57 protein-coding genes and 1 pseudogene (1 of these 58 running past the window's edge) are annotated in these 49,798 nt (G+C 61.9%); 32 read left to right on the top strand and 26 right to left on the bottom strand.

The genetic code is table 11. The annotated features are described in order from the left end of the window. Positions 1-299: 299 nt before the first annotated feature. The 3 genes from tcuB to QYE47_RS07540 all read right to left on the bottom strand — a co-directional run bounded on the left by tcuB (position 300) and on the right by QYE47_RS07540 (position 3,974). Positions 300-1,478 (bottom strand): tricarballylate utilization 4Fe-4S protein TcuB, encoded by a 1,179-nt coding sequence (gene tcuB, locus QYE47_RS07550; RefSeq protein WP_014591319.1) that lies wholly within the window; start codon positions 1,476-1,478, stop codon positions 300-302. Next, positions 1,459-2,913: an FAD-dependent tricarballylate dehydrogenase TcuA gene (gene tcuA / locus QYE47_RS07545; RefSeq protein WP_014591320.1), complete on the bottom strand. Its 1,455-nt coding sequence runs from the start codon at positions 2,911-2,913 to the stop codon at positions 1,459-1,461. Before tcuA ends, tcuB begins: the two co-directional genes overlap by 20 nt. A 140-nt stretch (positions 2,914-3,053) precedes the next feature. After that, positions 3,054-3,974 carry a LysR substrate-binding domain-containing protein gene (locus tag QYE47_RS07540; protein ID WP_014591321.1) on the bottom strand — a complete coding sequence of 307 codons (921 nt, stop codon included), beginning with the start codon at positions 3,972-3,974 and terminating at the stop codon, positions 3,054-3,056. A 198-nt stretch (positions 3,975-4,172) separates the two neighbouring features. Here QYE47_RS07540 and QYE47_RS07535 point away from each other — a divergent pair, with 198 nt between their 5' ends. The 5 genes from QYE47_RS07535 (at position 4,173) to QYE47_RS07515 (ending at position 8,178) form a co-directional block, all read left to right on the top strand. Beyond that, positions 4,173-5,162, top strand: a complete 990-nt coding sequence (locus tag QYE47_RS07535) for a universal stress protein (protein WP_014591322.1) — start codon at positions 4,173-4,175, stop codon at positions 5,160-5,162. A gap of 95 nt (positions 5,163-5,257) precedes the next feature. Beyond that, positions 5,258-6,217 (top strand): ribose-phosphate pyrophosphokinase, encoded by a 960-nt coding sequence (locus tag QYE47_RS07530; RefSeq protein ID WP_014591323.1) that lies wholly within the window; start codon positions 5,258-5,260, stop codon positions 6,215-6,217. Positions 6,218-6,394: 177 nt separating this feature from the next. Further along, complete coding sequence (locus tag QYE47_RS07525) at positions 6,395-6,964, top strand: GNAT family N-acetyltransferase (RefSeq protein WP_014591324.1); 570 nt, start codon at positions 6,395-6,397, stop codon at positions 6,962-6,964. A gap of 264 nt (positions 6,965-7,228) precedes the next feature. Next, the gene (locus tag QYE47_RS07520) at positions 7,229-7,822 is read left to right on the top strand and encodes a GNAT family N-acetyltransferase (protein WP_076403836.1); all 594 of its coding nucleotides are present in this window, start codon (positions 7,229-7,231) and stop codon (positions 7,820-7,822) included. Continuing rightward, positions 7,819-8,178 (top strand): cupin domain-containing protein, encoded by a 360-nt coding sequence (locus QYE47_RS07515; protein ID WP_003253997.1) that lies wholly within the window; start codon positions 7,819-7,821, stop codon positions 8,176-8,178. Before QYE47_RS07520 ends, QYE47_RS07515 begins: the two co-directional genes overlap by 4 nt. 336 nt (positions 8,179-8,514) lie before the next feature. On the opposite strand, the gene QYE47_RS07510 is transcribed toward QYE47_RS07515, so the two are convergent. Next, positions 8,515-9,402: a MerR family transcriptional regulator gene (locus QYE47_RS07510; RefSeq protein WP_014591326.1), complete on the bottom strand. Its 888-nt coding sequence runs from the start codon at positions 9,400-9,402 to the stop codon at positions 8,515-8,517. Between the two features lie 153 nt (positions 9,403-9,555). On the opposite strand from QYE47_RS07510, the gene QYE47_RS07505 reads away from it, so the two are divergent. From QYE47_RS07505 to QYE47_RS07475, 7 genes are all read left to right on the top strand, one after another. Next, positions 9,556-10,002 carry a PAS domain S-box protein gene (locus QYE47_RS07505; RefSeq protein WP_014591327.1) on the top strand — a complete coding sequence of 149 codons (447 nt, stop codon included), beginning with the start codon at positions 9,556-9,558 and terminating at the stop codon, positions 10,000-10,002. Positions 10,003-10,106: 104 nt separating this feature from the next. Then, complete coding sequence (locus tag QYE47_RS07500) at positions 10,107-10,529, top strand: nuclear transport factor 2 family protein (RefSeq protein ID WP_014591328.1); 423 nt, start codon at positions 10,107-10,109, stop codon at positions 10,527-10,529. Then, complete coding sequence (locus tag QYE47_RS07495) at positions 10,526-11,278, top strand: SDR family oxidoreductase (protein WP_070383852.1); 753 nt, start codon at positions 10,526-10,528, stop codon at positions 11,276-11,278. Before QYE47_RS07500 ends, QYE47_RS07495 begins: the two co-directional genes overlap by 4 nt. 6 nt (positions 11,279-11,284) lie before the next feature. Next, positions 11,285-12,532, top strand: a complete 1,248-nt coding sequence (locus QYE47_RS07490; protein ID WP_014591330.1) for an NAD(P)/FAD-dependent oxidoreductase — start codon at positions 11,285-11,287, stop codon at positions 12,530-12,532. Next, a complete protein-coding gene (locus tag QYE47_RS07485; protein WP_019436665.1) occupies positions 12,529-13,338 on the top strand; it encodes a DUF1365 domain-containing protein in 810 nt (269 codons plus the stop codon). Before QYE47_RS07490 ends, QYE47_RS07485 begins: the two co-directional genes overlap by 4 nt. Then, positions 13,313-14,575 carry a cyclopropane-fatty-acyl-phospholipid synthase family protein gene (locus QYE47_RS07480; protein ID WP_019436666.1) on the top strand — a complete coding sequence of 421 codons (1,263 nt, stop codon included), beginning with the start codon at positions 13,313-13,315 and terminating at the stop codon, positions 14,573-14,575. The genes QYE47_RS07485 and QYE47_RS07480 overlap by 26 nt, the downstream gene beginning before the upstream one ends. Beyond that, a complete protein-coding gene (locus QYE47_RS07475; RefSeq protein WP_019436667.1) occupies positions 14,575-15,063 on the top strand; it encodes a DUF2878 domain-containing protein in 489 nt (162 codons plus the stop codon). Before QYE47_RS07480 ends, QYE47_RS07475 begins: the two co-directional genes overlap by 1 nt. Here the strand turns inward: QYE47_RS07475 and QYE47_RS07470 are convergent. The 5 genes from QYE47_RS07470 to QYE47_RS07450 are packed head-to-tail and all read right to left on the bottom strand — an operon-like array spanning position 15,001 to position 18,092. Further along, entirely contained in the window at positions 15,001-15,183 is a 183-nt protein-coding gene (locus tag QYE47_RS07470) for a DUF2256 domain-containing protein (RefSeq protein ID WP_081343602.1), read from the bottom strand. The genes QYE47_RS07475 and QYE47_RS07470 overlap by 63 nt on opposite strands. After that, complete coding sequence (locus tag QYE47_RS07465; protein WP_014591334.1) at positions 15,180-16,706, bottom strand: cryptochrome/photolyase family protein; 1,527 nt, start codon at positions 16,704-16,706, stop codon at positions 15,180-15,182. Before QYE47_RS07465 ends, QYE47_RS07470 begins: the two co-directional genes overlap by 4 nt. Positions 16,707-16,714: 8 nt before the next feature. After that, positions 16,715-17,020 (bottom strand): DUF6482 family protein, encoded by a 306-nt coding sequence (locus QYE47_RS07460; protein WP_003254009.1) that lies wholly within the window; start codon positions 17,018-17,020, stop codon positions 16,715-16,717. After that, positions 17,017-17,553 carry a DUF3833 domain-containing protein gene (locus QYE47_RS07455; RefSeq protein WP_014591335.1) on the bottom strand — a complete coding sequence of 179 codons (537 nt, stop codon included), beginning with the start codon at positions 17,551-17,553 and terminating at the stop codon, positions 17,017-17,019. Before QYE47_RS07455 ends, QYE47_RS07460 begins: the two co-directional genes overlap by 4 nt. Positions 17,554-17,555: 2 nt before the next feature. Next, positions 17,556-18,092: a chalcone isomerase family protein gene (locus QYE47_RS07450; protein WP_014591336.1), complete on the bottom strand. Its 537-nt coding sequence runs from the start codon at positions 18,090-18,092 to the stop codon at positions 17,556-17,558. A gap of 158 nt (positions 18,093-18,250) precedes the next feature. Between QYE47_RS07450 and QYE47_RS07445 the strand changes: the two genes are divergently transcribed. The 4 genes from QYE47_RS07445 to QYE47_RS07430 all read left to right on the top strand — a co-directional run bounded on the left by QYE47_RS07445 (position 18,251) and on the right by QYE47_RS07430 (position 21,011). Further along, complete coding sequence (locus QYE47_RS07445) at positions 18,251-18,742, top strand: DUF1543 domain-containing protein (RefSeq protein WP_014591337.1); 492 nt, start codon at positions 18,251-18,253, stop codon at positions 18,740-18,742. 77 nt (positions 18,743-18,819) lie between these two features. Continuing rightward, positions 18,820-19,590, top strand: a complete 771-nt coding sequence (locus QYE47_RS07440) for an SDR family NAD(P)-dependent oxidoreductase (RefSeq protein ID WP_014591338.1) — start codon at positions 18,820-18,822, stop codon at positions 19,588-19,590. A 96-nt stretch (positions 19,591-19,686) separates the two neighbouring features. Next, positions 19,687-20,379 carry a DUF421 domain-containing protein gene (locus tag QYE47_RS07435; protein WP_003254014.1) on the top strand — a complete coding sequence of 231 codons (693 nt, stop codon included), beginning with the start codon at positions 19,687-19,689 and terminating at the stop codon, positions 20,377-20,379. Positions 20,380-20,471: 92 nt separating this feature from the next. Further along, positions 20,472-21,011 (top strand): type 1 glutamine amidotransferase domain-containing protein, encoded by a 540-nt coding sequence (locus QYE47_RS07430; RefSeq protein WP_041167015.1) that lies wholly within the window; start codon positions 20,472-20,474, stop codon positions 21,009-21,011. 56 nt (positions 21,012-21,067) lie between these two features. Here QYE47_RS07430 and QYE47_RS07425 read toward each other — a convergent pair whose 3' ends face one another. After that, positions 21,068-21,592: a hypothetical protein gene (locus QYE47_RS07425; RefSeq protein WP_010953640.1), complete on the bottom strand. Its 525-nt coding sequence runs from the start codon at positions 21,590-21,592 to the stop codon at positions 21,068-21,070. A 194-nt stretch (positions 21,593-21,786) separates the two neighbouring features. On the opposite strand from QYE47_RS07425, the gene QYE47_RS07420 reads away from it, so the two are divergent. Together QYE47_RS07420 and QYE47_RS07415 are read left to right on the top strand one after the other, a co-directional pair. Beyond that, the gene (locus QYE47_RS07420; protein WP_010953639.1) at positions 21,787-22,644 is read left to right on the top strand and encodes a glucose 1-dehydrogenase; all 858 of its coding nucleotides are present in this window, start codon (positions 21,787-21,789) and stop codon (positions 22,642-22,644) included. A 10-nt stretch (positions 22,645-22,654) separates the two neighbouring features. After that, positions 22,655-22,879 (top strand): annotated as a pseudogene (locus QYE47_RS07415) (hemerythrin domain-containing protein); the annotation flags it as partial. Between the two features lie 95 nt (positions 22,880-22,974). On the opposite strand, the gene QYE47_RS07410 reads toward QYE47_RS07415, so the two are convergent. Then, positions 22,975-23,148: a hypothetical protein gene (locus tag QYE47_RS07410; protein WP_017147688.1), complete on the bottom strand. Its 174-nt coding sequence runs from the start codon at positions 23,146-23,148 to the stop codon at positions 22,975-22,977. A 212-nt stretch (positions 23,149-23,360) separates the two neighbouring features. Here QYE47_RS07410 and QYE47_RS07405 point away from each other — a divergent pair, with 212 nt between their 5' ends. The 4 genes from QYE47_RS07405 to arsH are packed head-to-tail and all read left to right on the top strand — an operon-like array spanning position 23,361 to position 26,227. Next, positions 23,361-23,708, top strand: a complete 348-nt coding sequence (locus QYE47_RS07405) for a metalloregulator ArsR/SmtB family transcription factor (protein ID WP_014591344.1) — start codon at positions 23,361-23,363, stop codon at positions 23,706-23,708. 21 nt (positions 23,709-23,729) lie between these two features. After that, positions 23,730-25,013 (top strand): arsenic transporter, encoded by a 1,284-nt coding sequence (locus tag QYE47_RS07400; protein WP_070383851.1) that lies wholly within the window; start codon positions 23,730-23,732, stop codon positions 25,011-25,013. A gap of 28 nt (positions 25,014-25,041) precedes the next feature. Then, positions 25,042-25,512, top strand: a complete 471-nt coding sequence (locus QYE47_RS07395; RefSeq protein WP_070383850.1) for an arsenate reductase ArsC — start codon at positions 25,042-25,044, stop codon at positions 25,510-25,512. A gap of 13 nt (positions 25,513-25,525) precedes the next feature. Next, entirely contained in the window at positions 25,526-26,227 is a 702-nt protein-coding gene (gene arsH / locus QYE47_RS07390) for an arsenical resistance protein ArsH (RefSeq protein WP_010953631.1), read from the top strand. Between the two features lie 12 nt (positions 26,228-26,239). Here arsH and QYE47_RS07385 read toward each other — a convergent pair whose 3' ends face one another. The 10 genes from QYE47_RS07385 to QYE47_RS07340 all read right to left on the bottom strand — a co-directional run bounded on the left by QYE47_RS07385 (position 26,240) and on the right by QYE47_RS07340 (position 34,001). Continuing rightward, complete coding sequence (locus QYE47_RS07385; protein ID WP_070383849.1) at positions 26,240-27,604, bottom strand: HAMP domain-containing sensor histidine kinase; 1,365 nt, start codon at positions 27,602-27,604, stop codon at positions 26,240-26,242. Beyond that, the gene (locus QYE47_RS07380) at positions 27,601-28,263 is read right to left on the bottom strand and encodes a response regulator (RefSeq protein ID WP_014591349.1); all 663 of its coding nucleotides are present in this window, start codon (positions 28,261-28,263) and stop codon (positions 27,601-27,603) included. The genes QYE47_RS07385 and QYE47_RS07380 overlap by 4 nt, the downstream gene beginning before the upstream one ends. Positions 28,264-28,265: 2 nt before the next feature. Beyond that, positions 28,266-28,907 carry a hypothetical protein gene (locus QYE47_RS07375; RefSeq protein WP_070383848.1) on the bottom strand — a complete coding sequence of 214 codons (642 nt, stop codon included), beginning with the start codon at positions 28,905-28,907 and terminating at the stop codon, positions 28,266-28,268. After that, on the bottom strand, positions 28,904-29,710 hold the full coding sequence (locus tag QYE47_RS07370; RefSeq protein ID WP_070383847.1) for an SDR family oxidoreductase: 807 nt from the start codon (positions 29,708-29,710) through the stop codon (positions 28,904-28,906). The genes QYE47_RS07375 and QYE47_RS07370 overlap by 4 nt, the downstream gene beginning before the upstream one ends. Further along, entirely contained in the window at positions 29,697-30,377 is a 681-nt protein-coding gene (locus tag QYE47_RS07365) for a TenA family transcriptional regulator (protein ID WP_014591352.1), read from the bottom strand. Before QYE47_RS07365 ends, QYE47_RS07370 begins: the two co-directional genes overlap by 14 nt. A gap of 8 nt (positions 30,378-30,385) precedes the next feature. Beyond that, the gene (locus QYE47_RS07360; RefSeq protein WP_110159894.1) at positions 30,386-31,855 is read right to left on the bottom strand and encodes an AMP-binding protein; all 1,470 of its coding nucleotides are present in this window, start codon (positions 31,853-31,855) and stop codon (positions 30,386-30,388) included. Beyond that, positions 31,845-32,525, bottom strand: a complete 681-nt coding sequence (locus QYE47_RS07355; protein WP_070383845.1) for a thermostable hemolysin — start codon at positions 32,523-32,525, stop codon at positions 31,845-31,847. The genes QYE47_RS07360 and QYE47_RS07355 overlap by 11 nt, the downstream gene beginning before the upstream one ends. A 116-nt stretch (positions 32,526-32,641) precedes the next feature. Then, positions 32,642-33,439, bottom strand: coding sequence for an exodeoxyribonuclease III (gene xth, locus QYE47_RS07350; RefSeq protein WP_014591355.1), 798 nt, complete (start codon positions 33,437-33,439; stop codon positions 32,642-32,644). Further along, positions 33,436-33,678: a hypothetical protein gene (locus tag QYE47_RS07345; RefSeq protein ID WP_014591356.1), complete on the bottom strand. Its 243-nt coding sequence runs from the start codon at positions 33,676-33,678 to the stop codon at positions 33,436-33,438. Before QYE47_RS07345 ends, xth begins: the two co-directional genes overlap by 4 nt. A 65-nt stretch (positions 33,679-33,743) precedes the next feature. Continuing rightward, positions 33,744-34,001 carry a hypothetical protein gene (locus tag QYE47_RS07340; protein WP_014591357.1) on the bottom strand — a complete coding sequence of 86 codons (258 nt, stop codon included), beginning with the start codon at positions 33,999-34,001 and terminating at the stop codon, positions 33,744-33,746. A gap of 180 nt (positions 34,002-34,181) precedes the next feature. Here QYE47_RS07340 and QYE47_RS07335 point away from each other — a divergent pair, with 180 nt between their 5' ends. After that, positions 34,182-34,757 carry a GNAT family N-acetyltransferase gene (locus QYE47_RS07335; protein ID WP_070383844.1) on the top strand — a complete coding sequence of 192 codons (576 nt, stop codon included), beginning with the start codon at positions 34,182-34,184 and terminating at the stop codon, positions 34,755-34,757. A gap of 130 nt (positions 34,758-34,887) precedes the next feature. Here QYE47_RS07335 and QYE47_RS07330 read toward each other — a convergent pair whose 3' ends face one another. Together QYE47_RS07330 and QYE47_RS07325 are read right to left on the bottom strand one after the other, a co-directional pair. Beyond that, positions 34,888-36,072, bottom strand: coding sequence for a M20 aminoacylase family protein (locus QYE47_RS07330; protein ID WP_070383843.1), 1,185 nt, complete (start codon positions 36,070-36,072; stop codon positions 34,888-34,890). Between the two features lies 1 nt (position 36,073). Then, positions 36,074-37,375 carry an MFS transporter gene (locus tag QYE47_RS07325; RefSeq protein ID WP_070383842.1) on the bottom strand — a complete coding sequence of 434 codons (1,302 nt, stop codon included), beginning with the start codon at positions 37,373-37,375 and terminating at the stop codon, positions 36,074-36,076. Positions 37,376-37,748: 373 nt separating this feature from the next. Between QYE47_RS07325 and QYE47_RS07320 the strand changes: the two genes are divergently transcribed. Beyond that, positions 37,749-38,879, top strand: a complete 1,131-nt coding sequence (locus tag QYE47_RS07320) for a porin (protein ID WP_070383841.1) — start codon at positions 37,749-37,751, stop codon at positions 38,877-38,879. Here QYE47_RS07320 and QYE47_RS07315 read toward each other — a convergent pair. Next, a complete protein-coding gene (locus tag QYE47_RS07315) occupies positions 38,856-39,794 on the bottom strand; it encodes a LysR family transcriptional regulator (protein ID WP_010953617.1) in 939 nt (312 codons plus the stop codon). The genes QYE47_RS07320 and QYE47_RS07315 overlap by 24 nt on opposite strands. Before the next feature lie 86 nt (positions 39,795-39,880). Continuing rightward, the gene (locus tag QYE47_RS07310) at positions 39,881-40,381 is read right to left on the bottom strand and encodes a peroxiredoxin (RefSeq protein ID WP_070383840.1); all 501 of its coding nucleotides are present in this window, start codon (positions 40,379-40,381) and stop codon (positions 39,881-39,883) included. A 231-nt stretch (positions 40,382-40,612) separates the two neighbouring features. Between QYE47_RS07310 and QYE47_RS07305 the strand changes: the two genes are divergently transcribed. The 4 genes from QYE47_RS07305 (at position 40,613) to QYE47_RS07290 (ending at position 44,221) form a co-directional block, all read left to right on the top strand. Next, positions 40,613-41,596, top strand: a complete 984-nt coding sequence (locus tag QYE47_RS07305; protein WP_070383839.1) for a DUF1852 domain-containing protein — start codon at positions 40,613-40,615, stop codon at positions 41,594-41,596. 27 nt (positions 41,597-41,623) lie between these two features. Next, positions 41,624-42,658 (top strand): methionine synthase, encoded by a 1,035-nt coding sequence (locus tag QYE47_RS07300; RefSeq protein ID WP_041167017.1) that lies wholly within the window; start codon positions 41,624-41,626, stop codon positions 42,656-42,658. A gap of 25 nt (positions 42,659-42,683) precedes the next feature. Further along, positions 42,684-43,193 (top strand): flavin reductase family protein, encoded by a 510-nt coding sequence (locus QYE47_RS07295; protein ID WP_070383838.1) that lies wholly within the window; start codon positions 42,684-42,686, stop codon positions 43,191-43,193. Between the two features lie 98 nt (positions 43,194-43,291). Then, positions 43,292-44,221, top strand: a complete 930-nt coding sequence (locus QYE47_RS07290; protein ID WP_014591366.1) for a LysR family transcriptional regulator — start codon at positions 43,292-43,294, stop codon at positions 44,219-44,221. A gap of 66 nt (positions 44,222-44,287) precedes the next feature. On the opposite strand, the gene QYE47_RS07285 is transcribed toward QYE47_RS07290, so the two are convergent. Beyond that, positions 44,288-45,175: a LysR family transcriptional regulator gene (locus tag QYE47_RS07285; protein WP_014591367.1), complete on the bottom strand. Its 888-nt coding sequence runs from the start codon at positions 45,173-45,175 to the stop codon at positions 44,288-44,290. A gap of 95 nt (positions 45,176-45,270) precedes the next feature. Between QYE47_RS07285 and QYE47_RS07280 the strand changes: the two genes are divergently transcribed. The 4 genes in view from QYE47_RS07280 to QYE47_RS07265 are tightly spaced (at most 55 nt apart) and all read left to right on the top strand, a layout consistent with a single transcriptional unit that may run on beyond the window. Beyond that, a complete protein-coding gene (locus QYE47_RS07280) occupies positions 45,271-46,713 on the top strand; it encodes an aldehyde dehydrogenase family protein (RefSeq protein ID WP_070383837.1) in 1,443 nt (480 codons plus the stop codon). 13 nt (positions 46,714-46,726) lie between these two features. Next, positions 46,727-47,713, top strand: a complete 987-nt coding sequence (locus QYE47_RS07275; RefSeq protein WP_019436691.1) for a dipeptidase — start codon at positions 46,727-46,729, stop codon at positions 47,711-47,713. A gap of 55 nt (positions 47,714-47,768) precedes the next feature. After that, positions 47,769-49,319: a BCCT family transporter gene (locus QYE47_RS07270; RefSeq protein WP_070383836.1), complete on the top strand. Its 1,551-nt coding sequence runs from the start codon at positions 47,769-47,771 to the stop codon at positions 49,317-49,319. Between the two features lie 26 nt (positions 49,320-49,345). After that, on the top strand, positions 49,346-49,798 hold the 5' end (the start) of the coding sequence (locus QYE47_RS07265) for a hypothetical protein (protein ID WP_070383835.1). Its footprint extends 1,242 nt past the window's final position; only the first 453 of its 1,695 coding nucleotides appear in the window; its start codon is at positions 49,346-49,348; its stop codon lies off the right edge, out of view.

The raw sequence follows: 49,798 nt of genomic DNA, 5'->3' as shown, positions 1-49,798 counted from the left end.
AGGTGAAGGTCACCACCATGATCAGGCCCAGAAGTGCGAGCATGGTTTGTTCTCTTGTTTTTATTGTCTATGTGGCCGCCCAACGGGTAGACGGCCCCCTTCCCCATCCGGCATCGCTTGATGCCAGGTAGGCGTTTGTGTCATTCGGTCGGCCGTGGCGATGAGGTTCGGCGGACCCTTCAGGCGGCGCAGCAGGGTTTCGCGTTCTCAGGCACCCTGGGACAGCGAGATCAGCACGGTGGCCACTGCGTTGCTCGCCAGGCTGAACACACGGTGTCGCATCGCATTCCGTGCAGGGTTCAGTCCCCGCCCAAGCTATGAGGGTCGGGCCGGCGCTTTTCGATCGCAAACTTCAGCAGCGCGGCACTGCGGAACAGGCCATGGGCGAACTTGCCATAGGGCAAGGTCACGAACAGTGCCATGACGGTGCCCAGGTGCACGGCCAGCAGGATCGCCATCACCTCGGTGTCACGCAGGGCCAGCAACGCCATACCGGTCGTGCTGACCAACAGCAGAAGCAGGATGAACGCACGGTCCATGGGGCGCTGCGCGGCATCGCCATGCTCTGGCGGGCGGCGCAGGTTCAACGCCAGCAGGCCCGCTGGCCCGACGATCAGGCCGATACCCCCGAGGGTGCCGAGGACCACCGGCAGGCTCAGCAGCGGGTATGGCGCATGCAGGCCCAGCAGGTAGTGATAACCGGTAGCGACCACGGTGGCGGCAAAGCACAGCATGAAGCCGTAGAAGGTCAAATGATGGTAGCGTCGACGCCACAGCGTGTAGCGATCGTCGGCGTTGTTGCAGCCTTGGCCATGGCCGCCATCCAGATACTTGAGCGTCAGCACTGCGCTCGCCGCCTCCGGCAGCGCACCGTTGGCCGGTTGCCGCGCTTGGGCGGGCGACACCGTGCGCCAGAAGCGCCTCAACGCCACGGCCAGCGCCACCCCGGCAGCGCTGAACACGCCACCGAACAAGAGCGCCAAGGTGTTGTGCGGGAACACAGCGTAGAAATCTCCGGCCAGCCGCCCAGGCAGCAAAGTGCCGTTGACCTGCAAGGCCAGCAGCAAGAACAGCGACAGCGCTAGCGCCAACGCCACGGCGACGAAGGTGCCATTACGCCGGTAGAGCTGCCCGAACCGGGCCGGCCAAGCGTACTCAGCGTAGGTCTGCCCGCGCACCTTGGCCATGGCCTGCGGCACGTTCACCGCAAACGCATGCGGTGCGGCGTACTGACAAGCGTGCAAGCAGGCGCCACAGTTGTGGCAGAGGTTGGCCAGGTAGTGGATGTCGGCCTTGCCGAAGTCGAGTCGACGGGTCATCGCCGGGAACACGGCACAGAACCCCTCGCAATAACGGCAGGCGTTGCAGATGCGCATCTGCCGGTCCACCTCCTGCTCGTCCAGGTTCAGCAGCGGGATCAGCTCGGCCTGTGGCGGGGCGGGGTCGAACACGCGGGGATCAGGCATTTGCACAGTCATGCTGGGCCTCCAGGGGGTAAATACAATGGCCGGCGGCGGCCGCCGCCTGAGTGCCGGCGATGCGGCCAAACGCGGTACCGATGGACATGCCGACACCGGCGGTGTAGCCCTTGCCCAGCACGTTGCCGGCCATCATCTCGCCGGCGACGAACAGGTTGGGACTGGGCCGCCCGCCGAAATGCACGGCAGCCGTGGCATCGGTGCGCAGGCCGAGGTAGGTGAACGTCACCCCCGGACGCAGCGGGTAACCGAAGAACGGCGGCTTATCGATCGGCAAGGCCCAATGGCTCTTGACCGGTTGCACGCCGTCGGTGCGGCAACCGTCCAGCCGGGTGTGGTCGAACGTGCCGGGGCGGCATGCCTGGTTGTAGGCGCGCAGGGTCTCGAGAAACGCAGGCACCGGCAGTTCGAGGGCTACGGCCAAGGCCTCGAGGCTGTCGGCGCGGGTGCCAGGGAACACCGGTGGCATGAAGCGGCCCAGGGCCTTCTGATCGATGATCGAGAACCCCACCTGGCCAGGCTGCTGGGCCACCAGCCGCCCCCAGATGGCATAGCGCTTGGGCCAGAAATCCTCGCCTTCGTCGTAGAAACGCTGGCCGTCGCGGTTCACCACCACGCCAAGCGACACGCAGTCGATGCGCGTGCAGATACCACCGTCGTACAGCGGTGCGCGGGCATCGATGGCGACCATGTGGGCCTGGGTCGGGTCGCCAATGGTGTCGGCACCTAGGTCGATCATGCGCCGCAGCAGCGCGCCGTCGTTGAAGCGCGTGCCCCGCACCAGGAAGTTGTCCGCCGGCCACTCGCCGCGATCATTCTGCCCCCAGGCCTCACGCAGCCATTGGCGATTGGACTCGAAGCCGCCGGCCGCCAGCACGCAACTGCGCGCCTCGATGCGCTCGGCGGGCAGGCGCCGCCCGTCGACGTCGCGGGCCGCCAGGTGGGCAGCGATGAAGCGTCCATCGCGCAACTCCAGATCGCACACCGGGCTGTCGTAGCGCACCTGCACACCAAGCCGCTCGGCGCTGCGGTAATAAGCATTGACCAGGGCCTTGCCCCCGCCCATGAAGAAAGCGTTGGTCCGTGCAGTGTGCAGCGCACCCGACAACGAGGGCTGGAAGTGCACACCGTGGCGGCGCATCCAGCCGCGGCAGTCGGACGAGGCACGAATCACCAGACGCGCCAGGGCCTCGTTGGTCTGGCCATCAGTAACCTTCAGCAGATCCTGCCAGAACTCTTCTTCGGGGTAAGCCTCCACCAGCACGTCCTGCGGGGCATCGTGCATGCACCGAAGGTTACGGGTGTGTTGGGAGTTGCCGCCTCGCCAGGCGCGGGGCGCGGCTTCCACCAGCATCACGCTGGCGCCGGCCTCGCGCGCCATCAGCGCGGCGCAGAGGGCAGCATTGCCGCCGCCAATGACAAGTACATCGATCATGTCGCCTCCAGGGAGCGAGAAGCCAGGGTTGGGCAGCTCCTCGCGGACCCCGGACTCTAGGGGGTCTCGTACCTTGGGCGAAACACGATTGCAGGGGGGAGGTCTTCAGTTTTTCTAAAGGGACGGTCGTTCGCAGGCGCTCACAGCAAACGCGCCCCAGGCCAGCGATCCTGCTGCACCAAATCGCGGGAGACTTCATGCAGCACGATTCGCGTGGCAAGTGCAGCAGGCGAGAGTTCATCATCGACCAGGCTCACCACCAAGTTGCGACGCTGAGCTTGCGGATCGTCGATCGAAAACACCCGCAGGCCTGCCTGCATGGCCCGGGCCACAGTGGCGCCGGGTTGAATCGTCGCGGCGTGACCTGCGCTGACGCAATCCATGAGAAGCGACAGGCCATCAACCTCCATGACGATATTCGCGTCCAATCCGACGCGCTCCAGGATGACGCGTAACGTGGCGCGAAGACCATGCTGGGCGCTGGGCATCACCAAGGGCAGCGAGGCGATCTGCTGCAACGTCAGCGACGTCCCCCAGTCAGCCTTGACCAAGGCTACCGGAACCAATGCGAACAGCCGCTCCTCCAGCAGCGGCCGCGCATCCAGCCGCATGCCAGCCTCCAGCTGAAACAACACCGCCAAGTCCAGGTGCCGAGTATTGAGCTGGTTCACCAGGTAGCCCGACAGCATTTCCACCAAATGAAGACGGATATCAGGGTAGCGCTCACGCATCCTGGCGATCAGCGCCAGGCCCAACACCGAAGCCGTGGTGGGTGCCATACCGACGCTGGCGTACCCACTCATACGCCCACTGCGTGCGGCCAACATGGCGTAATCGGCCTGGCGCAGCGTCAGGCGCGCATGGTATTCGAATGCCAAGCCTGCCGCGGTGGGCGTGACGCCAACGCTAGAGCGTGTCAGCAGGCGGGTACTCAACTCACTTTCGAGCTTCGTGAGTTGCTGGCTCAACGCAGATACCCCAACGCCCGTTTCGAGCGCGGCTCTGCCGAGGCTGCCACACTCCAGCACACTCAGAAAGTAACGAAGCTGGCGTAACTCCATCAAAGGCATCTCCTATTCAGCAATTTCGGCGGCTCATTGAGTATCAAGCTTTGGCGCAGATAAATGTTAGCGGCCGGCGAACACACCTTTAGAATTTCAGAATCAAGGGTGATGGTGTCCGCCTGAGTTGTCACCTGCGCAGAACGCGGCGATAAACGACGCACCGCAACCGTTATCGAAGCTGACATTCAGCCAATCTTGATAAATATCAAGGTCATCGAGCCCCACCGCGTCACGCTTGGCCTGAACCGGTGGGCCTTCATCGAGGCTGCCACCGCGGTGGAGGCCATCATGAACACTTATTCAAGACTCCTGCTGATCTGCCATCCAGACCTGCACCCTTCGCCTGCCCTGACGCGCGCTCAGGCGCTGAGCAGTGCGGCAGGTGCCACCTTGCATCTGGTGGCGCTCAGTCAATTGCCCTCGCGCCTGGCAACCCTGGACCAGGTGCTACGCAAAAACGCCCGCAAGCAGGACGCCGAGCATCGAAAGGCTTGGCTCGCTGACCAGGTGAAGGCGCTGGGCGAGCTGGGCATTACCGCCTACGCCGAGACGCTGGACGATCAAGACCCGCTCAAGGACTTGATCCGGCTGGCCCAACTGCACCGGGTCGGGATGGTGATCAAGGACATCCAGCACGAAACCGCCTTGAGCCGTGCCCTGCTCACGCCATTGGACTGGCAATTGCTACGCCGCTGCCCGATCCCGCTGCACCTGGTAGCCCAGGCTGAAACGAAGCTGCCAGCGCGCATACTGGTCGCCGTTGATCTGGTCGAGCACGACCCGGTGATCGACAAGCTCAACGACCACATCCTGCAATCGGCACAGGCACTGGCACAACGCTGCAAGGCGCAACTGCACCTGCTGCAGGCCTACGAACCCAGCGCCAGCTTCGTCGCCTATGCCGCCGCACCCGTGGCCTGGACAGACAAACTGGCCGAGGAAATGTCCGGTCGTGCGCGCGAGCGCATGGCGACGTTCGGCGGCCGTTATGGCATCAAGCCAGATCACCTGCACCTGGTGCGGGGTGCTGCCCGTAACGTGGTCAGCGAATACGCGAACCAGCAAGGCTTCGATGTGGTGGTGATGGGCACGCTCTACCACGAGGGGGTGAGCAAGGTCGTCGGCAGTACTACAGAGCAAACCCTGTACAAGATTCACTCCAGTATTCTGGCGATTCACGGTTGAACGATCGCCCGCTGGCTATTCTCAACTGGATACTCATCAAACCGCACAGTGCCATGCAGCTCATGTTGCTGTGAACGACCTCTGGAGCGCAGGGCATGAATGACACACTGCCGTTGCTGTTCGCCTTGCAAGGCAGCCAGGCCTATGGGAGTGCCGTGGCGCAACGCCTGGGCAGGACACTGTCTGCACATGAAGAGCGCGACTACGAGGACGGAGAGCACAAGTGCTGGCCTGGCGAATCGGTGGACGGTCGATCGGTCATCGTCTTTCACTCGCTGTATGGTGACGCGCACCACAGCGCGCATGACAAGCTATGCCGGTTGTTGTTCTTCTGTGGCGCGCTCAAGGACGCTGCTGCCCGCCAGGTGACGGCAGTCACGCCTTACCTCTGTTATGGTCGCAAGGACCGCAAGGTGGAGTTTCAGGACGCTATCATCACCCGCCATGTGGCTCGGCTGATGGAAAGCTGCGGCGTGGACCGCATTGTGGCGCTGGACGTGCACAACCCCAGCGCCTTCGACAACGCCTACCGAATCCCGAGCTGGAACCTGCAATGCACCCAGCTATTCGCCCAACGCCTGGCCCCGCTACTCGGTGAGCAGGCGGTCACGGTAGTATCACCGGATATCGGTGGCGTCAAACGCGCCGAGCAGTTTCGCCAGGCCCTGGCCCACCTGCTGGCGCGCCCGGTCTCGGTGGCCATGATGGAAAAACACCGCCAACAGGCAGGCCTGAGCGGCGAACACCTGGTCGGTAACGTGGCAGGCAGCACCGTCATCGTGTTCGACGACCTGATCAGCACGGGGCAGACGCTGTTACGCGCTGCCCAGGCCTGCCGGCAGGCCGGAGCCAGCCGCATGCTGGCCGCGGCCACCCACGGCCTGTTCACCACCGGTGGCGAGCTGTTCGACAGCGGCGCGTTCGAACGGGTATTGGTGGCCGACAGCATCGCCCCCTTTCGCCTGCCTGTGCGATGCCTGGAGCAACTGGATATCGTCGATACCAGCGCCCTGGTCGCCGAGCTGATTGCCAACCGCCCGGGCTCTGGCGCATGACCCCGGCGCATTTGATGTGGGCGGAGCGTCCCTGCTCTTGGACGATCCGCTTTCGATCTCCGCCTGACCGATGACAAAAACCGGCAACCGTGGAATTGACAACTATCAAGTCCGCGCGGGGCCAAGCGTCGAAACTACACCTCCATTGTTCATTTCCGACACACGAGGATGACTGCCATGGCGCCCACAGAACCCTCCCGTCACTACACCGCTCCCTCGTTTCCCAAGCCGGCGGGGGAGCATTGGATCGAAGCCCTCGACAATGGCACCCATGTCCTGATCAGGCCACTGCAAGCCAAGGACCGGGAGCGCGAAAGGGCCTTCATCGAGCGACTGTCACCGCAGTCGCGGCATTTTCGCTTCCTGTGCCAGATCAAGGCGCCCGATGAAGCCATGCTCGACCAGTTGATGGCAATCGACCAGGACCGACAAGCTGCCTTCGTCGCCCTCGCCCATGTGGACGGTGAGCTACAAGAGGTGGGCATTTCCCGTTACGCCGCCATTGCCGGCAAGGATGAATGCGAGTGCGCGGTCACGGTGCTCGATAGCTGGCAACATCATGGGCTGGGCCGCCTGTTACTCAAGCACCTTACCGACCATGCCCGGGCCAAGGGCCTGCGGCAGATGTACTCGATCGACTCAGCCGCCAATTTGGCGATGCGCGACCTGGCCAAGGCAGCAGGGTTCACCACCAGTACCGACCCGGATGATCCGACCCAGGTCATCCATCGCCTCAACCTGGCCTGAAGCGCCGTTGCAGCAACACCTGGGGCAGCCACCGCGCTGCCCCGCCCGTTTTTCGCCTTACGACCTCCTGCGACTGCACGATTAATTACCCAAGCCATCCTGAGCCTTGTACGGCCACGAGCATTTGGGCATGAGGGCAGTGTCGCACGCCATGCTGATGGTGTTCGCGTAGAGCATCATGGGAACCGCTATAACCGTCTACCCTGCCCCCAGCCAAAGGCGTAACCCTTGAAAACTGACCCCGGCACCATGGGAGCACTGTACATGCCTATCGACTTCAGACCCGCTCGAGTCTCGGACGCGCATGATATTGCGCGCTTCTTTCAACTGACATCGGAGGGTATGGCCGATTACATATGGAGCAAGCTCGCCGCACCTGGAGAAGCATTGCTGAGTGTCGGTGCGTCTCGCTATGCCAGAGAACAGGGCGACTTTTCATACAAGAACTGCCTGATGGCCACTTTCGAAGGGCGCGTCATCGGCATGATGCATAGCTATGCCTTGCGCGCGACCCCTGACAGGCCAGTCGAAACCGACCCCGTCCTCGCGCCTTATTCCGACATGGAAATACCCGATACCTTGTACATATCCAGCCTGGCACTGGATGAGGCCTGGCGGAGCCAGGGGCTGGGTGCCGAGTTTCTTCGCCACGCCCAGCAGCGCGCTGACGACGCAGGCCTCGATGGACTGTGCCTGATCGATTATGCGGAAAACCACGGTGCACGCCGCTTCTACGAACGTCATGGTTTTCAAATTGTGAAAACCTGCCAGATCGTTCCGCACCCGATGCTGGGCGTCACCGGTGAAGCCTATTTAATGTATCGCCCTACTCACAACGTGCTCGAGAAACAGCCATGAACCAGAAACTGACCGTGTTCCGCGAACTGGATATCCAACCGCTGCGCGACCTGCCCTTCTTTGAAGAAGTGTTGGAAGGCACCCCTCACACGCTGACGTCCAAGTACTATCACGATGAACAGCAAGGTCGCATTTCCGGAGAATGGGAAGCCAGCACCGGGGCGTGGCGCATTGACTACAAAGTCTGGGAGTTCTGCCATGTCCTGAGTGGGTGCTGCGTCATCGAGCTTGAGGGTTGCGCCCCGGTCACACTGGCCGCTGGCGACACGTTCATTATCGAACCGGGCGCCAAGGGCAAATGGACCGTAGTGGAAGACATGAAGAAGAACTTCGTGATCCTCGTGCCCGCGAACTAAGCACTGTGCGAACCCCCGTAAACCTCGTGCCCAGGGAGCAGTGACACGCGAGCCCGTCCAAACCTGAAAACGATGCGTGAGCAATGAGGCCTCGGGAGCCAGTCAGCGCATTGAGCAGTGACCTTCCGCCAAGAGGACATTGGCGGCGCCGTAGCAGACGGTGAAGCCGATGACGGGCGTGTTGCGCCCCGATTGCTCGAGGATCTTGTTTCGGTCTGCGCCCCCAGCAGGGGAGCGAACAGACCGGGATGATGCCGACAAGGGGCCAGCATGCCGAGCAGGCCCCCACGAACCCGCTATGCGCCCAACCCCCTTGAGCATCGCGCAGGGCCAGGCTCAAACGTCCAGCGCCCCCCTGAGCAAGGCGTCAAGCACGCGCGCGACGTCAGCACCCTGCTCGTCCAGCAGGCATACCGGCAGCCCGTGCAAGGCCGCTTGCACACCGGCCAGCCCCTCGCCCGTCAAGGCCAGCGGACAATCAATTTCCATCTGCAGCGAGCGCAGGCGCTTGGCCAAGGCAGGGCTCACCGGTGGCTGCAGCGCGATCACCAGTGCCGCAGGCTGCATCGCCGCACACAGCAACGGGAGCTCTTCCAGCGGCTGCCCGCAGCCGAGCACTTCGATGCGTTGTCGCTCGCTGCTCAACAGCAGCCCGGCGCACAACACCTGGCATTCGGCTTGCCCCTCGGTACCCGCCAGCAGCACCCGCGGCGCATCGACCTGGTTCATCTGCAAGCGCAGTAGCAGCCGGGCGCGCAAGAACGTATCGAGAAACAGCCATTGGCTACGCTGGCCTGGCGCACTGCCTGAGGCCAGCTCATGCCAAACCGGCATCAGCACTTCGCGCAGCACCGTGGCCTTTGGCAAGAGTGTGAACAGCTGTCCATGGATCGCTTCCAGCGCCTGCGCATCGAATGCCCTGCAAGCGCGCGCAACGGCGGCGCGCCAGTCGTCAAAGGCCGAGGGCTGCTGCACAGGCGCCTCAGGCTGGCCGGCGAGCCTGTCACCCACCTTGCTGATGGGCAGGCCGTTGGCGGTCCAGCGCAAGATGTCGCGTATGCGCTGGACATCCTGGGCCGTGTACAAGCGATGGCCGCCCTCGGTGCGCTGCGGGCGAATCAACCCATGACGCCGCTCCCAGGCACGCAAGGTCACCGGATTGATGCCGGTCAGGCTGACCACATCGCGCATGGGTAGCAATTCGGGTGGGGTGGCGTCGGTCATAACGAGGTGTCATTCAAGGGGTGATACATTCTAAACCCAGATGCACCTTCTGCGGCGAGCCTCCTTGGTTCATCATGCAACAAACGGCGCCAAAAGCTTCTGCACGGAAGCCTTTGGCGCACATCGCATACGAAATGCCTGTAGGTGAGCCCCATGATCAACGCAAAACTCCTGCAACTGATGGTCGAACATTCCAACGATGGCATCGTCGTCGCCGAGCAGGAAGGCAATGAGAGCATCCTTATCTACGTCAACCCGGCCTTCGAGCGCCTGACCGGCTACTGCGCCGACGATATCCTCTATCAGGACTGTCGTTTTCTTCAGGGCGAGGATCACGACCAGCCGGGCATCGCAATTATCCGCGAGGCGATCCGCGAAGGCCGCCCCTGCTGCCAGGTGCTGCGCAACTACCGCAAGGACGGCAGCCTGTTCTGGAACGAGTTGTCCATCACACCCGTGCACAACGAGGCGGACCAGTTGACCTACTACATTGGCATCCAGCGCGATGTCACAGCGCAAATATTCGCCGAGGAAAGGGTTCGCGAGCTGGAGGCTGAAGTGGCGGAGCTGCGCCGGCAGCAGGGCAAGGCCAAGCGCTGACAAAAAACCTATACAAGACCGTTGACTTGTATAGATAAAGGCTTAGGCTTCAGTTATACCTGTACAACAATTCGATTTTGTACAGGATTGCCCTGGAGCCCAGTATGTCAGCGTACCTACAGCAATTCGCCGAGCGCTTCGCCCGCCTTGATGGGGCTAGCCTCGACACGCTGGATAAACTGTACAGCGACGATGTCACCTTTCGTGATCCCCTGCACCAGATACAGGGGCTGCAGGCCCTGCGTGCCTACTTCGAGCAGTTGTACGCCAACGCCACCGATATCCGCTACGCCTTCACCAGCGCCGACGAGGTAACGCCCGGGCAGGGCTACCTGCGTTGGACACTGCAGTTTTGTCACCCGCGCCTTGCTGGCGGCCAGCCGATCACGTTGCAAGGCTGTAGCTGCCTGCATTGGCGCGACCGTGTGCATTTTCACCAGGACTATTTCGACGCCGGTGCCCTGCTTTATGAGCACCTTCCCGTCATGGGCACTGCGATCCGCTGGCTCAAAGGCAGGCTGGCATGAGCCGCTGTTGGCTGACTGGCGCCAGCAGCGGTATCGGTGCCGCGCTCGCGCAAGTCCTCCTGGAGCAAGGCCACCAGGTTGCCTTGGGCGGGCGTAACGTCGACCGCCTTGCCCCGCTGGCCGAACGGTTTCCCGGGCAGGCATTGCTGGCCATTGGCGATCTTGACAACCCGGAGCAGGTCGCCGGCATCGCTGCGCAAATCGAGCAGGCCTGGGGAGGCCTGGACATGGCCATTCTCAATGCCGGCACCTGCGAATACCTGGAGCCTGGGCATTTCGATCCGGCGTTGGTCGAGCGCGTCATGCGCACCAACCTGCTGGGCGTCAGCTACTGCCTGGCGGCAGCACTGCCCTTGCTGCGCGCCGGCCAGCGCCCCCACCTGGTGGTGATGGGCAGTTCGGTAACCTGGCTGGCCTTGCCCCGCGCCGGCGCCTATGGCGCGTCCAAGGCCGCGGTGCGCTATCTGGTGGAGTCACAGCGAATCGACCTGGCCCGCGAGGGCATCGCGGTCACCCTGGTGAGCCCAGGCTTCGTGGACACGCCACTGACCCGTCGCAACGATTTCCCCATGCCACAGCTGTGGTCTGCGCAGCGTGCCGCCCGGCATATCGCCAGGCGCCTGCCCCGCCGCCCCCTGGAAATCAACTTCCCCGGTCTTTTCACCTTGGTGTTGCGCCTGCTCGGGGCGCTACCCGCGCGCCTGCGCCTGGCGCTGGGCCAACGCCTCGCCCGTCATGAACAGGAATGATGATCCATGCGTATAGCAATCATCGGCAGTGGCATCGCGGGGCTGACCTGCGCCCATTTGCTGTCACGCAAGCACGAAGTCACGGTTTTCGAGGCTGAGCAATGGGTCGGGGGCCACACGCACACCCTTGATGTGGTCTGGAACGGCCAGCGCCATGCAATAGATACCGGTTTCATCGTCTTCAACGACTGGACGTACCCGAACTTCATCCGCTTGCTCGACCAGCTTCAAGTGCCATCGCAGCCGACCGAGATGAGCTTTTCCGTGCATGACCCGATTACGGGCCTGGAATATAACGGCCACGACCTGAACACCCTGTTCGCCCAACGCAGCAACCTGGTGTCCCCAGGGTTCTGGGGGATGATCCGGGACATTCTGCGTTTCAACCGTCAGGCACTGGCCGACCTGGACAACCAGCGTATCGATGCCAGCACCACGCTGGGCGACTACCTTCAAGCGAACCGCTATGGGCAACGCTTCATCGATCATTACATCGTGCCGATGGGGTCGGCGATCTGGTCGATGTCTCGCGCAGACATGCTCCACTTCCCGCTTGAGTTCTTCGTGCGCTTCTGCCGCAACCACGGCTTGCTGTCGGTCAACCAACGTCCACAGTGGCGGGTGATCAAAGGCGGCTCGCGCAGCTATGTCGCACCGCTGTGCCGGCCCTTCGCTGAGCGCATCCGCCTCAACTGCAAGGTCTACCGGGTCAGCCGCGACGAAGGTGGCGTGACCCTCGTGAGCGCGGCTGGCACCGAGCGCTTCGACAATGTGGTGTTCGCTTGTCACAGCGATCAGGCCCTGGCACTGCTGGAAAGCCCCAGCAACCAGGAGCGCGCCGTACTCAGCGCCATCGATTACGCCAGCAACGACGTGGTGCTGCACACTGATACCCGCCTGCTGCCACGCCGCCAGCGCGCCTGGGCCAGCTGGAACTACCGCCTGGGCGGCCCTGAGCGGGCTCCCGCCGCGCTGACCTACAACATGAACATTCTGCAGGGTATCCAGGCCCCGACAACCTTCTGTGTGAGCCTCAACCAGACCGCACTGATAGACCCGGCGCAGGTCATCGCCCGCTTCCAGTACGCCCATCCCCAGTACAGCGTTGCAGCGTCGGCTGCCCAGGCATGCCAAGGACAACTGCAAGGGCAACAGCACAGTTACTTCTGTGGCGCCTACTGGGGCAATGGCTTTCATGAAGACGGGGTGGTCAGCGCACTGAAGGTGGCCGCGCACTTCGGAGAGCAACTGTGAACAGCAGCCTCTGCATGGGCTGGATCAGCCACCGACGGCTGACGCCGCGGGTCCACGCGTTCCGCTACCGGATCGGCATGTTCTACCTGGACCTGGACGAACAATCCTGGCTGATGGGCCTGTCACGCTTGCTGGGACGCTGGCGCCTGGCGCCGTTGTGCTGGCGCGAGACCGACTACCTGCCCGCCCTGACCCGCCAAGGCGAATCGCTGGCCCAGGCTGCACGCTTGCTGGTCGGGCAGGCGACGGGGCACCTGCCCGAAGGCCGGGTACAGCTGCTCACGCAACTGAGGTGCTGGGGGCTGTCGTTCAACCCGGTGAGTTTCTATTTCTGCCATGACCGCGACGGGCGCCTGACCGCGATCCTGATGGAAGTGCGCAACACGCCCTGGCGTGAACGCTTTCATTACGTGCTCCCGGTGCAAGGCAACCTTGCCAGGCCCTTCAGCGTCGGCAAGGCCTTCCATGTGTCGCCGTTCATGTCGTTGGACATGGACTATCGCCTGCGCTTTTTCCTGGACACGGACCATGTACGCATTCAGATGCAGAACTGGCAAGGCGGCACAAAGGTGTTCGAGGCCGATCTCGCCCTGCGCCGCAAGCCACTGGATGGAGCAGCGCTACGTCGGTATGTCCTGAACTTCCCATGGATGAGCCTGCGCACTGTCTCGGCCATCTACTGGCAAGCGCTTCGCCTGTTACTCAAACGCACCCCCGTGCATGACCACACCACCTGCCAGCGTGACCTGGCACTCGGCCAACCTTGCGAGGACCTTGATGATGTCAAATCCCACCCTGAGCGTTAGCAAGTTCGCAGGCCTTGCGCCACTGCTCGGCGGGCTGGCACGAAGCGCCGTGCTCGCCCAGTTGAGCAAGCTGCGTCACGGCCACCTGCGCCTGCTCAGCCACGGGCAGCAGTGGAGTTTCGGTGATGCCGACAGCCCGTTCCAGGCCGAGGTGGAGATCCTCGATGACGCCACCTGGAGCCTGATCGCCGGCAATGGCTCGATCGGTGCTGGCGAAGCCTACATTCACGGCTATTGGCGCAGCCCCGACCTGGCGCTGGTGACCCGCCTGTTCGTCGCCAACCTTGAAGTGCTTGACGCGCTAGAGGGCGGCCTGGCCCGCTTGGGCCGCCCTGCCCTGCGCCTGCTGCACCGGCTCAACCGCAACGACAAGCGCGGTGCCCGGCGCAACATCCTGGCCCACTACGACTTGGGCAATGCCCTGTTCGAGCGGCTGCTGGACCCCACCATGATGTATTCGGCTGCGCAATTCGAACACCCTGAGCAAACACTGGAGCAGGCCCAGTTGCACAAGCTGGAGCGCATCTGCCAGAAGCTCGAACTGAGCCCTGACGATCACCTGCTGGAAATTGGCAGCGGCTGGGGCAGCCTCGCTATCCACGCAGCCACCCGCTACGGCTGCAGGGTCACCACCACGACGCTCTCCGAGGCGCAGTACAGCCATACCCTGGAACGCGTCAAGGCCTTGGGGCTGGGGCAGCGCGTGCAAGTGCTGCGCGAAGACTACCGCGACCTTCAAGGCACGTTCGACAAACTGGTTTCGATCGAGATGATCGAAGCGGTCGGTCATCGCTACCTGCCGGTGTATTTCCGCCAGTGTGCTTCGCTGCTCAAGCCTGAAGGCCTGATGCTATTGCAGGCGATCACCATCCGCGACCAGCGCTATGCCCAGGCGCAACGCTCGGTAGACTTTATCCAGCGGTACATCTTCCCCGGTGGCGCCCTGCCTTCGCTAAGCGTGTTGCTCGACACCGCCAGCCGGCACACTGGCCTGAACCTTGTGCACATGGAAGATTTTGGCCTGGACTACGCCCACACCCTGCGACACTGGCGCGAAAACCTGCGTCAGGCACGCACTGCGCTGACGGACCTTGGCTACGACGACATGTTCCAGCGCCTGTGGGAGTTTTACCTCTGCTACTGCCAGGGCGGTTTCGAGGAACGCGCCATCGGTGTTGCGCACCTGCTCTGGGCAGCCCCCCAGGCACGCCGCGCGCCCTTGCCTGGCGGTGCCTGATGCCCAGCCGCTGGCTGATCGCCAATGCCCTCTGGCTGCAAGCCGGCTGGTGGGTCTGCGTGCTGGGGGCCGAGCGGCCTTTGCTGTTGCTGCTGGTGATTCCGGGCGTGGCAGTGCACCTGCGCCTGTGCCCGGACATCAATGCCGAGCTCAAGGCGCTGTTGCGTGTCACCTTTGTCGGCTGCGTGCTCGACAGCGTGCTGGGAGTACTGGGAGTGTTCGGTTTCGACGCCTGGCCCCTGCCGCTGTGGCTAGCGCTGCTGTGGTTGGTGCTGGCCAGCGGAATGCGTCACAGCCTGGCATGGGCCGGCAGGCACTGGCGAATCGGCGCACTGCTGGGGGCGCTTGGCGGCCCCCTGGCCTATGTAGGCGGCGCCAGGCTGGCAGGTGTCGCCTTGCCATTGGGCGCGCTGGAAACCAGCCTGCTACTGATGCCGATATGGGCTTTGGCCCTGCCCCTGCTGGCGCGCATCGCGGCGCGGCGCTGACCGCCGACATCGCTCGGAACAGTAGAGCACCTGCTCCCAACAGCGTGCCCAGCGCTTGCGCCAGGTGAACGGCCGGCCACACGCCACGCAAACCTTGCTGGGCAGAAGGCTCTTTTTCATAACGCCTGCCCCGCATCGAGCCGCGCCAGCAATGACTGGCCACGTTGCCACACGGCATCGCGACGGCCAGCGGGCATGCCATCAAGGCTGCGATAGACCAGGGCCAGGCGCGGGTTAGCCGAGAGCTGGGGGCGATGGCGAATGAGAAAATGCCAATACAAGGCATTGAATGGGCAGGCCTCCTCTTCAGTCACCTGGTCGACCCTGTAACTGCAAGCCTTGCAATGATCGGACATGCGCTGGATATAACGACCACTGGCGCAGTACGGCTTGGACCCCAGGTAGCCGCCGTCGGCGTGCATCACCATGCCAAGCGTGTTGGGCAGTTCGACCCATTCGAAGGCATCCATGTAGACCGCCAGGTACCACTCACAAATTGCGGTTGGCACGATACCGGCCAGCAAGGCGAAGTTGCCGGTAACCATCAACCGCTGGATATGGTGAGCGTAGCCCAACCGCAGGGTCTGCCCGATGGCTTGCGCCATGCAGCGCATGCGGGTGCGCCCGGTCCAGTAGAATTCTGGCAGCGCCCGGTCGTTGTTCAGGTGATTGAGCTCGGCATACGCCGGCATGCGCTGCCAATAGATGCCACGCACATACTCACGCCAGCCGATCAGCTGGCGAATGAAGCCTTCGGCTGCATTGAGCGGCACCCGCCCCTCGCGCCAGGCTGTGTCGACGTCGTCGCACAGACGACGTACATCCAGAAGGCCGATGTTGAGCGCCGCACTGATGCGCGCATGAAACAGGTACGGCTCGCCTTCGGCCATCGCGTCCTGGTAGTCACCGAAAACCGCCAGGCCGAAATCCAGAAAATGCTGCCACAGCTGTTGTGCCTCGGCATGGGTCACGGGGTAGTCGAAACCGTCGACGCCCCCGTAGTGGTCGCTGAAGCGCTGACGCACCAAGGCCACCACCGCTGCCGTGATGTCGTCTTGCGCAAAATGCGCAGCGAATAGGCCACGCAGCTGCCGTGGCAATGGCTTACGATTGTCGCCATCGAAATTCCAGGCCCCACCTGCCGGGCTGCCGTCAGGCTCCATGAGCAGGCCGGTTCGCTTGCGCATGCCACGATAGAAGTGCTCCATGCGCAGCTGGCGACGTTCTGTGGCCCAGCGCCCGAAGGCTTCACGGGAGCACAGAAAACGCGTGTCGCGAAACCACACAAGCGGCAGTGCTGCATCACGCAAGGCCTGCTCCAGGCGCCACTCACCGCACTCGGTCAAGTGAATGTGGGTAGCGCCCAAGGCTTGTTGCCATCGACGCAACTCACCCACGATGCTGCCGCTGTTACCCTCGGCATCCAGCTCGGCATAGTGCACCTGCCAACCCCGTTCACGCAGGGCCTGGGCAAAATGCCGCATGGCGCTGAAGATGAGAACGATCTTCAGCGGATGATGCGGTACGTATCGGGCCTCCCCCTCCACTTCCGCCATCAGGACCGCATCGCGAGCAGGATCAAGGGACGCCAGACTTGCCAGGTCAAACGACAATTGGTCACCCAGCACCAGGCCCAGGCGCATCGTCCGGGCTACCACTGGCTGGTGAGCGTTACCGGTACGCGCAGCGGCGCGATGGGGCCGTCGCGTTGCCCGCACATCTCATCGTGCACCACCTGCTGCACCAGCATGCACGGCACCGGCGGCAGGTCGGCCAGCAACTGCCGCAGTTCGGTCGTGGAGCGCACGCGCACGGGCTGCCCCTGGGCATCGCTCAATGTCACAGGGCCGGCGTCGGTCAGGGCGCGCAGGAGGTAGAAGCCCCCCTCCAGCGACAGCAGTTCAAGTTCCTTGGCTTCGCCGGTCGAAACCAGCTGGGTCAGCGCGATCAGGTTCATGGTGTGCCCTCTGGCAGGCGGCGGAAGAACAAGGTGATCTGGCCAATCTCAACGCCCAGCTTGCTCATGCTCGAGCGGTTGATCAGGGTGTCGTCATCCATGAGGTACATCCAGTCGTCCAGGTCTACCTGCCAGTGCCGCCCATCGACCGGCAGGTCCAGTTGGTAACGCCATCGCAGCGCATTGCCCGCCACCTCGCCACGCGCCTCGCCGATCACGTCCCCCGCGGTTCCCCGCCAGCGCCCGGGGCCGTCCGGCACCAGTGTCCAGGTACGCTGCTGGCGTGTGCCATCGCTATAGAGAAAGTGTTCGTCGAGGATCAGCCTTTCACCCTCGCGGCGGCTGTCGATGCGCACGTGGAAGCGCTTGACCACCTCTCCGGAACGCTTCTGGAACATCCCCCACGCCTGAACCGGGCGCGAGAAAAACGCCGCCAGGTCCAGCTTCGGCTGCTCCTGGCCATAGTGCTCGATACCGACATTGCCACAACTGCCAAGAAGCAGGCAGGCAGCTAGCAACAGCGCTTTGTACATGTTCAGGCTCCTCGGTCATCGCCAGCCAGCCCAAGCAGCCGCTGACGCAATTGGGGGTCTCTGGCCCGCGGGTCAAGCCAGATGGCGAAGAAGGCCCGGGCGAACACCGGATCATCGATCGCGTGGCTCAGCTTGCCGTCGACGTAAAAGCGGCAACCCTGCCCCGGCAGGTATAGGCCCGTGATGCGCATGCCAGGCGTCACGTCCACAAATGCCTGCTCTATCGCCTTGGTCCATGTTGCGCGTTGCTGTGCCGTCATGCTGCCGCCACCCAGGCGTTGCATTTCCTCAAGGCTGGCCTTGACCAGCGTGTCCCTGGACAATGAACGGTGATAGAGCAGCTCAAGGGCGAACGGCTGGTTCCAGTCCTGAACCGGGCCAACTGCCCATAACCGGGCGGTATACAGCCGCAGGCCAAACCAGGTGAAATCACCGGCGCCCAGCCGTTGCGCCGCAGGCAGTTGCGCTCGCCAGTCTGCCGCCGACGACATGGCGGCTAGCAGCAGGCAAAGACAGGTCCAACGTGCAGGGTGCGCCATTCTGACCTCGAGCACTTTGTTAAATACTATACAATAGTAGACGCTTGTACACATATTTGACGAGCAATGTACAGATTTCGATGCCCAGCATGCACATTTCTGTAAGACTCGCCCCCGTTATCGAACACCCATGAAAGTCGAGATAGAAGGAATTGCTCATGCTGTACGTCGTCATGCTCGGTGGACGCCACCCACGGGCCAATATCGAGGTCCACGACGTGTTGTTCGCGCAGGCGGACTCACTTGAACAGGCCTACCCCCATCTGCGCCAAGCCTGGTTCGGGAGCCGAACGGGCCTGCACATCGACGCATGGATGGAAGTCGACGGTATCGATCGCTACCGCGTCGCGTTCAGTCAGGTAGCACCTGGCCCACACGATCCCAGGTTGTTCTTCATCAACCTTGGCGGCTACGAGCCCGGGGTGTTTGGCGAGGCACACCGCTACCTGCTGGTGGTGGCCAGGGACAAGGCCGAGGCCAGGCAACTGGGCAAGCAGCGCCTGCAGGCAGACTGGCTCAAGCCGCATACCGACGCGGTACTGGACGTCGACGATTGCCTGCCGATCGACTGGGTGAACGACCGTTACGTGCATTTGATCGAAGGGCCCCATGACGGCTTACGGCAGTACAGCGACTATATCCTGCTGTGAGCTCACCCCTGCCATGTGCAAGAACGTTGGCAGGCATCACAGGACGAGGCGCCAGCGCCCAGCCAAGAGGACACGCGATGAGCCTGATCAACGACCTTCACACACCCGCCAACGTGCTGGTCTGCGGGGCCAGCCAAGGGATTGGCCTGGCATTGTGCACGCAGTTGCTGGCGCGCGATGACATCGGGCTGGTGTTCGCCGTTTCGCGACGAGCCACCACCAGCCCTGCGCTGGATACCTTGTTCACAGAGCACGGGCGACGGTTGGTTCGCCTCGATTGCGACGCCCGATCCGAGCAGGCACTGCACACTCTGGCAGCACAGGTGGGCGCCTGCTGCGACCAGCTGAACCTGGTCTTCAGCACGCTTGGCGTGCTGCAAGAAGGCCCGGCACGGGCTGAAAAAGCGCTGAACCAGCTTGATATGGCGGGGTTGCTGAGCAGTTTCACCACCAACTGTTTCGCCCCTGTTCTGCTGCTCAAGCATTTGCTGCCGCTGCTGCGTCGGCAACCGATGGCCTTCGTCGCCTTGTCGGCGCGGGTCGGGTCGATCGGCGACAATCATTTGGGGGGCTGGTACAGCTACCGTGCCAGCAAAGCCGCGCTCAACCAGCTTCTGCGCACTGCAAGCATCGAGCTGAAGCGACTGAACCCCGCGTCAACGGTACTTGCATTGCATCCCGGCACCACCGACACCCAGCTTTCCCGACCCTTTCAGGGCAATGTGCCGCCGGCCAAGCTGTTCTCGCCCGCGTTTGCCGCCACCTGCATCCTGGCGCTTGTGAGCCGTCACGGCCCGGCGCAGAGCGGAACGTTCTGGGCGTGGGACGGCACGTCGATTCCCTGGTGACGCGCGCGCAGAGTTCCCAGGCAAAGTCGATGAACCAGCCCTGAGCGAGAAGGGTCAACCCTTTATCTGACAACGGCAGAAGGAAGGGTGGAACGAATGGTTTCGTTTGATCTGCAACGGATGCTGATAGGCGACTTCCCTTTTACCTTTCTGCTGGAAGTTGCTGTGCGTGTTTCAGCGGCCTTCCTGGCCGTGTTCTTCTTTCTGAAATTCAGTGGCCGGCGCGGTATCAGACAGCTGTCCCGGTTCGAGCTCGTGGTCATTCTCACCCTGGGCTCAGCTGCCGGCGATGTGACCTTTTACGAGGACGTACCGCTGCTTCCGGTGGCCTTGGTTTTCCTCACACTGTTCATGCTTTACCGAGGAACGGTCTACCTCATGAGGCGAAACAGAACCTGCGAGGCCTGGATCGACGGGCTGCCAGTCACGGTAGTGAAAGATGGCATGTACGAAATCCATTCGCTGCGTCACATGAACATTTCACCGAATGAGCTGTTCATGGAGCTACGCCAGCAAGGTGTCGAGCACCTGGGCCAGGTTCGACTGGGCCTTCTGGAAACCGATGGCGATCTCAGTTTGTATTTCTACGATCAGCAAGACACACGCCCAGGCCTGTCAGTGCTGCCGGTCGAGCATCGCCCGGAGTACACATCGCCGCCCGGCGCCGGGTTGCATTGCTGCGTGAGCTGTGGTTTCCCGGCCTACCATGAGCCTCATGACACCCTGGCGTGTTCACGTTGCGGTCATACGGTCTGGTCGCCTGCATTGGATACCGTGCGCAACCGCTAGCAGGTTCTCCCCATACCGCCAGGCATCGAGCAGGAACTTTGCTCGCTGTTTGCAGGCCCTTATGAAAGGCCTATCAGCACGAGGAGAAAATGATGAGTGCACAATTGAACGGCAAGCGCGTGGCCTTTCTGGTCACCGATGGCTTTGAACAGGTGGAACTGACCGGCCCGCGTGAAGCCTTGGAAAACAGCGGCGCGGTGGTCGATATCCTGAGCGAGAAAGAAGGCACGGTACGTGGCTGGAACCATGACGAACCCGCCGACGCGTTCAGCGTGGATGCGACTTTCGACAGTGCGCAGCTTGACCTCTACGACGCCTTGGTGCTGCCCGGCGGTGTGCAGAACTCCGACACCATTCGCTTGATCCCCGGTGCGCAGAAACTGCTAAAAAGCCATGATGCGGCCGGCAGGCCGCTGGCGGTTATCTGCCACGGCGCGTGGCTGCTGATATCGAGCGGGTTGGCCAAAGGCAAGCGAATGACCAGCTACAAGACCTTGCAAGATGACATTCGCAATGCGGGCGGTACGTGGGTGGATGAACAAGTGGTGGTCGATGGCAACCTCATCACCAGCCGCCAGCCGGACGATATCCCAGCCTTCAATGAGCAACTGATCAAGGCACTGGCAGACTGACCCTGCTACTGCTCAGTGCGTGCTGGTCGCCCATGGTGCCAACCAGCACGCACTGATCACGCCAGCTGGATGAAAACCGAATAGCTGCCCAGCAACACCCAGAAGCACAGGAAAATCCAGGGCGTGCGCAAGGAAAAAAGCAGCGATTTGCGGTGCCCCGCCTGAGAGGTTTCGGCCTCGCAGAACAGCGGCGACTCGTCATAGGCCAGCCCCATCAGCGGCTCGCTGCGCAGCAAGTGGCTCTGCTTCATCTGCCAGTGCTCGATAATCCGGAAGGCCGCGCGGATGCCAGGCCAGGCATTCAGTGTACTGAGCACGCCGAGCAGTGCGAGAAAAGCCGGGACCATCAGGGTGAACATTTCGCCCCAGCTTTGGTTCAGGTTACCCATCGATGAAACGTAGGCGATCACCAGGAACGACTGGGCCGCAAGATAAGCGTCGGTACGGTTGGCCAGGATGGTGGTCTCATACTGAATTTCGCGTCGATAGAAATCCAGCCGCTCCTTGGGCGTACCGAACATCCTCTCGTTCGTCTGATCGATCTCATGTTCCGGCGTGGAAGGCGTGATGATTCGAGGCACTGCAGACTCCTTGATGACGTGGGCCTCACCCATGCCAGCAAGCCCCGTCAGCGGTAGAGCTAGGCGGAGGGTAAAAATTCACTGGGAATGGGTGCATCAACCGCTCGTCGCTCAGCACGAAGATCCACTTCAACACTGGCCTGGCGCGCCTTTCGAACGGGAATGAGCGTTCCAACCCTGCAGGAGCTTCCAGCATGAGCGACTACCCTACCCCTCCATTCCCATCCCAACCGCAAAGCGTTCCCGGTTCCCAGCGCAAGATGGATCCGTATCCGGACTGCGGTGAGCAGAGCTACACCGGCAACAATCGCCTCGCAGGCAAGATCGCCTTGATAACCGGTGCTGACAGCGGCATCGGGCGTGCGGTGGCCATTGCCTATGCCCGAGAAGGCGCTGACGTTGCCATTGCCTATCTGAATGAACACGACGATGCGCAGGAAACCGCGCGCTGGGTCAAAGCGGCTGGCCGCCAGTGCCTGCTGCTGCCCGGCGACCTTGCACAGAAACAGCACTGCCATGACATCGTCGACAAGACCGTGGCGCAGTTTGGTCGCATCGATATCCTGGTCAACAACGCCGCGTTCCAGATGGCCCATGAAAGCCTGGACGACATTGACGACGATGAATGGGTGAAGACCTTCGATACCAACATCACCGCCATTTTCCGCATTTGCCAGCGCGCTTTGCCCTCGATGCCAAAAGGCGGTTCGATCATCAACACCAGCTCGGTCAACTCTGACGACCCGTCACCCAGTTTGTTGGCCTATGCCGCGACCAAAGGTGCCATTGCCAATTTCACTGCAGGCCTTGCGCAATTGCTGGGCAAGCAGGGCATTCGCGTCAACAGCGTCGCACCCGGCCCGATCTGGACCCCGCTGATCCCGGCCACCATGCCTGATGAGGCGGTGAGAAACTTCGGTTCCGGTTACCCGATGGGACGGCCGGGTCAACCTGTGGAGGTGGCGCCAATCTATGTCTTGCTGGGGTCCGATGAGGCCAGCTACATCTCGGGTTCGCGGTACGCCGTGACAGGGGGCAAACCTATTCTGTGATCGTGCTGCCGACGCCCTGGTGCTGCCTGATCTGCTTCATACGCAAACAGGTACCCTTGAGTTCGCCGGTCGGGTCAAGGTGATGAAGGAGCTGCTTGAGCATCACATCGAGGAAGAGGAGGAAGCGCTCTTCCCTACCGCGAAAAAGCTGCTGGGGAAAGACCAACTGGACGAGCTGGGGCTCGCCATGCAAGCGCAGAAAAAACTGCTTAAGGATGAGCAACGGGCCGCTTGAGTCAAAAGCGCCAGGCCGGTTCGGGTGCGACCGGCCTGGCGCCATGGGTCAGTGTTTGGGACGCCGAGCACCACAAAGGCGCACTGCCGACATCCTCAAGGCTTTGCAGTGCGCCCTTTTTTCCACTGCGCCCTGGAGACACCTTCAGCGTAGCCGGTGACACCGATCGCTACCTGCTGAATGCGGCCGCCATGCTGAAGGAAGGCCTCGACCTGCTCGCAGATGCGCACATGGGCTTTTTGGGCCGCGCTGGGGTACGTCTGGGACATGTTGGCATCTCGGTTATGAGCCACTGAACGACAGTCACCCGAGCACGCACTATACACCTTGCATTGCCATCAGCGTCTGAAGCCTGCCAAAACCCTGCTTTTGTCGACCGAAGGGCGTGGCGATGGCGAGCTGCAAGCGCACAAGCCCAGGAATGCTTGCTCCAACATATGGAAATACGTATATTCGGCTTTCCGTATGTACAGGCACCCCCATGATCACACCGCCCGATGTCTTCAAGAGCCTCTCTGACGAAACCCGCGCTCGCGCCACTCTGCTTATCGCCAGCCTGGGCGAACTGTGCGTCTGCGAACTGATGTGCGCGCTCAACGACAGCCAACCCAAGATCAGTCGCCATCTGGCACAACTGCGCAGCAATGGCATGCTGCTGGACCGCCGTCAGGGCCAGTGGGTGTATTACCGCCTGAATCCGGAGCTGCCTTCCTGGGTTCACGAAGTGCTTCAGGTCACCTTGCAGGCCAATTCGCAATGGCTGGCTGACAATGCCCTTCGGCTGAAGAACATGGACGGTCGCCCCGTGCGTGATTCCGTCTGCTGCTGATCATCACCAAGCGAGATTTTCATGCTGCCCGCCATTGCTGTCTTCGTGTTCACCCTCATACTGGTCATCTGGCAGCCCAAGGGGCTCGGTGTTGGCTGGAGCGCCGCGCTAGGCGCCATCATCGCCCTGGCTACAGGCGTAGTTTCCCTGCATGACATCCCTGCCGTATGGGCCATTGTCTGGAACGCCACCGCCACGTTCATCGCGGTCATCATCATCAGCTTGCTGCTGGATGAGGCGGGTTTCTTCGAATGGGCCGCTTTGCATGTGGCGCGCTGGGCTAACGGCGGCGGCTACCGCCTGTTCGCCTTCTGCGTACTGCTCGGCGCCGCTGTATCGGCGCTGTTCGCCAACGACGGTGCGGCGCTGATCCTCACCCCCATCGTCATGTCGATGCTGCTCGCGCTGCGCTTTTCGCCCGCCGCGACACTGGCCTTTGTCATGGCCGCGGGCTTCATTGCCGACACGGCAAGCCTGCCGCTGGTGGTCTCCAACCTGGTCAACATCGTCTCGGCCGACTACTTCGGCCTGGGCTTCGCCGAATACGCATCGGTGATGGTGCCGGTGAACATCGCCAGCGTGGCGGCCACCCTGCTGGTGCTATTCCTGTACTTCCGTCGTGATATCCCCAAGCAGTACGCGCTCGATGCGCTGAAGGCGCCGAGCGAGGCAATTCATGACCACGCCACCTTCAAAGTCGGTGGGTGGGTGCTGCTGGTGCTGCTTGCAGGCCTGTTCGCACTGGAACCTCTGGGCATCCCGATCAGTGCGGTAGCCGCCGTCTGCGCCGCAATCCTCTTTGCCGTGGCCGCTCGCGGTCACCGCATCTCAACCCGTCGCGTGCTGCGGGAAGCGCCGTGGCAGGTGGTGATATTTTCGCTGGGCATGTATCTGGTGGTGTACGGCCTGAAGAACGCCGGCCTTACCGACATGCTCACCCACCTGCTGGACACGCTTGCCGAGCAGGGCCTGTGGAGCGCGGCCATTGGCACCGGGTTGATTTCCGCCCTGCTGTCCTCAGTCATGAACAACATGCCCAGCGTGCTGATCGGCGCATTGTCGATCCAGGCCAGCGGTGCAGAGGGCCTGGTACGTGAGGCGATGATCTACGCCAACGTCATCGGTTGCGACCTCGGCCCGAAGATCACCCCGATCGGCAGCCTCGCCACGCTGCTTTGGCTGCATGTGCTGGCGCGTAAAGGCGTGCGCATCACCTGGGGTTACTACTTCAAGGTCGGCCTGCTGCTCACGGTACCGGTTTTGCTGATCACCCTTTCTGCTCTGGCACTGCGCCTGAGCCTCTGACGTTCGCCCCCCAGCGGAGGAGCCCTCCATGCGAGTCCTGTTCATGTGCACGGCCAACAGTTGCCGCAGCATCCTTTCCGAAGCAATGTTCAACCACCTGGCACCGCCCGGTTTCGAGGCAGTCAGCTCTGGCAGCTTCCCCAAGGGCCAGGTGTTGCCACGCAGCCTGAGCACGTTGCAGCAAGCCAATATCTCGACCAAGGGCCTGAGCAGCAAAGGCAACGATGCGTTCGAGGGCAACCCGCCTGACATCGTCATCACCGTCTGCGACAAGGCCGCGGGCGAGGCCTGCCCGGTGTATTTCGGCCCTGCGCTGAAGTCGCATTGGGGGCTGGAAGACCCGTCCGATGTCGTGGGTGACGAAGCTTCGGTCGATGCGGCGTTCCGGGCCACACTGGCCCGCATCGAATCTCGCTGCCAGGCCTTCTTCGCGCTGCCGTTCGATCACCTCGACCGCGAGCAGCTCAAGCACGCGCTGGATCGCATCGGCTCGCTTTGAACAGGAAGAAAACATGTCCGAGCAACTGCCTAACCTCGACCTCACGCTGTTCGACCTGCCGCCTTCGGCAACCCCGACCTGCGAACACAAACCTCGCATCCTGCTGCTGTACGGGTCTACCCGAGAACGCTCCTTCAGTCGCTTGCTGGTAGAAGAAGCCGCGCGTCTGCTGGAGCACTTCGGTGCCGAAACCCGCACCTTCGACCCGTCGGGCCTGCCGCTGCCTGACGATGTACCCGTAGAGCATCCCAAGGTGCAGGAGCTGCGTGAACTGGTGCAGTGGTCAGAAGGCCAGGTGTGGTGCTCGCCAGAGCGCCATGGAGCGATGTCGGCGGTGTTCAAGGCACAGATCGACTGGATTCCCTTGGCGCTGGGGGCATTGCGCCCCACCCAAGGCAAGACCCTGGCCGTGATGCAGGTGTGCGGCGGCTCGCAGTCGTTCAACGTGGTCAACCAGTTGCGCGTGCTGGGCCGCTGGATGCGGATGTTCACCATCCCGAACCAGTCTTCGGTACCCAAGGCTTATCTGGAGTTCGACGACGCCGGGCGGATGAAGCCATCGCCGTACTACGATCGCGTGGTTGATGTCATGGAGGAGCTGGTGAAGTTTACCGTGCTGCTGCGCGACCGCCAGGCATTCCTGGTCGATCGCTATTCGGAGCGCAAGGAAAGCGCCGAGCAGCTATCTGAGCGGGTCAATCAGCGATCCATCTGAAGCAAAGGTGATTCAAGACAGTGGAAACGACAAGGTAGCGGCCAGCCCGCTACCCGCTCTGTTTTCAAGGCGTACCTGCCCCCCCATACGGTCGATGATGGTCGCGACGATGGACAGCCCAAGGCCAGCACCATTTGGGCTATTTCGGCTGTAAAAGCGCTCGAATACACGGGACAGGCTCTCCTCATCGATACCCGTCCCTTCATCCTCGACGACCAGTTCGACGCTGCTGTCCAGACGCCGCAGTGACACGGCGATGCGCCCCCCAGGCGGTGAGTGTTCTACCGCGTTGGACACCAGGTTCTGTAGCGCAATGCCCAGCGCGCCGGCGTCGATCTGCAGGTGGTGGTCCCCTTCGTCGATGTCCAGCGAGGGTTCCAGGCCTCGGTCCAGTATCCATGGGGTCAGTTCAGCCAGGGTTTCGGTGACGACCTCGGCCAGGTCGATCCGGGTGCTGGCTCGCTGGCCCAGTCTTGGCTCGACGCGGGCCAATGTCAGCAACTGGTTGACCACCCGTGTCAGCCGATCGACCCCGCCCACAAGAAAGCCCAGGGCTTTCTGGCGCTCGGCATCATTGCTGGCGGCCAGCGCGTTCTGCGCGTGCAGGCGCAATACGGCCAGAGGCGTACGCATTTCGTGGGCAGCATCGGCAATGAAGCGATGCTCGCGCCGCAGCAGATCGTCGATCTGCGCCAGCAAACGATTGATCGCGGCCTGCATGGGCTCCAGTTCAGTGGGAAGCGGTACCAGTTGCAGCGGCTCCAGCGAATCTGCATGACGCCCGCGGATGACATTGGCCATGTTCTGCAGTGGCCGCAGCCCCCAGCCGATCGCAGCCCAGACCAGCAGTGCCAACGCCAGGCTGCCAAGCAGGAACGGGAACAGCGTGTGACGAACGATGCGGTCGATCAGGTCGTAGCGCACATCATCACGCTCACCCACCCAGATAAGCCAGTGCTTTTCAGGCACCGGCAAAACGAAACCGCGCCATTGTTCACCGCCACTGGAAAAGTCGTAGAACCCTGGAGCAGTGGGTGGTGGGTCAATGGGCGGCGCACTGGGTGTATGCACCAGCAACGCCATGCCTTCACCCCAGACCTGGAACGCCAGCTTGCTTTCGTAAGGGTGCCCCACCTGGTGCCGCCCCGCTTTGCCCAAGGCATCGTTGAAGGCCTGATACAGCGCCTCACGCGAGCCCTCTTGTACCGGCATGCTCATGACGCCTTGCAGCAAACGCGCGTTCTGGGCCAGGTGCGCGTCATACACCTCGTTAATTTCGTGGCTGCTGTCGTGGTAGTTATAGAGCGCGAGCAGGCCGGTACCGAGTAGCAGCAAGAGCATCACGCGCCACAGCGTGCGCTGGCGAAGCGAGGTCATGCCTTGACCTCGACCAGATAGCCAATGCCGCGCACCGTGCGAATCAGGCCGTTGAACAGCTTCTTGCGCAGGTGGTAGATGTTTACCTCCAGCGTGTTGCTCTCCGGCTCTTCATCCCAGCCATACAGCAGTTGAGTCAGGCGCTCACGTGTGAATACCTTGCCGGGCTGTGCCAGCAACTCATGCAGCAGCACATACTCTTTGGGGGTGAGTACAACCTCGACGCCGTTGTATTGCACTTGCTGGGTGGTCGGATCCAGGCTGACCCCGGCATGCTCGATCAGCACCTTGGCGCGCCCGACGCTGCGCCGCAGCAAGGCGCGCAAGCGTGCCTTGAGCTCGTTGAGGTCGAAAGGCTTGACCAGGTAGTCATCGGCACCGGCATCCAGGCCGGCAATGCGATCATCGAGGGCATCCCGCGCGGTAAGGATCAGCACCGGCAAGCTGTCGCCGCCGGCGCGTAAACGCCTGAGTAGCTCGAGGCCATCCATACGGGGCAATCCAAGATCCAGGATCAGCAGGTCGAAGGTCTCGTGTTGCAGCGCATGCAAGCCACCGACACCGTCACGCAACCAGTCGAGGGTGTACCCCTCCTGGCGCAAGCCGTCGCAGATCCCTTCACCCAGCGCGATGTCATCCTCAACCAGCAACAGCCGCATGTTCAGTCCTGTTTGTCCTTGATGGCCTTGAGTAAAGCATCGATATCGGTACGCCGGCCCTGGTCAGCCAACTCACGTCCCGGCCGGGGCGGTGCCTGCAAGGCTTTCTGCAGGGCTGCGATAGCTTCAGGGTAGCGCTTTTGCCGATACAGATGATCAGCCCAGAAATAGTTGCTGTCGATACCGTTGGGGTTGATCTGCAAGGCTTTGCGCAGCATCTTGTCGGCCATCTCGGCATCACCGAAACCAATAGGCCAGCCTGGCACCTGATCATACAGCGTGCCCAGGCTGGTGTAGGCCGAACCTTGCAGGGCGGTGGGGTCCAGCTTCATGGCCTGCTCCAGGCTGGCTTTCGCCGCCTTGACCTTGCCCAGTGCACCGAGGCCGCCCGCCGCCCCTGCCCAACTGCTGTTGATGATGCCCTCCCAGATCAGGGGTTCAGGTGTGCCGGGATACTGATGAACAAACGTTGTTGCTTCGCCTGCCAGCTTTTCGAAGGCGTCGGCACGCTTGTCCTTGGGTATTTGGTACTGAATCTGCGCCCAGCGCTGCTGCAGATCGCTCAGGCGCTGGCTGCCTGCCTGGTCCAGTGCCCAGGTGAAGGGTGCAAATGCCAGCAAGCTGACAATGAACAGACGCTTCATTTGTTCGACTCCTTGGAGTGGCTGCCGATATAACGACGAATGACAGGCAGTTGCTTGCGCAGTGCGCGATCGACTATGCCCGGCAACATGCCGTTGATACGCACGAAGAGCTTTTCCGGCCACCCCAGATAAAGCTCGGTGCGCTCGGATTGCACCGCCTGGAGCACAGCACGGGCGACGTCCGCCGGGTCGTCCATGCCAACTTTCAGCGCTTGATTGAGCGCAGTCGCAGCGCTGCTGTTCATCGTTGTGCGGGTCGCCCGCGGGGCGGCATACAGCACGTTCACCGTGGTGTCGGCCAACTCGCGGCGCAGCGCTTGCGAAAAGCCACGCAACGCAAACTTGCTGGCGCAGTAGGTGGCATAGCCGGGGTAGCCGATCGACCCATAGGTCGACCCGACATTGACCACCAACGCCTTGGGCTGAGCACGCAGCAACGGCAGGCAGGCGCGTGTCAGTTGCAGGGGAGCCTTCAGGTTGATGTCCAGTAGCTCATCCAGCGCATACTCATCCAGCTGGTCGAGCAGAGCGAAGCGATTCACGCCAGCAGCGTTGATCAGCACATTCACAGCCCCCATCTCGCGTGCCCGCTCGATGACATGTTCGCGCCCCGACGGGCTGCGCAGGTCGGCTTCCTGCCAGCGCAGACGATCAGGGTACCGGTTCATCAGGCCAGCCAGCTTGCCCATATGCCGACTGACGGCCAACACCTGGGCACCGGCAGCGCAGAGCTGTTCAGCCAGCGCCAGGCCTATGCCTCCACTGGCGCCGGTGAGGATCACCACGGACTCAGCCAAACGCATGATGCACCTCTTGCTGCCCGGCACGCGGCAAGCCCTGGAACATTTCGGTGTACAAGCGGTAGACGACCTTGGCCGCGTGGAGAACGGCCTGCTGGTCACCGGCATCGTCGAGGCGGTCCATCAACTGTTTGTAGGTCACCATGTGCTCCTGGTCGAGCGCACCGTGCGAGCTGAGATAGCTGAAAGCCTGGTCAGGCAGTGCCAATGTGCTCTGGATAACGCCTGCCGCCTGGGTGGCCAGGGCGATGCTGGTGCCTTCGAGCACATTGACCATGCCGAACAACCCGACCGGGTTGCCGCGGGCGATCAGGTCGTACAGGTAGGCGACCATCAGCTCGATGGATTGCACTGGCTGGCCATCGCGCACGGCCTCCCAGTCACCGCCGCATGCTTTGATGTCGTTGAGGATCCACTGCTCGTGGCCATACTCCTCTTCAATGTATTCGCAGACCGCGCCGCGCAGCCACTCCAGCCGCAGCGGCAATCGTGCCCCACAGGCCATCATCAGCGGCACGGTATGGCGCACGTGATAATAGGCCTGAGTCAGGAAGGCAACGTAGCTGTCCAGGCTGACCTGGCCGGCCAGCGCTTCGCGGATCACCGGTACGGCGAACAGCGCCTGACGCTCTTGGGCGGTTTGTACTTGCAGGGTGTCGAAAAAGGACATTGTGAACCTCACAACGAGATGTCGGACAACAGGGTGTGGTAACGCTGCAAGATCGCCTCACGTCGCGGGCGGCCATTGGCAGTCAGGGTTTCGTCAAGCGTGCTCAGAGGCACTGGCAAGCAGCGCCAGGCGTGCACCCTGGCGTAATCGGGCAATCGCGCGTTGCATTGCTGTACGGCCTGTTCGATGCCCTCGTCGCTGATGCCGGGATCCAGCGGCCAGAGCAAGGCAAGGTTGCGTGGCAAGGCTTCGCCATGCACGAAAGCCTGGGCGATCACGCCACTTTGGCTCAGCTCGGCTTCCACCCATTCCGGGTTGACGTTGCGCCCGAAACTGGTGATGAACTGATGCTTCTTGCGGCCATCCAGGTAGAGGTAGCCCTCCTCATCGAGGTGCCCTACATCGCCTGTTGCCCACCACTGCCCGGTTACAGGCGGCTCTCCCAGGTAGCCCAGCAATGTCGAGCCGGCCACCAGGACTTCGCCATCCTCGGCGATGCGCACCTGCACATGCGGCAATGGCTTGCCGACGCTCCCAGGGCGCACAGCCCCTGTGCGGTTGAGCGCCACTACCGAGGCGCACTCGGACAAGCCGTAACCTTCGAACACCGGCAAACCGACCGCCTCGGCCCGCGCGAGCAGGCTTGGCGATACCCGAGCCCCGCCAACCGCCACCAAACGCAGTGGGCCGACTCGCATCAGCCCACGTTCGATCGCTGTCACCAACCCCATCAGCAGTTGCGGCACAAGGATCAGGCTTTGCGCACCACTGAGGGCGATTGCGCCCAGCAGGCGCTTGAAATCGACCTGGCTGGCCCCTCCCATCCCCAACTGCTGCTGCGGATAGAGCTGCACACAAGCGCCAGCCATGAGCGCGGCGTAGACGCCCAGGTTTTCCAGCAAAACGCCCAGTGGCAGTACCGCCAGGTATCGCTGCGGCTCGGTTGGGCGGCTGGCGGCCTCCAGCTCATGCGCCACGCGCAGCAGGGTTTCAGCGCTCAGGCACACGCCTTTGGGCGTGCCGGTGCTACCGGAGGTGTAAGTGATCTTGGCAGTGCCCTCAGGCAGCGCCGGGGCGACAAAACTGTCACGCTGCCACACGCCAGCTGGCGCCTGCCGGGCAAAGCCAAGCGCAATGAGCTGTTCGGCCCACTGCGCTTGGCACACGACCGCCGTGACTCCGCTTTGCTGCAAGCAGTGCTGGAACTGGGTCGCGCTGAAAAACGACGGCACTGTCACACTGGCGCGTTCGGCGAACAGCGCCGCCAAATCCCAGAATAGCGCCTCGGGCCCGTTATCCAGCACCACGGCGAAGGTTCCCGGTGATTGGCTGCGCAGGCAGCCCGCACGGGATTCGACCTCGTCGAGCAGTTGCCGGTAGGTGTAACGCTGCGCATCGCCCTGAACGGCCACGGCGTCAGGATGTTCGAAGGCGTGCTGGCGCAACAGTGTCTGAAAGGCAGTCAATTCATGCCGCATGGCCGGTCTCCAGGGCTAACGTGGGAAACCCAAGCCGCTCGAACATGCCCGCCTGCTTCAGGGCATCGAAGCCAAAGCCTATGTTGCCGGCAAATACCTGAGGTCGCTGGTCGTAGTAGGTCCCCCACTGGTCCACTTGGCCCTTCAGGCGCGCAGGATCCGCTGAGGCCAAAACAGTAGGCACCAGCCCCAGTCGCCGGAAACTGTTGAACAGTGTCGCGGCGCCCGTGAATGCGACCCACTCCAAACCGCGCATCGCCAGCAACCACGTCACGGCGATGATCATTATTCGAGCGCTGCCGGCGCTGAGTGAGGCCAAGTTGCCTACTTCCACCATGCAGCTACGATCCGGTGAGGCACCGGTTACCCGTGAAACAGCAGATTCCAGAGGCTCGTCCAGGTACCGCTCGAGAAAGAGCGGCCCTTCGCTGGCCGGTCGCATGCCCGCCGCCGCGATCAGTCGACCGTGGCTACCCTGCAAGGCAAGCAGTTCCGGCAGGTAATGCTGCACATCCGCCTGGTGCACGCTGGCAAAGCGTTCGTGTATGAAGTGCTCCAGCTCGCCGCGCCCTTGATCGCCGCTGAGGTGAAGAGAAAGGTGCGCCTGATGATCGGCATGGCTACCGATGGGTAACGGAAGCAAACCGTGCCATTGATGAGACTGAGTCATGAAGTTTCCCCCGCCTGGGTGCGACGGAGGGAATTATCGGGGCCGAATCTGAATGCAATCTGAAGTCGCTACTGTCGGAGCGCCTCAGCCCGGCGCTGGTTCATGTGCTGAACTGACTATGACCGAGCACGACGCGTACCCAGCTCGATCCAGACGGGCGCATGGTCGCTGGCCTTGGCCTCGTTGCGCACCCATGCATCGACACCCGCCCGTTTCAGATAAGGCGCAAGCTCGTGGTTGAGCAACAGGTGATCGATTCGCAACCCGGCATTGCGGGCCCAGTGGTTACGGAAATAGTCCCAGAAGGTGTAGACACGCTCGTCCGGGTACAGATGGCGTATGGCATCGAGCCAGCCCTGGTCAAGCAGTCGTTGGTAACACGCTCGCGACTCAGGCTGCAGCAGTGCGTCCTTCAGCCAGGAACGCGGGTTATAGATGTCCATGTCGGTGGGCACGACATTGAAATCCCCTGCCAGCAGCGTGGGGTGGCCACTTTCATAGAGGCTGCGCGCATGCTGGATCAGGCATTCGAACCAGTGCAGCTTGTAATCGAACTTGGGCCCGGGCTGCGGGTTTCCGTTCGGCAGGTAGAGGCAAGCGACCAACACCCCGTGTGCCGCAGCTTCCAGATAGCGGCTCTGGCTGTCCTCCTCCAGGCCGGGCAAGCCGCGGCGAACCTCGAGCGGATCGCTGCCCCGCACCAGAATGGCCACGCCGTTCCATGACGGTTGCCCATGATGAAGGCTGCCATAGCCTGCTGCCTCCAGCTCCGCGCGAGGGAACTGCTGATCGGCCGCCTTCAGTTCCTGCAGGCAGGCAATGTCGGGCTGCTCCCGCTCCAGCCAGGCCAGCAGCGCCGGCAAACGGCTGCGGATGCCATTGATGTTGAAGGTGGCAATCTTCAGCGCTTTCATGCGTCCGGGTCGCTCACGTGGGCCTGCACGGCATCTTCCAGCGCGCGGATATGCGCCTCATCGGCCAGCGCCTTGAGCGCCAACCAGTCGTCCCAGTCGATGGCGCCATCGTCGCGCAGGGCCTCGGCTGTGCGAAGCAGTTCATGGTGGTAGGCATCCGGTGACTCGCGCCGGTAACTGATGTCGTCGTACTGGGCGTACCAGGCTTCAAGCTCGGGAATGCTGCGTTCGATGCTCATGAAAGCGTCCTCGCTGTACCCTTTGCTTGTCAGAACCCAGGCACAGCGCGACGTTCAATCAGGCATCACTGAAAGTAATGGGGATACCGTGCCATGTCGCTCTCCAGCTTGTCCGCATCCGCGGCCCTCTTGCGCACTTCGGCATAGAAAAGCTGGCACTGGTTCTGAAACCTGGTGAAATCGCGGTTGGCTGTTTCAATGGCACTGCTCAGGTCGCGCCCTTCGAGGCCCTCAATAAGTCGCTGTGAGGAGGTATACGCCTGCCAGCAGGCTTCAACCTGCTGCAGCCCCTTTGCAAGGTTCTCGGTGTCGATAGTCGCCATTGCAGCACCCTCTTTGGACCGAGCCTGGTCCGTCGGTGTGAATCGCCAGAGCGACGATTACGGGATGAAGCCTGTAACGACGCGCTTCGGCTAAGAGCGTAGACTAATTCGGCGCAGACGCATGGATACCAGGTTTCACAAGTCCCAGACGCATTATCCGCAAGCTCAGGAGCGAGTGCCATGGATTGCCTTCCAACGCTGTTCACAAAACGTCTTGTTCTCACACCCCTTCAGTTGGGAGATGCAGCAACCATTCAGAAACTGTTCCCCCAGTGGGAGGTCGTCCGTTATCTGGACCGTCGTGTGCCGTGGCCTTACCCGGAAGACGGCGCATTGATCTATGTGCGCGATATCGCCCTGCCGGCCATGGTGGCGGGCCGCGAATGGCACTGGATGATCCGGCTGCGCGATGCAACCGAGAACACCATTGGCAGCATCAGCCTGTATGAACAGCCTGGGAACAACCGAGGCTTCTGGCTTGCACCGCAGTGGTGGGGGCAAGGCTATATGCGCGAAGCATGTCAGGTCATCAACGCATACTGGTTCGAAACATTGTCGCGTCCGGTCATGCAGGTTCCCAAAGCGGTTGCCAACCATGCTTCACGCAGGGTTTCGGAGTTTGAGGGCATGCGCAGAGTGGCAACGCGAGACGGGCATTTTGTCTCTGGGCAGATGCGGGTAGAGGTATGGGAGATGACACGCAGTGCCTGGCTCGACAGGACGCAAACCAGACCCTGCCGCGGCCTGCGCAGATGATGGAGGGTCAAAAGGCAGTCCCGCATGCAGGCGCGGGCTTGCCGCGAACATCGGCGAAGCCGGTGCCGTGCACTGCATTCTCCACGGCAAAGGCGGTACTTGCCGGAGCTGTGCAAGCCCCGGCAAAGGGTCAACGCAGGTAGTCCTGAACCCACTTCACCCAACAATCAGCGCCAATTTTCACCAACGCATCATTGAAATCGTAGTGGGGGTTATGCACCGAGCACCCATGGAACTCGCCCGTGCCATTGCCCAGCATGAAGTAACAGCCAGGCCGCACCTGCAACATGTAGGCAAAGTCTTCGGTGCCCATGACCTTCTTCGGCATCTTGTCCAGCAGCGCGCCGTCGGCGAACAACGGCCTAAGGCTGTCACGCAGCAACGCGCTTTCGTGATCGCTGTTGCACAAGGCGGGCGCCAGCTGGGTGAATTGCACATCGATCTCCACGCCATAGCTTTCGGCGTGCCCCTTGGCCAGTGCGTCAATGCGGCTGTTGATCTTCTGCTGGGTCTGGGCCGTGTCGGTGCGCACGCTCAGCAACATGCAGGCCTCGTCAGGGATTATGTTGTAGACGGTGCCGGCCTGGATCATGCCAATGCTGATCACGGCGTAGTCCTCGACGCTCAGGTTGCGCGACTTGATGGTCTGAATGCCACTGATCAGGCTGTTCAACGCCATCACCGGGTCTACCGACAGTTCCGGCATCGCACCATGCCCGCCTTTGCCGGTAATCCGAATGCTGACACGTTCGGAAGACGCCATGGTGGGCCCCGCCTGCACCACGCACGTGCCCACCGGCAGGCCGGGCATGTTATGCAGCGCATACACCGAGTCGCACGCAAAGCGCTCGAACAGGCCGTCGTCAATCATCGCCTTGGCCCCCGCCAGGCCTTCCTCGTCGGGCTGGAATATCACGTTCAACGTCCCGTTGAACTGGCGTGTAGCCGCCAGTTGCGCAGCGGCTGCCAGCAGGATCGCAGTATGCCCGTCATGGCCACAGGCATGCATCCGGCCGGGAATCTTGCTGGCATGCGCAAACGCATTCTTTTCGCCCATCGGCAGTGCGTCCATGTCTGCACGCAACCCGATGCTGCGCGGGCTGTCCCCCACTTTCAGCACGCCGACCACACCATGCCCACCTACATTGCGATGCACTTCATAGCCCAAAGCTTGCAGCTTGTCGGCTACCAGGGCCGCTGTATCGGGGGTGTCGCCGCCAATTTCCGGCGCAGCGTGGATCTGCCGGCGCAGCATGACGAACTCATCCAGCTCGGCAGCTGAGCCCCGTGTTTGATTGCTCTGCAAAATACCCATATCACTCGCATCCTTTGTTTTCGGGGAAGTACCTGAGGCAGGCCAGGCTGACGATGCCGCCGGCCAGCAGGAAGTAGGCTGGCGCCAACGGCGTGCCCAGCGCTGCAATCAGCCAGGTGGCCACCAACGGCGAAAAACCACCGAACAGGGTCACACCCAGGCTGTAGCTGACCGAGGTGCCGAACGAGCGCCTGGCCTTCGGGAAGCCCTCCATGATCAGCGCGAAGAACGCACCGGCACCGATACAGGTCGGCAAGATCAGGATCGCCACGCCCATCATGGCCAGGCCCATGTGCTGCACTTGCCCAAGCAGATGGAACACCGGCAGGGTCAACACCACCGGTGCGGCGACCGTCCACACCAGCAGGCGTTTTCTGAGCTGATACTTGTCGGCGAATTTGCCGGCCAACGGGCAGATGACTGCCATGCAGCCGCTACTGATGCAGGCAATCGCCATCGCGCTGCCGGGTGGGTAATGCAAGGCGGTGGTCAGGTAGGTCGGCATGTAGAACACGAACAGGTACATGCCAATGGTCGAGCTGGCCATCAGGCCGATGCCTTGGGCGATGCGTTTGAGCAGTTCGGCATCCAGCCCCTGCTCTGTCTTCTGCGCCGGTGCGACCTCGTGGGTTTCCGGCAACCGCGTGCGTATATACCAACCGACCGGCCCGATCAGCAGGCCGAAGATGAACGGTATGCGCCATCCCCAGCTTTCCAACGCCGTGGGATCGAGCAACTGGCTGAGGGCCAGGCCAAAGCCGGCCCCCACCAAGGCGGCATAGCCTTGGCTGGCAGCCTGCCAGCTGACGCTCTGGCAGCGGCTGCCAACCGCACTGGATTCCATCAGGAACACCGACGCGGTACCGACCTCCCCGCCTGCCGACATGCCCTGGATGAGCCGGCCGGTCACCAGCAGCAACGTGGCGAAAATCCCGATCTGTGAATACGTGGGCGCAAAGGCAATCATTGCGGTGCCCAGGGTCATCAGCCCGATGGTCAGGCTCAAAGCGGCCTTGCGTCCATGCCGGTCAGCATAGCGACCGATGACCATCGCCCCGACCGGGCGCATCAGGAAACCGACGCCAAAGGTGGCCAGCGACATCAACAACGACGCCATGGCCGAGTCAGAGGGGAAGAAGTGCTTGCCGATCAGTACAGCAAAGAAGCTGTAGATCGTGAAGTCGTACATTTCCAGCGCATTGCCCAACGAGCAGGCGACCAAGGTTTTACGGGAGGACGATACCTGCGCGGCTGAGTGCGCACCTTTTTGCAGGCTCGGCGATGTGGGTAGCGGTCTGATCATTGTTGTCTCCGTTGGCAAATCGCGGCGTGCAGCGAATATCAGCCAATCGGGCACCCAATACACTTGCAGTTTCGGCATAGGGATAACCAATGATTAATTAGCTGGCGCGATCGTTGGCCAAATTGCCCTGAGCTGGCGCACAGTCCGCCCTCGCTCCGCGCGCGGCCCCAATAACGCCCACAGATCAGCATCCGTAGCGCAGCGTTGGCGCGGGTACGAAGCCTGTCTAAAGCGGAGGTGCCCGCCAATCCACACGCCGCGCCAGCCCCTGATTAACCAAACGGCATGACCTGACCGAATAAGCAATCACGCTGCAACGTTCTGTTCACCGACGCTAAAGCCACCACATCACCGTGCTGGCCTGGAGTCGTGAATGAACACTCGCATTACGTCGTTGCTGTTGATGATCCAAGGGGCTTGCCTTGCTGCGCAGGCACAGGCAGAGGGTTTTCCGACGCTCGCGCGGATTGCGCCGGGTTTTGGTTATTACGGGCTGGATTACGGCTTCGATGACACACTCAAGGTGTACGGCACCGTGGATGCATTCGCCAGCTACCACGACTCACAGCACCACTCGGGTTTCAGGCTGGCCGGTGGCGGCGCCTGGACCAACAAGCTCGGGCTGTACGCACGCAAGGCGCTTGACCCCGATACCGTCGTGGAGCTTGACGTCGAGGAGGGTTTCAACCTCAATGGCGAGGCCCTGGAGGGCACCTGGGACACCGTCGGTACCCTGCGCCTGGCGACAGTCGCCCTGCGCTCGCGCACCCTGGGCAAGCTCGAGTTCGGCAAGACCTACGGCATGGCCACGCCCACCTACGCCGACCCGTTCCTGGCCACCTATGGCTCGCCCTACACTTACCTGGCCCTGCCTGCCGCCGGCAAGGGCGCCTTTTACCTTGACCTGCGCCCCAAGCACACCCTGGCCTACACCAGCCCGACCTTCAGTGGCTTCAGCCTCGGTACCGCGCTGAGCTTTGGCTTCGACGATGCCGCCAGCGCTGGGCGCACCGTGCGTGGCGGTGGCGCCCGGCTGCAGTACCGCAACAGCCGGGTGATGTTGCTGGCCTCCTACAACCGTTACTACAGCGACCCATGGGACGACGGCGGCGTTTCACGCCAGACCGCCAACGATTTCAAGAGCCTGTCGGCGTTCTACGATTTCGGCCCGCTGGCCACCAGCCTCACCTGGCAACGTCAGGACGTGGCCCAGGCCGGCACGCCCAGCACCACGCTGTATACCTTCGGCATGATGGCGCCGGTGGCCGAGCTGGACGTGCTGCGCCTGGCGGTGATGCAACGCCAGGTCAGCGCCCGTGACAAGGACGCGTGGGGCGCGATGATCGGCTATGACCATTTCATCAACCCCCGCTGGGCCCTCTATGGACGCCTCGGCATGATCGCCAACCAGCGCGCCTCGTCGGTCACCTACGCCGGGACCCCGGTGGACCAGGCGGGCGATAACCCAAGCAACGTCTCGCTAGGCATGTACTACCACTTCTGACCCCACGGGGCGGGTCTGCTTGAGCACCTGCCCGCGCAAGCTGTGGAACAGCTCCTGGGCAGGCGCCGTGAGGCTGTGGCGGTCAATGCAGACCAGGTTGATGGGGTAATCCGGAATCAACTCCTGCACCGCCATGGCTACGAACTCGCAATCGATGCCGTAGGTAAACCCTTGGTCCACCGCCAGTTCGCTGATAGTCATCAACGACTCCGTGTTCTTCAACAGCTTCAGCGCCATCATCACTGAAGTGCATTCAACGGTATTCTGTGGCACCCGAAGGCCGTTGGCTTCGAACAGTTGGTGAAACTGCGAAGCCTGGTCGGACAACTCGTCCAGGCTGATCCAGGGGGCGTATTGCAAGGTGCGCAGTGACTGGCTGAACTTCTGCCGATTCGAGGCGTGGCAAATCACCCTGCCTTTGATACTGCCCAGTGCCTCCCAATCCAGGCTCAGCCGACTCAGCGGTTGCTGCGAAGTAATGGCAAAGTCCAGGCTGCCATCGCGCAAGCGCTGCAGGATCTGGCTGGGGCGCAGGTCGGTGATGGTAATCTTCACCCGCGGGTACTTGCGCCGAAAGGCCAGGATACTTTCATCGACGCCATCGAGCATCGCCGTCAACGACGTCACCCCGATCGACACGGCGCCCAGCGCCGCATCCTGAATGCTCGCCGCTTCGATCTGCAGACGGCGTATGCTCTCTACCACGAGGTTGGCATGGCGGATGACACGCTTGCCTTCCTCGGTAAGGGCCATGCCTTTGTGCGACCGCTGCAACAGGGTAAACCCCACCTCCCGCTCCAGCTCCTTGATCGAACGGCTCAGCGCGGGCTGAGTAATGTGCATGAGCTTGGAGGCTTCGAGGATGCTGCCTGCGTTATGAATGGCGACCAGCGCCCTGAGTTGGTGAAGTTTCAACCGTCTGTACCTTGTTGTTAGCGGCCGGTTCGAAAGGTGTTCTGGCAGCCCTGACAGCCGTTGTCGGCAAGGCCTGAAAGGTATGGCTAGCGCAACACAGCCAGCATGCTGGCCGCATCGCTGACCTCGAACTTGCCGGGGCTTTCAACCGCAATGTACTGGACTACCTGGTCGTCGACCAACATCGCATACCGTTGCGAGCGCCGCCCCAAACCGCGTGCCGAAAGGTCCTGGGTCAGGCCCAGCGCCTCGCTGAATTCGCCATTGCCATCGCCGATCATCTTGACCGCATCCCCGACCTGCAAGCTGTTGCCCCAGGCGTTCATGACAAAGGCATCGTTCACCGAGACGCACAGGATTTCGTCAATGCCAGCCGCAAACAACGCAGGGGCCGCCGCGACATAACCGGGAACATGACGTTCAGAGCACGTCGGCGTGAACGCGCCCGGCAACGCGAAGATCAGCACCTTCTTGTGCTTGCAACGCTCGCGAATGGAAAAGGCCTTGGGGCCGATCGCGCAGGCACCTGCGTCGTTGTTGTATTGATAAAGGGTAACGTCGGGCAGTTGATCGCCGGTTTTGATCATCGCTGTCTCCTGGGTGAGGTGAAGGCCAGGCAGCCATGATGCCGCAGTCGACCAGGCAACGCATCATGAGCAGGGCTAAAAAACCTGTGAAATAACTTCAATATCATTCATGCAGCGCCCCGCCTAGGATACGCCTCAATCAAACACATCAAGATTACGGTGTGAACGATTCAGCCTACGCAACTGACCAGCACTGGATCGCTCACACTCAGGCACCTGGAAGTCATAACCATGGATAAAGCGCCAACATTCACCGTCAAGCGCATTGCGTTCGACGAACATTATCTCCCTGCCGAAAATACCCGCATCACGACCAACTTCGCCAATTTGGCACGGGGTGCAAACCGCCAGCAGAACCTGCGCAATACCCTGACGATGATCAATAACCGTTTCAATGCGCTGGCGCACTGGGACAACCCCGAACATGATCGTTACCGTGTAGAGCTGGACATCATATCGGTGGAAATGAACCTTGAAAGCGCGCAGTACGGCAATGCCCTGCCGCTGATCGAAATATTGAAAACTTATATTGTCGACCGCAAAAACAATACTCGCTTCGAAGGCATGGTAGGCAACAACTTCTCCTCGTACGTGCGCGATTACGACTTCAGCGTACTGTTACTGGAGCATAACAAGCATCGGTCGACCTTCAGCATTCCCGATCATTTCGGCGAGCTGCACGGCAACCTGTTCAAGTGTTTCGTCAACTCGCCAACCTACCAGGAGCACTTCAGCAAACCACCGGTTATCTGCCTGAGCGTATCGAGCAGCAGGACTTACCTACGCACCGAAAATCAGCACCCTGTGCTAGGGGTTGAATACCAGCAGGATGAGTACTCGCTGACGGATGAATACTTCAAGAAAATGGGCTTGAAGGTGCGCTATTTCATGCCGCCGAACAGCGTCGCCCCGTTGGCGTTTTATTTTGCCGGCGACTTGCTGGCTGACTACACCGACCTTGAACTGATCAGCACCATCAGCACCATGGACACCTTTCAGAAAATCTACCGACCCGAGATCTACAACGCCAACTCTCCTGCAGGCAAGGCCTACCAGCCCAGCCTGAAGAACCAGGACTACTCGCTCACGCGCATTATCTACGACCGGGAAGAGCGCAGCCGCCTGGCGATCGAGCAGGGCAAGTTTGCCGAGGAGCAATTTGTCAAACCCTACCAGGCCACGCTGGCGCAATGGTCCGCTCAATACGCACGTTGAACATTCAAAGCACAAGGGTCACTGTTCATGAACACATTGCTACCCACCTCCACGGCCGGCAGCCTGCCTAAACCCGCCTGGCTTGCTCAACCCGAAACACTTTGGTCACCGTGGAAGTTGCAAGACGAGCAACTGATTGAAGGCAAACAGGATGCCTTGCGCCTGGCCTTGCAAGAACAACAACACGCCGGTATCGACATCGTCAGTGACGGCGAGCAAACCCGGCAGCACTTTGTCACCACGTTTATCGAGCACCTCAGCGGCGTTGATTTCGAACAACGGAAAACCGTCAGAATCCGTGATCGCTATGATGCAAGCGTACCGACGGTTATGGGTGCTGTCGCTCGACAAAAGCCGGTGTTTGTCGAAGATGCCAAGTTCCTCCGCCAGCACACCACACAGCCGATAAAGTGGGCGCTGCCCGGCCCCATGACCATGATCGACACACTGTATGACAACCACTACAAAAGCCGCGAGAAACTGGCCTGGGAGTTCGCCAAGATTCTCAACCAGGAAGCCAGAGAACTGGAAGCCGCGGGCGTGGACATCATTCAGTTCGACGAACCGGCATTCAATGTTTTCTTTGACGATGTGAATGACTGGGGCGTGGCTACCCTCGAAAGGGCCATCGAGGGCCTAAAGTGCGAAACGGCCGTCCATATTTGCTATGGCTATGGCATCAAAGCCAACACCGACTGGAAAAAGACCCTCGGTTCAGAATGGCGGCAATATGAACAGGCCTTCCCCAAACTGCAGCAGTCCAGCATCGATATCATTTCGCTGGAATGCCATAACTCGCATGTTCCGATGGACCTGCTCGAGCTGATTCGCGGCAAGAAGGTCATGGTCGGCGCCATCGATGTGGCCACCCATGCCATTGAAACACCCGAAGAGGTCGCCGCCACCCTGCGCAAGGCACTGCAATTCGTCGATGCCGACAAGCTCTACCCTTGCACCAACTGCGGCATGGCACCCCTGCCTCGCCAGGTAGCCAGCGGCAAGCTCAAGGCGTTGAGTGCAGGCGCGGCAATTGTCCGCCAGGAACTCGCTAACGCACGCTGAAATGAATGCAGCCACAGGACCTACCATGTTGCTTTCCGGTACGGCGATCGAGCCGTCGACTTTTCGCCAGGCACTCGGGCACTACGCATCCGGCATCACGGTGATTACATCGCATCTTGAGAGCGAGCCGATCGGTTTCACCTGCCAGTCGTTCTATAGCGTGTCGATGAGCCCGCCGCTGGTGTCATTCAGTGTGATGTCCAGTTCGGCCAGCTACCCGAAGATTCGCCGGGCTGGCCGCTTCACGGTCAACATCCTGTCAGGTGAACAGGTCAGCATTTCCAACCAGTTTGCCCGGCGCGGCGCCAACAAGTGGCAGGGCGTCGAATGGCAAGCATCGCCGTTGGGCAACCCGATCATTGCCGGCAGCCTGCATTGGCTTGATTGCGAAATTCACGCCGAACATGCCGCCGGGGACCACCTGATCGTGATTGGCGAAGTCAAAGCGTTGAACCTGCAGGCAACTGCTGCCACGCAGCCGCTGCTGTATTTCAAGGGGCAGTATTGCAACCTCGCCGCGCATGACGCGGCTTGAGCCTCACTCCACTCACGGAAAACCCAGCAAAGGAATTGCCAGGATCACGCGGCAGTGAAGAAAGCCCGCCATTACTGCGTTGATCCGCCATTTTACTCATGATCGATTTACGCCACCTGCGAACCCTCCACGCGCTGCGTGAAACCGACAGCCTGCAGGAGGCCGCCGAGCGCCTGCACCTGACACAATCAGCCCTGTCGCACCAGTTCCGCGATATGGAAGAGCGCATCGGCATGCCACTGTTCGTGCGCAAATCCAGGCCGGTGCGCTTCACCAGCGCCGGGCTGAAGCTGCTGCAGCTGGCCGATCAGGTGCTGCCTCAGATCCGCAATACCGAACGGGACCTGGGCAAACTGGCCGGGGGCTGCGCCGGACGGCTGCACATCGCCATCGAGTGCCACAGCTGCTACCAGTGGTTGATGCCTTCAGTGGATGAGTTCCGCGGCGCCTGGCCTGAGGTGGAACTGGACCTCGCCTCCGGTTTTTCCTTCGCACCACTGCCAGCCCTGGAGCGCGGCGACCTGGACCTGGTGGTGACCTCCGACCCGGTGACACTGCCAGGTATCAGCTACGTGCCGTTGTTCAGCTACGAGGCGCTGCTGGCCATCGACAACCACCACGCCATGCGCCACAAGCCGTATCTGGAGCCCGCCGATATCGCCAGCCAGACACTGATTACCTACCCGATCGAACGCACCCGTCTGGACATCTTCACCCGCTTCCTCGACCTCGCCGACATCGAGCCCGCACAGGTACGTACTTCAGAACTGACCGTGATGATGATGCAACTGGTTGCGTCCGGGCGAGGCGTCTGCTGCCTGCCCAACTGGGCCGTGCACGAATACAGTTCGCGCGGCTATGTAACCGCCAAGCGCCTTGGCGAGCACGGCCTGCAGGCAAACCTCTATGCTGCGCTGCGCAGTGACATGCTGGAGGTGCCGTACGTGCGTGATTTCTTGCTCACGGCCAAGGACATCTCGTTCACCACGCTGGCAGGTGTCAGCGTGGCGTCAGGCCCGGTTCTCTGAAAGCCGGGCGTGCGTTGGCGAACCTCAGTGCCGGCCATGGCGCGCCATGCCCCTACCGCCAACGAATCAGCCAGCCTTCGCCAACTGCACTTGCAGAAACGCCATCAGTGCCCCCGCCACAGGTGACAGGCTGCGCCCTTTGCGGGTGAGCATGCCGATATGCCGTTCTACCCTGGGCTCCTCAAGGGGTACGAACGCCAGTTTGTCGTTCTCCTGCGGAAAAGCGAGGTACGGCAAGGTACTGATCCCTACCCCCTCCTCCAGCATGGCGATCAACGAAATCATGTTGGAAATGAACAGCCGGCTATCGGCCAGCAAACCCTCGGCCTCGGTACCCGCCAGCAATTGCGAGGTACCGTTGCGGATCATCGGCACGCCCAACAACTGCGCCCAATGCAGCCGCCCCCCCGCCTGCGCCAGCGGGTGGTCGCTGCGGCACACCACGCCAACCTGATCATTCACGATGGGGGCGAAGTCGAGCTGATCATCGTCCACCCACAGGCTGCTGATGCCGAAATCCACCTGCCCTTGAGCGAGCAACTGCTGCACACGTTCGGCCGTGCCGTCCTGAATGCTGACCTGCACATTGGGGTGCGCGGCCACGAAGCGGGCCAGCGGCCCTGGCAGCATTCGGCTGGCCACAGAAGGCACGGTGGCGATGCTGACCTGGCCGATTTCATGCCGGGCAAACAGCATGGCTTCACGCGCAATACGGTCATGGTGCTCGATCAAGCCACGAAACAACGGGAGGCAATGCTCGCCAAATGGCGTCAGCTCTACCCGGCCACCGCCCTTTTCGACCAATGCCTGCCCCAGCTTCTGCTCCAGTTCACGCAGGGCCAGGGATATCGCAGGCTGGGTGCGAAAGGCCTGGCGGGCGGCCGCGTGGAAACTCTTGAGTTCGGCGACCAGTACGAAGTAACGCAACTGGGCGATTTTCAGCTCGGGCAACATGGTTAGCATTCCTTATCAAAGCATTTTTTTTATTAATTTTTATTTGCTGCATATTGCTCGCATCATGAATGCCATGCAAACGGAGGCGTTCATCCATGTCACACAAGACCTACAACAACTACATCGATGGCCAGTGGTGTGAAGGCCACGCCACTTTGGGCAACTACAGCCCCTCGGACACTGGCGACCTGATCGGCCAGTACCATCAGGCCAGCGCCGAACAGGCCCGCCAGGCCATCCAGGCCGCGCGCGCCGCTCAACCCCTGTGGGCCGCCAGTGGTCTGGAAAACCGCCAGCAAGTGCTGATGTCCATCGGCGACGAGCTGATCGCCCGCAAGGAAGAGCTCGGCGAACTGCTGTCGCGAGAAGAAGGCAAACCCTTGGCCGAAGGCATCGGCGAGGTCAACCGCAGTGGCCAGTTCTTCCATTACTACGCCGCCGAAGTGCTGCGCCAGATGGGCGAGACTGCCGCCTCGGTGCGCCCTGGGGTCGACATCGAAGTGCATCGCGAACCGGTGGGTGTGGTGGGCATCATTACCCCTTGGAACTTCCCCATGGCCACCGCCGCCTGGAAAATCGCCCCGGCCCTGGCCTTCGGCAACGCCGTGGTGTTCAAGCCGGCCAACCTGGTGCCGGCCAGTGCCTGGGCGCTCACCGAGATCATCAGCCGTCAGGGCCTGCCCAGCGGCACCTTCAACCTGGTGATGGGCAGCGGTGCCGACGTCGGCGAGGCCCTGATCCAGTCCGCCGAGATCGATGCCCTGACGTTCACCGGTTCTCTGCAGACGGGCCGACGCGTAGCGGTGGCCACCGCCGGTAACCTGGTGCGCTGCCAGCTGGAAATGGGTAGCAAGAATGCCCTGGTGGTCATGGACGACGCCGACCTCGAACTGGCCGTGGAATGCGCGCTCAACGGGGCCTTCTTCGGCACCGGGCAGAAATGCACCGCGTCGTCACGGCTGATCGTCTGCGACGGCATCCACGACCGCTTCGTCGAGGCGCTGCGCCTGCGTATGCGCCAGCTCAAGGTTGGCCATGCACTGGAGGCTGGCGTACAGATCGGCCCGGTAGCGGACGCGCGCCAGCTGGAACAGAACCTGGCCTACCTGCAACTGGCCCAGGCCGAAGGCGCCACCCTGATCGAAGGTGGCGAACGCCTGCAACTGGCCTGCGATGGCTACTACATGCGCCCTGCCTTGTTCATCAACAGCCGCAACGACATGCGCATCAACCGCGAGGAAGTGTTCGGCCCCATCGCCTGCGTTATCCGCGTGCGCGATTTTGAAGAGGCGCTGACCACGCTCAACGATACCGAGTACGGCCTCACAGCCGGGATCATCACACAGTCGCTGCGCCACGCCAGCCACTTCAAGCGCCGCGCCCAGACCGGCTGCGTGATGGTCAACCTGCCCACCGCCGGCACCGACTACCACGTGCCATTCGGGGGCCGTAAAGCCTCGAGTTTCGGCCCGCGGGAACAGGGGCAATACGCTCGCGACTTCTACACCGTGGTCAAGACCACCTACCTGCGGCCCTGAAGGAATACATGCCATGCACGACCTCTTGATGATCGACGGCCTGCAGTACTCCAACTGGAGCCAGGAAATATTCCAGCAGATGCAGGCCGGTGGCCTGAGCGCGGTGCACGCCACCATCGCCTACCACGAAAACGCCCGCGAAACCCTGTCGCGCCTGGGCGAGTGGAACCGCCGCTTCGAAACATGGCCCGAGCTGATCCGCCCGGTACGCACGGCCAGCGACATCCGCCTGGCCCACGAGGAGGGCCGGGTAGGCATCTTCTTCGGCTTCCAGAACTGCTCGCCGATCGAGGACGACATTGCCCTGGTGGAGGTTTTCCGCCAGCTCGGGGTGTTCGTCATGCAACTGACCTACAACAACCAAAGCCTGCTGGCCAGCGGCTGCTATGAGCGCGAGGACAACGGCATCAGCCGCTTCGGCCGCCAGGTGATCGCCGAAATGAACCGCGTCGGCATGCTCATCGACATGTCTCACAGCGCCGAGCGAAGCACGCTTGAGGCCATCGAACTGTCCAGCCGACCGGTGATCATCTCCCACGCCAACCCTGCCAGCTTCCACGCCGCCAAGCGCAACAAGTCCGATGCGGTGCTACGCGGGATCGCAGAGTCCGGCGGGCTGCTGGGTTTCAGCACCTACCCGTTCCACCTCAAGGGTGCCTCGGACTGTAGCCTGGAAAGTTTCTGCGACATGGTCGCGCGCACCGCCGACCTGATGGGTGTGGAGCACATCGGCATCGGCACCGACCTGTGCCAGGCGCAACCCTTGTCTGTGCTGGAATGGATGCGCAACGGCCGCTGGAGCAAGGACAAGGACTACGGCGAAGGCTCCAGGGACAACGCCAACTGGCCGGCGCCCTTGCAGTGGTTCCGCGACAGCCGCGACTTCCGCAACATTGCCCAGGGCCTGCGCGCCCGCGGCTTTGCCGAGCAAGACGTGGGCAACATCATGGGGCTGAACTGGTTGCGCCTACTGGAGACCGCCACCACGGCACAGGCCTGACCCCCTTGCACGGACAGCACCAACAATAAAAACAATCGCAGGTTCCGGAGGTTTCATGAAAAACCCAACCACCTTGCAGGCCGACGGCCAAGCCATGGGCGTGCCTATGGCACGCGATATCGACTGGCCGTTGTTCCTGATCAGCGGCGGATTCCTCGGCGCCTTCCTGCTGGCGGCGCTGATCGACATCGACACCGTGTCGGCGCTGGTCAATACCCTGTTCGCCTGGTCGACAAAGGCCTTTGGCCTCTATTGGCAAGTGCTGATGCTGGCAACCTTCGCGGTCAGCCTGTTCATCGGGTTTTCCAGATGCGGGCGTGTACGCCTGGGCGGGGTCACCCAGCGCCCAGACGTCAGCACCTTCAACTGGATCGCAGTGATCATGTGCGCCTTGCTGGCAGGTGGTGGCGCCTTCTGGGCCGCTGCCGAACCCTTGATGCACTTTGCCAGCCCGCCGCCCTTCTTCGCCGGCCTGCAACCGCACAGCGAAGCGGCGGCCACCGCGGCGCTGGCGCAATCGTTCGTGCACTGGGGCTTCCTGGCCTGGGCCGTGCTGGGTAGCCTGCTGGCGATCGTGCTGATGCACCTGCATTACGATAAAGGCCTTCCGCTGGCGCCGCGCACCCTGCTTTACCCCCTGTTCGGCCAGCGAGCGCTCAAGGGCCCGATCGGCACCTTGGCCGACGCTGCCTCGATCATCGCGGTAGTGGCCGGCACCATCGGTCCGATCGGTTTCCTTGGCCTGCAGATCAGCAGCGCCATGCACGCGGTGTGGGGGTTGCCCAACACTATCGTCACCCAGTCGCTGACCATTGTCCTGGTCACCGCGATGTACACTGTCTCGTGCCTGGTGGGCCTCAAAGGCATCCGCTTTGTCAGCGAGATCAACGTCTGGTTGATGATCGGCCTGGCACTGTTCATGGTGGTATTCGGACCGACGCTGTTCATCCTCGGCGGTTTCCCGGCGGCCTTTGCCCTGCACGTGGAGCACTTCATTCCCCTGACGATGTTCCGCGCAGACCCCAAATGGCTGGACTGGTGGACGGTGTTCTACTGGGGCTGGTTCATCGGCTATGCGCCCATGGTGGCACTGTACGTCGCGCGGATCTCGCGGGGCCGCACCATCCGCGAGATCATCATGACGCTGTCGATCATCGCACCGCTGGTGACCATGTTCTGGTTCACCGTGGTGGGCGGTACCGGGATCGGCCTGGAGCTGCAAACGCCAGGCAGCGTCACCGCCCATGGCGCCAAACCTGAAGACCTGCTGCTGGGAGTGACGCAGAACCTGCCACTGGGTGGCCTTGTCAGCGCGCTGTTCCTGTTCCTGAGTTTCATCTCGGTGGCCACCAATGGCGACGCCATGGCCTTCACCGTGGCGCTGGCGATGTCCAGCGACGATAAACCGAAGAAGTGGTTGCGTGGTTTCTGGGCAATCGGCATGGGCCTGGCGGCGGTGGTGCTGATCACCATTGGCGCAGGCGGTGTGACGGCCCTGCAATCCTTCATTGTCATCACCGCGGTGCCGGTGTCGCTGGTGATCCTGCCAGCGCTGTGGGATGCCGTGCGCATCGCTCGACACATGGCCCGTGAACAAGGCGTCTGAACATGATCCATCCAGGTACAACAACAATGCCCAACAGCGTGCCTGCAATACCCGCGTTGCGCCCTGCCAGCCAAGTCATGGACCTGGCCCGGCTGGGTAGCCACTTCCAGAGCCCGCTAAGCTTCGTGCGCAGCAGCATGCGGCGGATGATGCAGCAGCGCTGGCAAATCCGGCGCAGCTGTTTCGACCTTGATGGCCAAGGCTTCGGCACTGCGATCTACCGCATCGAAACGCCAAACGGCCATTACCACTGCGTGATCTTCTCGGCCTACCTGCCGCCGGAAAAGCGCAGCGATCGGGTCATCGCCGACCAGTGGGACGTCAGCTTCGTGCTGGTGGCCGGCGATGTCGACTCGGCACAGCTGGCCGACCTGCAACGCAACGTGCCGCTGCAGGAAGCCGGCCGCTTCGATGCACGCGTGCTGGTGTTGTCGCGGGCCAACCGTAGCTTGCGCAATTTCGACCGGTTTCTGGCGGCG

The organism is Pseudomonas sp. 2,4-D (assembly GCF_030418155.1).
Taxonomy (GTDB): domain Bacteria; phylum Pseudomonadota; class Gammaproteobacteria; order Pseudomonadales; family Pseudomonadaceae; genus Aquipseudomonas; species Aquipseudomonas alloputida.
The sequence above is the reverse complement of the archived record's forward strand: the minus strand, read 5'-3'. Positions and strand labels throughout refer to the sequence as shown.

What these genes read in the sequence shown, in the direction of transcription:
- QYE47_RS07300 (WP_041167017.1), top strand. Translation starts at nt 41,624, where the DNA reads ATGAACACATTGCTACCCACCTCCACGGCCGGCAGCCTGCCTAAACCC.
- QYE47_RS07290 (WP_014591366.1), top strand. Translation starts at nt 43,292, where the DNA reads ATGATCGATTTACGCCACCTGCGAACCCTCCACGCGCTGCGTGAAACC.
- QYE47_RS07330 (WP_070383843.1), bottom strand. Translation starts at nt 36,072, where the DNA reads ATGGGTATTTTGCAGAGCAATCAAACACGGGGCTCAGCTGCCGAGCTG.
- arsH (WP_010953631.1), top strand. Translation starts at nt 25,526, where the DNA reads ATGTCCGAGCAACTGCCTAACCTCGACCTCACGCTGTTCGACCTGCCG.
- QYE47_RS07445 (WP_014591337.1), top strand. Translation starts at nt 18,251, where the DNA reads ATGCTGTACGTCGTCATGCTCGGTGGACGCCACCCACGGGCCAATATC.
- QYE47_RS07420 (WP_010953639.1), top strand. Translation starts at nt 21,787, where the DNA reads ATGAGCGACTACCCTACCCCTCCATTCCCATCCCAACCGCAAAGCGTT.
- QYE47_RS07500 (WP_014591328.1), top strand. Translation starts at nt 10,107, where the DNA reads ATGTCAGCGTACCTACAGCAATTCGCCGAGCGCTTCGCCCGCCTTGAT.
- QYE47_RS07320 (WP_070383841.1), top strand. Translation starts at nt 37,749, where the DNA reads ATGAACACTCGCATTACGTCGTTGCTGTTGATGATCCAAGGGGCTTGC.
- QYE47_RS07355 (WP_070383845.1), bottom strand. Translation starts at nt 32,525, where the DNA reads ATGACTCAGTCTCATCAATGGCACGGTTTGCTTCCGTTACCCATCGGT.
- QYE47_RS07360 (WP_110159894.1), bottom strand. Translation starts at nt 31,855, where the DNA reads ATGCGGCATGAATTGACTGCCTTTCAGACACTGTTGCGCCAGCACGCC.
- QYE47_RS07510 (WP_014591326.1), bottom strand. Translation starts at nt 9,402, where the DNA reads ATGACCGACGCCACCCCACCCGAATTGCTACCCATGCGCGATGTGGTC.
- QYE47_RS07405 (WP_014591344.1), top strand. Translation starts at nt 23,361, where the DNA reads ATGATCACACCGCCCGATGTCTTCAAGAGCCTCTCTGACGAAACCCGC.
- QYE47_RS07520 (WP_076403836.1), top strand. Translation starts at nt 7,229, where the DNA reads ATGCCTATCGACTTCAGACCCGCTCGAGTCTCGGACGCGCATGATATT.
- QYE47_RS07335 (WP_070383844.1), top strand. Translation starts at nt 34,182, where the DNA reads ATGGATTGCCTTCCAACGCTGTTCACAAAACGTCTTGTTCTCACACCC.
- QYE47_RS07285 (WP_014591367.1), bottom strand. Translation starts at nt 45,175, where the DNA reads ATGTTGCCCGAGCTGAAAATCGCCCAGTTGCGTTACTTCGTACTGGTC.
- QYE47_RS07525 (WP_014591324.1), top strand. Translation starts at nt 6,395, where the DNA reads ATGGCGCCCACAGAACCCTCCCGTCACTACACCGCTCCCTCGTTTCCC.
- QYE47_RS07440 (WP_014591338.1), top strand. Translation starts at nt 18,820, where the DNA reads ATGAGCCTGATCAACGACCTTCACACACCCGCCAACGTGCTGGTCTGC.
- QYE47_RS07515 (WP_003253997.1), top strand. Translation starts at nt 7,819, where the DNA reads ATGAACCAGAAACTGACCGTGTTCCGCGAACTGGATATCCAACCGCTG.
- QYE47_RS07530 (WP_014591323.1), top strand. Translation starts at nt 5,258, where the DNA reads ATGAATGACACACTGCCGTTGCTGTTCGCCTTGCAAGGCAGCCAGGCC.
- QYE47_RS07325 (WP_070383842.1), bottom strand. Translation starts at nt 37,375, where the DNA reads ATGATCAGACCGCTACCCACATCGCCGAGCCTGCAAAAAGGTGCGCAC.
- QYE47_RS07505 (WP_014591327.1), top strand. Translation starts at nt 9,556, where the DNA reads ATGATCAACGCAAAACTCCTGCAACTGATGGTCGAACATTCCAACGAT.
- QYE47_RS07455 (WP_014591335.1), bottom strand. Translation starts at nt 17,553, where the DNA reads ATGTACAAAGCGCTGTTGCTAGCTGCCTGCCTGCTTCTTGGCAGTTGT.
- QYE47_RS07400 (WP_070383851.1), top strand. Translation starts at nt 23,730, where the DNA reads ATGCTGCCCGCCATTGCTGTCTTCGTGTTCACCCTCATACTGGTCATC.
- QYE47_RS07275 (WP_019436691.1), top strand. Translation starts at nt 46,727, where the DNA reads ATGCACGACCTCTTGATGATCGACGGCCTGCAGTACTCCAACTGGAGC.
- QYE47_RS07295 (WP_070383838.1), top strand. Translation starts at nt 42,684, where the DNA reads ATGTTGCTTTCCGGTACGGCGATCGAGCCGTCGACTTTTCGCCAGGCA.
- tcuA (WP_014591320.1), bottom strand. Translation starts at nt 2,913, where the DNA reads ATGATCGATGTACTTGTCATTGGCGGCGGCAATGCTGCCCTCTGCGCC.
- QYE47_RS07370 (WP_070383847.1), bottom strand. Translation starts at nt 29,710, where the DNA reads ATGCGTTTGGCTGAGTCCGTGGTGATCCTCACCGGCGCCAGTGGAGGC.
- QYE47_RS07385 (WP_070383849.1), bottom strand. Translation starts at nt 27,604, where the DNA reads ATGACCTCGCTTCGCCAGCGCACGCTGTGGCGCGTGATGCTCTTGCTG.
- QYE47_RS07465 (WP_014591334.1), bottom strand. Translation starts at nt 16,706, where the DNA reads ATGCGCCTGGGCCTGGTGCTGGGTGACCAATTGTCGTTTGACCTGGCA.
- QYE47_RS07480 (WP_019436666.1), top strand. Translation starts at nt 13,313, where the DNA reads ATGTCAAATCCCACCCTGAGCGTTAGCAAGTTCGCAGGCCTTGCGCCA.
- QYE47_RS07270 (WP_070383836.1), top strand. Translation starts at nt 47,769, where the DNA reads ATGAAAAACCCAACCACCTTGCAGGCCGACGGCCAAGCCATGGGCGTG.
- QYE47_RS07375 (WP_070383848.1), bottom strand. Translation starts at nt 28,907, where the DNA reads ATGAAGCGTCTGTTCATTGTCAGCTTGCTGGCATTTGCACCCTTCACC.
- QYE47_RS07540 (WP_014591321.1), bottom strand. Translation starts at nt 3,974, where the DNA reads ATGGAGTTACGCCAGCTTCGTTACTTTCTGAGTGTGCTGGAGTGTGGC.
- QYE47_RS07340 (WP_014591357.1), bottom strand. Translation starts at nt 34,001, where the DNA reads ATGGCGACTATCGACACCGAGAACCTTGCAAAGGGGCTGCAGCAGGTT.
- xth (WP_014591355.1), bottom strand. Translation starts at nt 33,439, where the DNA reads ATGAAAGCGCTGAAGATTGCCACCTTCAACATCAATGGCATCCGCAGC.
- QYE47_RS07305 (WP_070383839.1), top strand. Translation starts at nt 40,613, where the DNA reads ATGGATAAAGCGCCAACATTCACCGTCAAGCGCATTGCGTTCGACGAA.
- QYE47_RS07495 (WP_070383852.1), top strand. Translation starts at nt 10,526, where the DNA reads ATGAGCCGCTGTTGGCTGACTGGCGCCAGCAGCGGTATCGGTGCCGCG.
- QYE47_RS07280 (WP_070383837.1), top strand. Translation starts at nt 45,271, where the DNA reads ATGTCACACAAGACCTACAACAACTACATCGATGGCCAGTGGTGTGAA.
- QYE47_RS07380 (WP_014591349.1), bottom strand. Translation starts at nt 28,263, where the DNA reads ATGCGGCTGTTGCTGGTTGAGGATGACATCGCGCTGGGTGAAGGGATC.
- QYE47_RS07450 (WP_014591336.1), bottom strand. Translation starts at nt 18,092, where the DNA reads ATGGCGCACCCTGCACGTTGGACCTGTCTTTGCCTGCTGCTAGCCGCC.
- QYE47_RS07410 (WP_017147688.1), bottom strand. Translation starts at nt 23,148, where the DNA reads ATGTCCCAGACGTACCCCAGCGCGGCCCAAAAAGCCCATGTGCGCATC.
- QYE47_RS07435 (WP_003254014.1), top strand. Translation starts at nt 19,687, where the DNA reads ATGGTTTCGTTTGATCTGCAACGGATGCTGATAGGCGACTTCCCTTTT.
- QYE47_RS07365 (WP_014591352.1), bottom strand. Translation starts at nt 30,377, where the DNA reads ATGTCCTTTTTCGACACCCTGCAAGTACAAACCGCCCAAGAGCGTCAG.
- tcuB (WP_014591319.1), bottom strand. Translation starts at nt 1,478, where the DNA reads ATGACTGTGCAAATGCCTGATCCCCGCGTGTTCGACCCCGCCCCGCCA.
- QYE47_RS07470 (WP_081343602.1), bottom strand. Translation starts at nt 15,183, where the DNA reads ATGAAAAAGAGCCTTCTGCCCAGCAAGGTTTGCGTGGCGTGTGGCCGG.
- QYE47_RS07490 (WP_014591330.1), top strand. Translation starts at nt 11,285, where the DNA reads ATGCGTATAGCAATCATCGGCAGTGGCATCGCGGGGCTGACCTGCGCC.
- QYE47_RS07345 (WP_014591356.1), bottom strand. Translation starts at nt 33,678, where the DNA reads ATGAGCATCGAACGCAGCATTCCCGAGCTTGAAGCCTGGTACGCCCAG.
- QYE47_RS07395 (WP_070383850.1), top strand. Translation starts at nt 25,042, where the DNA reads ATGCGAGTCCTGTTCATGTGCACGGCCAACAGTTGCCGCAGCATCCTT.
- QYE47_RS07460 (WP_003254009.1), bottom strand. Translation starts at nt 17,020, where the DNA reads ATGAACCTGATCGCGCTGACCCAGCTGGTTTCGACCGGCGAAGCCAAG.
- QYE47_RS07430 (WP_041167015.1), top strand. Translation starts at nt 20,472, where the DNA reads ATGAGTGCACAATTGAACGGCAAGCGCGTGGCCTTTCTGGTCACCGAT.
- QYE47_RS07475 (WP_019436667.1), top strand. Translation starts at nt 14,575, where the DNA reads ATGCCCAGCCGCTGGCTGATCGCCAATGCCCTCTGGCTGCAAGCCGGC.
- QYE47_RS07310 (WP_070383840.1), bottom strand. Translation starts at nt 40,381, where the DNA reads ATGATCAAAACCGGCGATCAACTGCCCGACGTTACCCTTTATCAATAC.